46 protein-coding genes and 1 pseudogene (1 of these 47 running past the window's edge) are annotated in these 57,671 nt (G+C 67.7%); 25 read left to right on the top strand and 22 right to left on the bottom strand.

Annotated elements, in window-relative coordinates; genetic code table 11:
* From A5688_RS26520 to A5688_RS26500, 5 genes are all read left to right on the top strand, one after another.
* Positions 1-1,468 carry the 3' portion of an ABC transporter ATP-binding protein gene (locus A5688_RS26520; RefSeq protein WP_067907341.1) on the top strand. Its footprint begins 299 nt before the window's first position, so the window shows 1,468 of its 1,767 coding nt (coding positions 300-1,767); its start codon lies beyond the left edge, outside the window; the stop codon is at positions 1,466-1,468.
* The gene (locus tag A5688_RS26515; protein WP_067907344.1) at positions 1,465-3,366 is read left to right on the top strand and encodes an ABC transporter ATP-binding protein; all 1,902 of its coding nucleotides are present in this window, start codon (positions 1,465-1,467) and stop codon (positions 3,364-3,366) included. Before A5688_RS26520 ends, A5688_RS26515 begins: the two co-directional genes overlap by 4 nt.
* Positions 3,367-3,500: 134 nt before the next feature.
* The gene (locus tag A5688_RS26510; protein ID WP_067907347.1) at positions 3,501-3,845 is read left to right on the top strand and encodes a DUF732 domain-containing protein; all 345 of its coding nucleotides are present in this window, start codon (positions 3,501-3,503) and stop codon (positions 3,843-3,845) included.
* A gap of 621 nt (positions 3,846-4,466) precedes the next feature.
* Positions 4,467-5,612, top strand: a complete 1,146-nt coding sequence (locus A5688_RS26505; RefSeq protein ID WP_067907419.1) for a BTAD domain-containing putative transcriptional regulator — start codon at positions 4,467-4,469, stop codon at positions 5,610-5,612.
* Between the two features lie 175 nt (positions 5,613-5,787).
* On the top strand, positions 5,788-7,656 hold the full coding sequence (locus A5688_RS26500) for a serine/threonine-protein kinase PknH/PknJ (protein ID WP_067907350.1): 1,869 nt from the start codon (positions 5,788-5,790) through the stop codon (positions 7,654-7,656).
* A gap of 45 nt (positions 7,657-7,701) precedes the next feature.
* Here A5688_RS26500 and A5688_RS26495 read toward each other — a convergent pair whose 3' ends face one another.
* Together A5688_RS26495 and A5688_RS26490 are read right to left on the bottom strand one after the other, a co-directional pair.
* The gene (locus tag A5688_RS26495) at positions 7,702-8,286 is read right to left on the bottom strand and encodes a hypothetical protein (RefSeq protein WP_067907353.1); all 585 of its coding nucleotides are present in this window, start codon (positions 8,284-8,286) and stop codon (positions 7,702-7,704) included.
* Between the two features lie 357 nt (positions 8,287-8,643).
* Positions 8,644-9,765 (bottom strand): adenylate/guanylate cyclase domain-containing protein, encoded by a 1,122-nt coding sequence (locus A5688_RS26490; RefSeq protein ID WP_067907356.1) that lies wholly within the window; start codon positions 9,763-9,765, stop codon positions 8,644-8,646.
* A gap of 40 nt (positions 9,766-9,805) precedes the next feature.
* Between A5688_RS26490 and A5688_RS26485 the strand changes: the two genes are divergently transcribed.
* Complete coding sequence (locus A5688_RS26485; RefSeq protein ID WP_067907359.1) at positions 9,806-10,318, top strand: DNA-deoxyinosine glycosylase; 513 nt, start codon at positions 9,806-9,808, stop codon at positions 10,316-10,318.
* Positions 10,319-10,321: 3 nt separating this feature from the next.
* Here A5688_RS26485 and A5688_RS26480 read toward each other — a convergent pair whose 3' ends face one another.
* On the bottom strand, positions 10,322-11,749 hold the full coding sequence (locus A5688_RS26480) for an amidase (RefSeq protein ID WP_067907361.1): 1,428 nt from the start codon (positions 11,747-11,749) through the stop codon (positions 10,322-10,324).
* Between A5688_RS26480 and A5688_RS26475 the strand changes: the two genes are divergently transcribed.
* Together A5688_RS26475 and A5688_RS26470 are read left to right on the top strand one after the other, a co-directional pair.
* Complete coding sequence (locus tag A5688_RS26475) at positions 11,748-12,182, top strand: HIT family protein (protein WP_067835902.1); 435 nt, start codon at positions 11,748-11,750, stop codon at positions 12,180-12,182. The genes A5688_RS26480 and A5688_RS26475 overlap by 2 nt on opposite strands.
* A gap of 153 nt (positions 12,183-12,335) precedes the next feature.
* Positions 12,336-16,259, top strand: coding sequence for a bifunctional diguanylate cyclase/phosphodiesterase (locus tag A5688_RS26470; RefSeq protein WP_082954990.1), 3,924 nt, complete (start codon positions 12,336-12,338; stop codon positions 16,257-16,259).
* Between the two features lie 8 nt (positions 16,260-16,267).
* On the opposite strand, the gene A5688_RS26465 is transcribed toward A5688_RS26470, so the two are convergent.
* The 3 genes from A5688_RS26465 to A5688_RS26455 form a co-directional block, all read right to left on the bottom strand.
* The gene (locus tag A5688_RS26465) at positions 16,268-17,299 is read right to left on the bottom strand and encodes an LLM class flavin-dependent oxidoreductase (RefSeq protein WP_067907422.1); all 1,032 of its coding nucleotides are present in this window, start codon (positions 17,297-17,299) and stop codon (positions 16,268-16,270) included.
* A gap of 85 nt (positions 17,300-17,384) precedes the next feature.
* Entirely contained in the window at positions 17,385-18,515 is a 1,131-nt protein-coding gene (locus A5688_RS26460; RefSeq protein WP_067835900.1) for an FAD-binding protein, read from the bottom strand.
* The gene (locus tag A5688_RS26455) at positions 18,512-19,339 is read right to left on the bottom strand and encodes a uracil-DNA glycosylase (RefSeq protein ID WP_067907364.1); all 828 of its coding nucleotides are present in this window, start codon (positions 19,337-19,339) and stop codon (positions 18,512-18,514) included. The genes A5688_RS26460 and A5688_RS26455 overlap by 4 nt, the downstream gene beginning before the upstream one ends.
* A 60-nt stretch (positions 19,340-19,399) precedes the next feature.
* On the opposite strand from A5688_RS26455, the gene A5688_RS26450 reads away from it, so the two are divergent.
* Complete coding sequence (locus A5688_RS26450) at positions 19,400-20,641, top strand: MFS transporter (RefSeq protein ID WP_067907367.1); 1,242 nt, start codon at positions 19,400-19,402, stop codon at positions 20,639-20,641.
* Between the two features lie 20 nt (positions 20,642-20,661).
* On the top strand, positions 20,662-22,029 hold the full coding sequence (locus tag A5688_RS26445) for an FAD-binding oxidoreductase (RefSeq protein ID WP_067907370.1): 1,368 nt from the start codon (positions 20,662-20,664) through the stop codon (positions 22,027-22,029).
* Between the two features lie 65 nt (positions 22,030-22,094).
* Here A5688_RS26445 and A5688_RS26440 read toward each other — a convergent pair whose 3' ends face one another.
* The 4 genes from A5688_RS26440 to A5688_RS26425 all read right to left on the bottom strand — a co-directional run bounded on the left by A5688_RS26440 (position 22,095) and on the right by A5688_RS26425 (position 24,976).
* Positions 22,095-22,520 carry a nuclear transport factor 2 family protein gene (locus A5688_RS26440; RefSeq protein ID WP_067907373.1) on the bottom strand — a complete coding sequence of 142 codons (426 nt, stop codon included), beginning with the start codon at positions 22,518-22,520 and terminating at the stop codon, positions 22,095-22,097.
* Positions 22,521-22,592: 72 nt separating this feature from the next.
* Positions 22,593-23,327, bottom strand: coding sequence for an SDR family NAD(P)-dependent oxidoreductase (locus tag A5688_RS26435; RefSeq protein WP_067835933.1), 735 nt, complete (start codon positions 23,325-23,327; stop codon positions 22,593-22,595).
* A gap of 50 nt (positions 23,328-23,377) precedes the next feature.
* Positions 23,378-24,316 carry an SDR family oxidoreductase gene (locus A5688_RS26430; protein ID WP_067907376.1) on the bottom strand — a complete coding sequence of 313 codons (939 nt, stop codon included), beginning with the start codon at positions 24,314-24,316 and terminating at the stop codon, positions 23,378-23,380.
* 36 nt (positions 24,317-24,352) lie between these two features.
* Positions 24,353-24,976 carry an NADPH-dependent F420 reductase gene (locus tag A5688_RS26425; protein WP_067907378.1) on the bottom strand — a complete coding sequence of 208 codons (624 nt, stop codon included), beginning with the start codon at positions 24,974-24,976 and terminating at the stop codon, positions 24,353-24,355.
* Positions 24,977-25,072: 96 nt separating this feature from the next.
* On the opposite strand from A5688_RS26425, the gene A5688_RS26420 reads away from it, so the two are divergent.
* The 3 genes from A5688_RS26420 (at position 25,073) to A5688_RS26410 (ending at position 27,516) form a co-directional block, all read left to right on the top strand.
* The gene (locus A5688_RS26420) at positions 25,073-25,555 is read left to right on the top strand and encodes a MarR family winged helix-turn-helix transcriptional regulator (protein ID WP_067907381.1); all 483 of its coding nucleotides are present in this window, start codon (positions 25,073-25,075) and stop codon (positions 25,553-25,555) included.
* 138 nt (positions 25,556-25,693) lie between these two features.
* On the top strand, positions 25,694-26,935 hold the full coding sequence (locus tag A5688_RS26415) for a cytochrome P450 (RefSeq protein ID WP_165606950.1): 1,242 nt from the start codon (positions 25,694-25,696) through the stop codon (positions 26,933-26,935).
* On the top strand, positions 26,935-27,516 hold the full coding sequence (locus A5688_RS26410) for a TetR/AcrR family transcriptional regulator (RefSeq protein WP_067907384.1): 582 nt from the start codon (positions 26,935-26,937) through the stop codon (positions 27,514-27,516). The genes A5688_RS26415 and A5688_RS26410 overlap by 1 nt, the downstream gene beginning before the upstream one ends.
* A gap of 13 nt (positions 27,517-27,529) precedes the next feature.
* Here A5688_RS26410 and A5688_RS26405 read toward each other — a convergent pair whose 3' ends face one another.
* Positions 27,530-28,669: an acyltransferase family protein gene (locus tag A5688_RS26405; protein ID WP_067835883.1), complete on the bottom strand. Its 1,140-nt coding sequence runs from the start codon at positions 28,667-28,669 to the stop codon at positions 27,530-27,532.
* The gene (locus A5688_RS26400; RefSeq protein WP_067835881.1) at positions 28,666-30,369 is read right to left on the bottom strand and encodes a DEAD/DEAH box helicase; all 1,704 of its coding nucleotides are present in this window, start codon (positions 30,367-30,369) and stop codon (positions 28,666-28,668) included. Before A5688_RS26400 ends, A5688_RS26405 begins: the two co-directional genes overlap by 4 nt.
* A gap of 245 nt (positions 30,370-30,614) precedes the next feature.
* Here A5688_RS26400 and A5688_RS26395 point away from each other — a divergent pair, with 245 nt between their 5' ends.
* Positions 30,615-31,208 carry an LppP/LprE family lipoprotein gene (locus A5688_RS26395; RefSeq protein WP_067835929.1) on the top strand — a complete coding sequence of 198 codons (594 nt, stop codon included), beginning with the start codon at positions 30,615-30,617 and terminating at the stop codon, positions 31,206-31,208.
* 60 nt (positions 31,209-31,268) lie between these two features.
* Positions 31,269-34,682, top strand: a complete 3,414-nt coding sequence (locus tag A5688_RS26390) for a TM0106 family RecB-like putative nuclease (protein WP_067907387.1) — start codon at positions 31,269-31,271, stop codon at positions 34,680-34,682.
* A 4-nt stretch (positions 34,683-34,686) separates the two neighbouring features.
* Here the strand turns inward: A5688_RS26390 and A5688_RS26385 are convergent, their stop codons facing one another.
* Positions 34,687-36,690 carry an MFS transporter gene (locus A5688_RS26385; protein WP_067835877.1) on the bottom strand — a complete coding sequence of 668 codons (2,004 nt, stop codon included), beginning with the start codon at positions 36,688-36,690 and terminating at the stop codon, positions 34,687-34,689.
* Between the two features lie 272 nt (positions 36,691-36,962).
* Here A5688_RS26385 and A5688_RS26380 point away from each other — a divergent pair, with 272 nt between their 5' ends.
* The 4 genes from A5688_RS26380 to A5688_RS26365 all read left to right on the top strand — a co-directional run bounded on the left by A5688_RS26380 (position 36,963) and on the right by A5688_RS26365 (position 43,651).
* On the top strand, positions 36,963-37,742 hold the full coding sequence (locus A5688_RS26380; protein ID WP_067835875.1) for a hypothetical protein: 780 nt from the start codon (positions 36,963-36,965) through the stop codon (positions 37,740-37,742).
* Between the two features lie 228 nt (positions 37,743-37,970).
* Entirely contained in the window at positions 37,971-41,696 is a 3,726-nt protein-coding gene (locus A5688_RS26375; protein ID WP_067907390.1) for a multifunctional oxoglutarate decarboxylase/oxoglutarate dehydrogenase thiamine pyrophosphate-binding subunit/dihydrolipoyllysine-residue succinyltransferase subunit, read from the top strand.
* 165 nt (positions 41,697-41,861) lie between these two features.
* On the top strand, positions 41,862-42,689 hold the full coding sequence (locus A5688_RS26370) for an SDR family NAD(P)-dependent oxidoreductase (RefSeq protein WP_067907393.1): 828 nt from the start codon (positions 41,862-41,864) through the stop codon (positions 42,687-42,689).
* A gap of 110 nt (positions 42,690-42,799) precedes the next feature.
* Positions 42,800-43,651 (top strand): SDR family NAD(P)-dependent oxidoreductase, encoded by an 852-nt coding sequence (locus A5688_RS26365; protein WP_067835869.1) that lies wholly within the window; start codon positions 42,800-42,802, stop codon positions 43,649-43,651.
* A gap of 16 nt (positions 43,652-43,667) precedes the next feature.
* Here A5688_RS26365 and A5688_RS26360 read toward each other — a convergent pair whose 3' ends face one another.
* The 3 genes from A5688_RS26360 to A5688_RS26350 form a co-directional block, all read right to left on the bottom strand.
* On the bottom strand, positions 43,668-44,537 hold the full coding sequence (locus tag A5688_RS26360; RefSeq protein WP_067907396.1) for a glycine betaine ABC transporter substrate-binding protein: 870 nt from the start codon (positions 44,535-44,537) through the stop codon (positions 43,668-43,670).
* Positions 44,534-45,733 carry an NAD(P)-dependent malic enzyme gene (locus A5688_RS26355; protein ID WP_067907399.1) on the bottom strand — a complete coding sequence of 400 codons (1,200 nt, stop codon included), beginning with the start codon at positions 45,731-45,733 and terminating at the stop codon, positions 44,534-44,536. Before A5688_RS26355 ends, A5688_RS26360 begins: the two co-directional genes overlap by 4 nt.
* A gap of 128 nt (positions 45,734-45,861) precedes the next feature.
* A complete protein-coding gene (locus tag A5688_RS26350) occupies positions 45,862-46,851 on the bottom strand; it encodes a malate dehydrogenase (RefSeq protein ID WP_067835864.1) in 990 nt (329 codons plus the stop codon).
* A gap of 189 nt (positions 46,852-47,040) precedes the next feature.
* Here A5688_RS26350 and corA point away from each other — a divergent pair, with 189 nt between their 5' ends.
* Positions 47,041-48,141: a magnesium/cobalt transporter CorA gene (corA, locus tag A5688_RS26345; RefSeq protein ID WP_067907402.1), complete on the top strand. Its 1,101-nt coding sequence runs from the start codon at positions 47,041-47,043 to the stop codon at positions 48,139-48,141.
* Positions 48,142-48,167: 26 nt separating this feature from the next.
* On the opposite strand, the gene A5688_RS26340 is transcribed toward corA, so the two are convergent.
* From A5688_RS26340 to A5688_RS26315, 6 genes are read right to left on the bottom strand one after another with little or no spacing between them, the layout of a single operon-like run.
* Positions 48,168-48,761 (bottom strand): suppressor of fused domain protein, encoded by a 594-nt coding sequence (locus A5688_RS26340; protein WP_067907405.1) that lies wholly within the window; start codon positions 48,759-48,761, stop codon positions 48,168-48,170.
* Positions 48,758-49,936 carry an ABC transporter ATP-binding protein gene (locus A5688_RS26335; protein WP_067907407.1) on the bottom strand — a complete coding sequence of 393 codons (1,179 nt, stop codon included), beginning with the start codon at positions 49,934-49,936 and terminating at the stop codon, positions 48,758-48,760. Before A5688_RS26335 ends, A5688_RS26340 begins: the two co-directional genes overlap by 4 nt.
* Before the next feature lie 4 nt (positions 49,937-49,940).
* Positions 49,941-50,792, bottom strand: a complete 852-nt coding sequence (locus tag A5688_RS26330; protein ID WP_067907410.1) for a carbohydrate ABC transporter permease — start codon at positions 50,790-50,792, stop codon at positions 49,941-49,943.
* Entirely contained in the window at positions 50,782-51,699 is a 918-nt protein-coding gene (locus A5688_RS26325) for a carbohydrate ABC transporter permease (protein ID WP_207546751.1), read from the bottom strand. Before A5688_RS26325 ends, A5688_RS26330 begins: the two co-directional genes overlap by 11 nt.
* On the bottom strand, positions 51,696-53,108 hold the full coding sequence (locus A5688_RS26320) for an extracellular solute-binding protein (protein WP_067907413.1): 1,413 nt from the start codon (positions 53,106-53,108) through the stop codon (positions 51,696-51,698). The genes A5688_RS26325 and A5688_RS26320 overlap by 4 nt, the downstream gene beginning before the upstream one ends.
* A 24-nt stretch (positions 53,109-53,132) precedes the next feature.
* Positions 53,133-53,657: a general stress protein gene (locus tag A5688_RS26315; protein ID WP_067835852.1), complete on the bottom strand. Its 525-nt coding sequence runs from the start codon at positions 53,655-53,657 to the stop codon at positions 53,133-53,135.
* 235 nt (positions 53,658-53,892) lie between these two features.
* Between A5688_RS26315 and A5688_RS26310 the strand changes: the two genes are divergently transcribed.
* From A5688_RS26310 to A5688_RS26295, 5 genes and pseudogenes are all read left to right on the top strand, one after another.
* Positions 53,893-54,474, top strand: a complete 582-nt coding sequence (locus A5688_RS26310) for a DUF4190 domain-containing protein (RefSeq protein ID WP_068268324.1) — start codon at positions 53,893-53,895, stop codon at positions 54,472-54,474.
* 12 nt (positions 54,475-54,486) lie between these two features.
* A pseudogene (locus A5688_RS28620) lies at positions 54,487-54,593 on the top strand (2-isopropylmalate synthase); the annotation flags it as partial.
* Between the two features lie 63 nt (positions 54,594-54,656).
* Positions 54,657-55,964, top strand: a complete 1,308-nt coding sequence (locus tag A5688_RS26305) for a magnesium transporter MgtE N-terminal domain-containing protein (protein WP_067835848.1) — start codon at positions 54,657-54,659, stop codon at positions 55,962-55,964.
* Entirely contained in the window at positions 55,961-56,503 is a 543-nt protein-coding gene (locus A5688_RS26300) for a DUF1003 domain-containing protein (protein WP_067835846.1), read from the top strand. Before A5688_RS26305 ends, A5688_RS26300 begins: the two co-directional genes overlap by 4 nt.
* Positions 56,504-56,609: 106 nt before the next feature.
* Positions 56,610-57,671 (top strand): lytic murein transglycosylase (locus A5688_RS26295; RefSeq protein WP_067835925.1); only part of this gene is annotated, 1,062 nt, incomplete at its 3' end.

Below are 57,671 nucleotides of genomic sequence, written 5' to 3'. Positions count from 1 at the left end.
CTTTTCCGAGCGCGAAACCGCCGGATTCGGAGCGCCGACGCTGCTGACGCGCAGCACCAACGACGTCCGGCAGATCCAGTACCTGGTCCAGATATCCGGCACCGTGCTGGTGACGGCCCCGATCATGTGCCTCGGCGGGATCTTCATGGCCATCCGCCAGGAGGCCGCGCTGACGTGGCTGCTGTTGGTCAGCGTGCCGATCATGGCGGTCGCCAACTACTGGGTGATGTCGCACATGTTGCCCCTGTTCCGCCGGATGCAGGGCCTCATCGACGGCATCAACCGGGTGATGCGCGATCAGCTGGCCGGCGTCCGGGTGGTCCGGGCGTTCGCCCGCGAGGATTTCGAGCGCGACCGCTTCGCGCGCGCCAACACGGCGCTGTCGAATACCGCGCTGACCGCGGGCAACTGGCAAGCGTTGATGCTGCCGGTGACCACGCTGACCATCAACGTGTCCAGCGTCGCGCTGATCTGGTTCGGCGGCCTGCGCATCGACCGCGGCCAGATGCAGGTCGGCTCGTTGACCGCCTTTCTGGCCTACTTCACCCAGATCCTGATGGCGGTGTTGATGGCGACGATGACGTTGGTGGTGTTGCCGCGAGCCTCCGTGTGCGCCGAACGGATCGCCGAGGTGCTCGGCACCCGCCCCGCCGTCACCGATCCCCCGAATCCGCGATCCCCACGCGGCGCGATTACCGGGACGGTGCGTTTGGACGGCGCGACGTTCACCTATCCGGGTGCCGATCGACCGGTGCTGCAAAGCATTTCGCTGAGCGCGCTGCCCGGAACCACCACCGCCATCGTCGGCAGCACCGGTTCGGGGAAGTCGACGCTGGTCTCGCTGATCTGCCGGCTCTACGACGTGACCGGCGGCGCCGTCTCGGTCGACGGCATCGACGTCCGGGATTACCAGACCGAACGGTTGTGGTCGGCGATCGGGCTGGTCCCCCAGCGCGGTTACCTGTTTTCCGGGACCGTCGCGGACAACCTGCGCTACGGCGCCGCTCCACACCAAACGGTCACCGACGAACAGATGTGGGAAGCGTTACGGGTGGCCGCCGCCGACGATTTCGTGCGAGCCCACGATGACGGGCTGCACATGCGGGTGGCGCAGGGCGGTATCAACTTCTCCGGCGGGCAGCGGCAACGACTCGCCATCGCCCGGGCGGTCATCCGCCGCCCGGCCATCTATTTGTTCGACGACTCGTTCGCCGCGCTCGATGCGCACACCGACGCGCGAGTCCGCGCCTCGCTCCGGGAGATCTCCGGAGACGCCACCGTCATCGTTGTCACACAACGTATCTCGATCGCGTCCAAAGCCGATCAGGTGATCGTGATCGACAACGGGAATCTGGTGGGCGCGGGCACCCACGAATCGCTGCTGGCCGATTGCGCCATTTACGCCGAATTCGCCGATTCGCAGTCGGTCGACGCCGTGCGATCGGGCCAGGCCGGGGGGTCGCCGTGACCCCCGCGCCCACCAAGCCGGCCAACCGGCCGACCCCCGCAACCCGTTCCCGCGACTTCTGGGGTTCGGCCGCCCGCCTGGTGAAACGTCTTGCGCCGCAACGACGGCTGTGCATCGCGGTGATCACGTTCGGTGTCATCGGCACGGCGATCGGGGTGGTCGTCCCGCGGATCCTGGGACATGCCACGGACTTGCTGTTCAACGGTGTCATCGGGCGCCAGCTCCCCGCCGGGCTCACCAAGGCGCAGGCCGTCGACGCCGCGCGCAGCCGGGGTGCCAGCACGTTCGCCGACCTGCTGTCCGGGATGAATGTGGTGCCGGGTCACGGCGTGGATTTCGGGGCGGTCGCCCGAACGCTGGCGCTGGCGCTGTCGCTGTATCTCGTTTCCGCGCTGCTGATTTGGGTACAGGCGCGGCTGCTCAACATCACCGTGCAGCGCACCATGGTGGCGCTGCGTTCCGATGTCGAGGACAAGATCCACCGGTTGCCGTTGTCCTACTTCGACGGCCGGCAGCGTGGTGAACTGCTGAGCCGCGTCACCAACGACGTCGACAACATCCAATCCTCGCTGTCGATGACGATCAGCCAGCTGCTGACAGCGGTTCTGACCGTGCTGGCGGTGCTGGCGATGATGCTGTCGATCTCACCGCTGCTGGTGGTGATCACCGTACTGACCGTGCCGTTGTCGCTGTTGGCCACACGGGCGATCGCTCGACGTTCCCGGCGACTGTTCGTCGCTCAGTGGACCAGCATCGGACGCCTCAACGCGCACATCGAGGAGACCTACAGCGGTTTCACGGTGGTCAAGACGTTCGGCCACCAGGCGGCGTCGCGCGAGCGATTCCGCACCCTCAACGACGAGGTCTACCACGCCAGCTTCGGCGCTCAATGCTTCTCCGGGCTGGTGGCGCCCGCGACCACCTTCATCGGCAACCTCGGCTACGTCGCCGTCGCCGTGGTGGGCGGCCTGCAGGTGGCCACCGGCCGCATCACCCTGGGCAACATCCAGGCGTTCATTCAGTATGTGCGGCAGTTCAACTCACCACTGAGCCAATTGGCCGGGATGTACAACACCCTGCAATCCGGGCTGGCCAGCGCCGAGCGTGTCTTCACACTGCTCGACGAACCCGAAGAATCGCCGGATCACGCGCCCGCCCGACCCGCCGCGACCCCGCGGCCGGGCGGGCGCGTCGAGTTCGCGCACGTGAGCTTTGCCTACCATCCCGGCACACCGGTGATCGAAGACCTGTCGATGGTGGCCGAACCGGGGAGCACGGTGGCGATCGTCGGGCCGACCGGGGCGGGCAAAACGACGCTGGTGAACCTGCTGATGCGGTTCTACGACGTCGATGCGGGCCAGATCCTGCTCGACGGGATCGACATCACCACGATGGACCGGCAGGCGCTGCGGTCGCGGATCGGCATGGTGCTGCAGGACACCTGGCTCTTCGAAGGGACGATCGCGGAGAACATCGCCTACGGACGTCCCGACGCCGGCGAAGACGAGGTGCTCGAAGCCGCCAGGGCAGCCCACGTCGATCCGTTCGTGCGGACATTGCCGGCCGGCTACCAGACCCGAATCAGCGGCGACGGCGGCAACATCAGTGCCGGCGAGAAGCAGCTCATCACCATTGCACGCGCGTTTCTTGCCCGCCCACAGTTGTTGATCCTGGACGAGGCGACCAGCTCGGTCGATACCCGCACCGAGGCCCTCATCCAGCACGCCATGTGCGAACTGCGCCGCGATCGCACGAGTTTCATCATCGCGCACCGCCTTTCGACGATCCGCGATGCCGAGCGCATCTTGGTGGTCGAGGCCGGCCGGATCGTCGAACAGGGTAATCACGCCGAGTTGCTGGCCCGGCGCGGCGCCTACTACGCGATGACCCAGGCCTGACGGCCACCCGTCGCGCAGGGCTCGGCGCCGAAGCCGCCGCGCTGTTACCAAGAACTCATTGAGAAAGCGTGAAGGAACAAACGAGACGCTGAAACCGTCCTACTCAGACAGATCACCTGAAAGGGGTGGCAGCAATGTTCTCACTCCGCATCACGACGATGGCTACCACCGCGATCGGCACCGCCGCCATCGGACTTGCCTCCGTTGGCTTGGCCGGCACCGCCGCGGCGAGCGCCGTGCAAACCGCCGACGCGGCGTTCCTCTCCCAGATGCAAAGCCTCGGCATCACTTTCCCGTCAACTCAAGCGGCCGTGCAGGCCGGCCACCAGGTGTGCACCGAACTGGCCACCGGCAAAAACCCGACCGCGGTCACCGTCCAGATCTTCCGTCACACCAACCTGACTCCCCCGCAGGCGGCCAACCTGGTGATGGCGGCGACCAAGGCCTACTGCCCGCAGTTCTCCGGTCAGCCCGCCTAGGCGACCGACGGCCCACGATGGGGGATTTCGACGATCGAAATCCCCCATCGACCGTTGCAGCAAACAACACGCCAGGCGACGCCGCAACCCCGAGTCGGGCCCGGGAGCAAACACGGCGGACATCCCCGAACTGCTCGCCCAGTACAAGATCGGTGCCGTCGTCAGCGACCAGGACGACGCCGCACAGGCCGGCACCCCTTCGGGACTGGTGGCAATCGAGCGGGCTTTGGGCGGCGTGGTCCACCTCAACGACAGCGGCACACCGGAAGGTCGCAACGAGCAAATCCCGTCCAGCTCTTCGTCGAGTCCTGGGAGACCGGCAACGAATTGATGGTCGTCGCCACCTGAACCGCCGCCCGCGTGCGGGTATATCTCGACGGTGCAAGTCAATTCGTGCGCGGCACCCACTATCGCGGTGGGAACGAACACATTTCAGCCATCCGGTATCGCCGCGTAGTGCCGCAGCGGGTTGATGATGGCGACGACATGCCGTCGGAGCTCGGCGGTTTGCCGGGATTCTCAACGAATCCGCCTGCTTGCCGTCACAATCACCACTGTGACCTCATGGCGTGTGACCTCATGGCACCCGACACGGCGGACGCGGAAAGGCTGGTAGGCCCGATGGCGGACAAACGTCTCGAATTCGGTCTGCTCGGACCGTTGGAGATGAGCGTTGACGGTGCCCTGGTGCCGCTGGGCACGCCCAAACAGCGGGCGGTGCTGGCCATGCTGCTGGTGAACCGCAACAGCCCGGTCGGCGTCGATCGGCTTATCACGGCGCTGTGGGACGAGTCGCCACCGTCCGGGGCGCGGGCCAGCATCCACTCCTACGTCTCCAACCTGCGCAAGCTGCTGACCGGCAGCGGTGTCGATCCGCGCACGGTGCTGGTCGCGGCGCCACCGGGTTACCGGCTCAACATCTCCAATGACACTTGCGATCTCGGCCGGTTCATCGCCGAAAAGACCGCCGGCATGCATGCGGCGGCCGCGGGCCGGTTCGAACAGGCCAGCCAGCACCTGTCGACCGCCTTGGCCGAATGGCGCGGCCCGGTGCTCGAGGACCTGGAGGGTTTTCGGTTCGTCGACACCTTCAACACCTCCCTCGTCGAAGAGAAGATCCTGGCCCACACGGCGCAGGCCGAGGCCGAAATCGCCTGCGGACGTGCCTTTACCGTGATCACCGAACTGGAAGCCCTGACGGCCGAACATCCCTACCGCGAGCAACTGTGGGCTCAGTTGATGACCGCCTACTACCTCAGCGACCGCCAATCCGACGCGCTCGCGGCCTACCGCCGCGTCCAGAAATCGCTCGCCGATGACCTCGGGATCGACCCGGGCCAAAATCTGCGTGCCCTCAACGACCGCATCCTGCGCCAAGAACCGCTGGACGCCAAGAAGAACGCGATGACGACCGCGGCGGTCGCGATCACAGTGCTCGAGCAGTACACGCTGTCATCGGACACGAAAGCGGTCGCCTATCTGCACGAGGTGAACGGGCGCAGTTTTCCGCTTCGCGGGTCGACAACGATTGGGCGGCTTAGCGACAACGACATCGTTCTCGACTCCCCCAAAGTCAGCCGGCACCATGCCGTCATCGTCGACACCGGAACCAGCTACATCATCGACGACCTTCGCTCCTCCAACGGCGTACACGTGCAGGACCAACGAATCCGTTCGGCCGCGACCTTGCACGACGGCGACCGCGTTCGGATCGGCGACCACGAATTCACCTTCCAGATCGCCGGTAACGCCGACGACGAGGGCTAGGACCTCGGCGAGCCGACCCGCGCTGACACCCGCGGCAATTGTTCCCGTTATCGTGCGGTGGGACGCCTGCGCGCTTACCGTCATGATTGCTCAGTCACGGGTTGCAATCGTGTGTCTGTCCGCAAAGTCTTCCAAGAGGACCGGCGGGCCAGGGGTTGGGTTGGAAGGATGAGGAATGAGTGACGAGCAGTCCTCACGAGCGGGGTCGATGTTTGGCCCCTACCACCTAAAACGGCTGCTGGGCCGCGGTGGGATGGGTGAGGTCTACGAGGCCGAACACACGGTCAAAGAGTGGACGGTCGCGGTCAAACTTCTCTCCGAAAGCTTTAGCAGAGACCCGGTGTTTCGCGAGCGGTTGAAGCGCGAAGCGCGCACCGCCGGTCGTTTGCAGGAGCCCCACGTGGTGCCGGTGCACGACTACGGCGAGATCGACGGCCAGATGTTTCTGGAGATGCGCTTGGTCGAGGGCACCGACCTCGACAGCGTGCTCAAGCGCTTCGGCCCGCTGACCCCGCCCCGCGCGGTCGCCATCATCACCCAGATCGCCTCCGCGCTCGATGCCGCGCACGCCGCCGGGGTGATGCACCGCGACATCAAACCGCAGAACATTCTGGTGACCCGGGACGACTTCGCCTACCTGGTCGACTTCGGCATCGCCAGCGCCACCACCGATGAGAAGCTCACGCAGCTCGGCACCGCGGTCGGCACCTGGAAATACATGGCGCCAGAACGGTTTTCCGACGCCGAAGTCACCTACCGCGCCGACATCTACGCGCTGGCCTGCGTGCTGTTCGAGTGCTTGACCGGCTCCCCGCCCTATCGGGCCGACAGCGCCGGGGTGCTGGTGTCCGCCCATATGATGGACCCCATTCCCGCGCCCAGCGAGCAGCGCCCGGGCGTCCCCAAGGCTTTCGACGCGGTGATCGCGCGCGGCATGGCCAAAAGGCCCGAGGACCGCTACGCCAGCGCCGGCGACCTGGCCCTGGCCGCCAAGGAAGCGCTCAGCAACCCCGACCAGGACCGCGCCGACACCATCTTGCGCCGCAGCCAGGAATCCGCCCTGCCCACCGTCGAACACCCCGGCCTGCACGCCGCTGCCGCGCCTCCGCAGCCGTATCAGCCCACGTTCAACACGCCGCCACCGTCGCCATTCGACCCACCGCCGGCCCCGAATTCCGGGCCGATACCGTCGCAGAGCGGTCCGGCGTGGGCCCCCGCCAGTGGCCCGATCCCGACGGCCGGCCAACCCGCGCCGCCCTATTACCAAGGCGGCAACGCCAACTGGGGCGGACCGCCACAGTTCACCAGCTCAACACCCTGGGGCCAGGCCCCGCCCAAGCCGCACCGCAATGTCTGGCCCATCATCGCTGCCGTCGCGGTGGTGCTCGTTCTCATCGCGAGCGGAGTGGGCATCTGGCTTGTCGTTCGGCCCAAGCCGGAACCGCCGCAGGCCGCCCCGCTGGGACCCGAACGCCTCAGCGCCCTACTGCTCGGTCCGGCGGACGTCAACACCGTGATGGGCTCGTCCTCGATGCAGCCGGGCAAACCGATCACGTCGACGGACAGCTCGTCGGTGACGGTGTCCGCGCCCGACTGCCAGGGCGCGCTCTACACCACCCAGGATCCGGTGTACGCGGGCACCGGCTATTCGGCGGTCAGCGGACTGGTGTCGTCGGAGCCGGGCGACAACTACGACCACTGGGTCAACCAGGCCGTGGTGCTGTTTCCGTCCGCCGATAAGGCCAAGAGCTTCGTGCAGAACTCCGCGGAGAAGTGGAAAGGCTGCGCCGGCAAGACGGTGACCGTCACGAACAAGAGCAAGACCTATCGGTGGACGTTCGCCCAGGTGCAGGGCAGCCCACCGAAGGTCACGCTGATGGACACGCAGGAGGGCGCCGACGGCTGGGAGTGCCAGCGTGCGCTCAGCACGGCCAACAACGTGGTCGTCGACATCAACGCGTGCGGGTACCACATCAGCGATCAGGGTGCCCAGATCGCCGACAAGATCGTCGGCAAAATCGACAGCGAAAAGCCCGAGGGCTAACGGGCCAGGCCGCTAAGGCGCGGCGGCCCTGTCACGACTGAAAGGTCACGACTGAAGGTCGGGGCCCTGCGCGCGCAGGTCGTCGACCGCCGACATCGCACCCCGCAATTTCGCCAACCACTCCTCGGCGTGTTCACCGACCAGCTTCACCGACCACGCGAGAGCGTCGGCGCGGGAACGGGCGACACCGGCATCGACCAACGTGTCGAGCACTTGGCGTTCGGGTTGCTTCAGCCGCGTCATGACAGGTACTGCGATGTGCGTGAACAGAATTCGCTCGATGCCTGTCGTGGAGCCGACCTCGACGCCCCAGGACACCTTGCGCCCGTAGCGATCCTGCGCCTCGTCGGCGATATGCATTCGCTCCGACCGGGTGTCTTCGCGGAATCGTGAAGCTCGCCCGGCCGCGCGGGCCTCGCTCGCTTCGCCTTCCCCACTCGCCGGCTCCGGGAGCTTCCCGATGACGGTGATCTCTTCGCGGTCGACGACCACCGTGGGGTCGCCGTCGAACCAGTTCTCCGGGAGGCGTCCGGCGAACCACTCCGCGGCGTCGCTGGCGTCGGGTTGCTGGGCTTGCTGCCAACCTCCGGGGCGGCCGTACCGGCGCCCGTGTGTGTGATGAGCCTTCATGATTACATGATTACACCGTTGCAGACATTAGGGAACAGCCGTTCACCGGCAGCGAAACGACGTCCCGGCGCGGAGCTGTCTTCGGGGGCGGCCAACCCCGGGCCTATAAGGTGTCGAGGACGCGGGCCGACCGGGAAAACCCGTTGATCTGGGCTGCTCGACGGCGTATTTTGGGTAACGAAGCAGGCCCGGAAGCGACCAATTCGAAGTGCCGGAACACGGGGTAGGAATCCGGCCGCGTAGGACACGCATAAGACGGAGTCAGACGCCCCCTGGAGTCGCGCCGGGCCTGCCCTTGTGTCGATACCTCTTCCCTGCTGGGCAGAGTGGGCATCAGTCGCCGTCGCAGCGTGGGCGTCAGTCGCCGTCGCCCCGCCGGACGCGGAAGAGTTTCACCTCGCCCTTGATGCCCTTGAGGCGGCGGGCGCCGGCGAACGATCCGGAGAACTCGCCACTGTCGCCGATGACGTCCCAGACCGAATCCGCGGCCAGGATGGTGCCCGGGCGCGCCACGCTGGTGACCCGGCTCGCCACGTTGACCGGACTGCCGAACCAATCGCCGGCCCGGCTCACTGCCATGCCGGAGGCCACGCCCGCCCGCAACCGCGGATAGTCGTTATCGGTATCGACGGCTTCGACGAGTTTCACGACGACGTCGAGCAACGGCAGTGGATCGGGACAGACGAACATCACCGCATCACCGATGGTCTTGATGAAGCGCACGGGGGGCACGGTCATGTCCCGGGCGAGGATGGCCAGCCGGTTGGCCAGATGCCCCAACTCCTCGGGCGACACCGCCTCGCCGATCTTCGTGAAGCCGACCAGGTCCGCGAAGGCAACGGAGACTTGGCGCGCACCCGGGAGTGGCTTGCCGGCGGCGCGCTCCGCGGCATTGATCGCCTCGGTCTCCATCATGTGGCGCAGCTGCATGAACAGCATGTGCTCAATCATCGGGCCGAGCATGGGCGCGATCTTGGTCACCAAAGCCTTGGAGCCCTGGGCGATTTCGAGCTCGCTGGCCCCGGGCCGCATGATCGCCGACAGCGCCGAGTACCGCATGACCTCGGCGGCTCGCGACAACCCCTCGGCGAGCACTTGAACCACGAGAACCACCTGTTCGGGATCCAGCCCCGCATCCACGAACCGCTGGGAGAAGGCGGCGGCCTCGCCGTCGGCGCGCATGTGCACGACCGCGTCGGGGTCGTCCACGCGAACCAGACCGATCGCGCGCTGCACGCGCTGCAACAGCCCCAGGTCGATGCCGTGGGTCTCGCTGATCTCGCGGGTGGACACGTAGGTGCCGTCGTCGCCGATGAGGTGGCGGGTGGCCAGCAGCAAGGGCGGATTGGTGGTGCGGATCTCCTCGGTGCTGACGCCCTGCTCGAGCAGCCACTTCACGAGTTCGGCACGCTCCCTGCGCGCGGTTCCCTCCAGCCCCTCGAGCAGATCGTCGATGTCGTCGTCGGCCCCGTCCTGCACGTCGCCAACCTACAACGCGGGCCAGCCATGATGTGAGGTGATGAGCACACCGCTGCTGCGGGGATTCCCGCCGGTCGTCGATCAGCGCTCCAGGACGCTGATCCTGGGCTCGTTTCCCAGCGCGCAGTCGCTGGCGGCGGGCCAGTACTACGCCAATCCGCGCAACGCCTTCTGGACGATCACCGGTGAACTGTTCGGCTTCGCTTCATCCGCGCCCTACGACAGCCGGCTGGCGGCATTGCTGTCCCACGGCGTCGCGCTCTGGGATGTGCTCCACGCGTGCCGCCGTGTCGGCAGCTCCGACTCGGCGATCGAGCCAAACAGCGTGGTGGTCAACGAGTTTGACGAACTCTTCGCCCACCACCCCGCCATCACGGCGGTGTACTTCAACGGCGCCAAGGCCGCCGAGCTGTTCCGGAGGCTGACGATTGCGCCCGACCGGATCCAGTATCGGCGCCTGCCGTCGACCAGCCCGGCCCACGCGGTGCGGCCGGGCGCCAAACTCGCGGCCTGGCGGGTGATCGCGAGCGCGGCGCAGCCGGGCGGACGCTAGGACCTACGAGACCGGCGGCCGCCGCAGGGCCCACGGCCGGGCGGCCTCGATCTGCGCCGACAGCGACAGCAGGGTCGCTTCGTCATATGGCCTGCCGACGAGTTGGACCGACATCGGCAGGCCATGTCTGTCGAAGTCCCACGGCACCACCGCTGCGGGCTGTCCGGTCAGGTTCCAAATCTGTTGGTAGGGAACGTATCGACCGACCCGCAGCAGGGTCGATACGGCGCCGCGGCGTTGATAGGCGCCGATGCGCGACGGACCCGTCGCGGTGCCAGGGGTGATGACGACGTCGACGTCGTCGAAGATCGACTGAATCCGCGAGATCACGGCACCCTCGTTCGCCCGGATGGCCTCCATCCGCCGATCGGAGAAGAACGACCCCAGGCGGGCCATGTTGCGGGTGCGCGTTTCCAGACGCTCCGGGTGGGCCAGCGAGTCCGCGTCGTCGCAGATACCGCGCAAATAGCGGGGCAGATAGTTGGCGAGTATCGCCGAAACCGGATATTCGGGGTCGGCGGTGATGACGTCATGGCCGAGGTCGCGAAGCAACGCGCCGGCCTGGTCGACCGCCGCCAACTCCGCCTTGCCGACCCTGACCGGAAGCGGGGTCGGGACCTTGGTGCTCAACGCAATTCGCAACCGGCCGGGACCGCGTTCAGCCGCCGTGACGAACTCCCCCTCGGGGCCGGGCACCGTCGACGTCGCGTCCAGGAACACGGCCGCGTCCAGCACCGTCCGCGCGATCGGGCCGTTGACGCTCAGCCCGTACCAGGCGTCGTCGTGCGGCTCCAGCGACACCCGGTCCCGCTGCGGCTTCAGCCCGAACAGGCCACACCACGTCGCCGGGATGCGGATCGAGCCGCCGCCGTCGGATCCCAACGCCAGCGGGGCCAGGCCGGCCGCCACCGCGGCCGCACTTCCCCCGCTGCTGCCGCCCGGGGTGCGGGTCGGATTCCACGGATTACGGGTGGCCCCGAAGGTCATCGACTCGGTGTAGGGCAGCATCATCAGTTCGGGCACATTGGTTTTGCCGATGATCACCGCACCCGCGGCGCGCAGCCGGCGCACCACCTCCGCGTCGGACGTGACGGCGGGCCGGTGTCCGCCGCTGCCGAAGGTCGTCACCTCGCCGGCGACGTCGACATCGTCTTTGATCGCGATCGGCACGCCGAGCAGCGGTAGCCGTTCGCCCGCGTCCAGGCGCTCCTGCGCCACGGCGGCCTGGTAACGAGCTTGATCGGCGAGCACCACGCGGTAGCAACGCAGTTGGCTGTCCAGCCGCGCGATCCGGTCCAGGTAGACCTCGAGCAACTCCGGCGCGGTCAGTTCACCGCCGGCCAGCATGCGCGCTTGTGCCGCCGCGCCGGCGAAGGCGAGATCGTCCACCGCGGCAGCGTATCCCGAAGCAACAAGTACCGTGGGCGACATGTCCTGCGTGTTCTGTGCGATCGTCGCCGGCGAAGCCCCGGCCATCCGGATCTACGAAGACGACGACTACCTGGCCATCCTCGACATCCGCCCGTTCACCCGCGGCCACACCTTGGTGCTGCCCAAACGGCACAGCGTCGATCTCACCGACACCGCACCGGAGACGCTGGCCGGGATGATCACCCTGGGCCAACGCATCGCCCGGGCCGCGCGCTCCACCGAACTGGCCGACGCGACCAACATCGCCGTCAACGACGGCAGCGCCGCTTTCCAGACCGTGTTCCATATTCACCTGCACGTTTTGCCCCGGCGCAACGGGGACAAGCTGTCGGTGGCCAAGGGATTGCTGCTGCGCCGCGATCCCGACCGGGACGCCACCGGCGAGATTCTGCGCACCGCGCTGGCCCGCATCGATGCAAGTCAGCCGGATTGAGCCCAGCGGCGGTCGCCCAACGTTGCTGCACGGCCCCGCACCAACCTGGCAAAAGCCACACGTCGCGAACATCAGCGGCGGTTTAATCCCCTGTAACTCGTGGTGAAGTTGCTTGTTTCTTCACCACACAGCAGAGGATCGGCTGGTGCGGTGATGAAACGCTGGGCGGTAAATCCGTGGCGGCGGTCGGGGGTGCCCGCGCGCGCCTGCTGGCCGCTCGCCGCCGCCTACAGCGTCGCCGCGTTGTTGCTGTTGCTGTCGTCGTTCCAGGGTTGGCATGGCCCCTACGGGACGCGGCCGGTCAACGAATTCGTCATCGCTGTGTGTTTGGTGCTCGCGGCGGCATGCGCGGGGGGCGCGGCCCGCCGGACGTCCGGACGACAGCGATACGGCTGGCTGGCGATGGTGACGGCACTGCTCGGCTGGGCGGCCGGCGAGGTCATCTGGGCGGTCTACGACGTGCGCCCGGAATTCGACCACGCCGCCCACCCGGCGGTGGCCGAGGTCGTGCTGCTGTTGTGGCCGGTCGGCGCCATGACGTCGTTGGTACTGCTGTCCAAGCTGTCTCGCCACAGCCCCCGGCGGCTGCTGCTCGACGGTCTCATCGTGGCGACCTCGCTGTTCGTCATCGCGTGGGTGTTCGTGGTCGAAGCCCAGCTGCGCGAGCACACCGGCGCACGACTGGCGACGCTGGTCGAGGTGTTCGCCGACATCGTCCAGCTGACGGCGGCGATCCTGATGTTGTCCCGGGCTCGCCCCGGCGAACGGCCGAGCCGCAGCCTGGTTGCCGCCGGGATTGCGACGATCAGCGTTGCCGACCTGGTGCTGGTTTTCCATACCGGTATCGGCAGCTATCACACCGGCGATGTCGGTGACCTGATCCGGTTGGCCGGACTGGCGTTGCTGGCGCTGGCCGCGCGGGCCGCGGTGCACGAGCATCCGGTGCCGGCATCGCCGGATGTAATCGAGTTCCGCGCCCGGCTGTGGTTGCCTTACCTGCCGCTGGTTGTGGCGTCCGCGGTGGGCTGGGTGCACGCGGCGGGCAATTCGATACACGACCCGGTGCTCGCCGCACTGGGCATACTCGTCGCCGCCGTGTTGGCCCGGCAATTCGTCGTGCTCGTGGAGAACCAGAATCTGTTGTCGGAAGTCGCGCGTGAGGCGTTCCGCGACCATCTGACCGGTCTGGCCAATCGGGCCCTTTTCCTGCATCGGCTGGACCAGGCCGTAGCGCGTCGACATCCCGACGGCACGCCCGTCGCGGTGTTGTGTCTGGACCTCGACAACTTCAAGGCGGTCAACGACGCCCTGGGGCATCCCGCCGGCGACGAACTGCTCGTACGGGTGGCCGGCCGGCTCACCGCCGCGCTGGGGGAACAGGGGACTATTGCGCGGCTCGGTGGCGACGAATTCGCGGCGGTCATCGAAGCTTCCGTCGAAGAATCGCAGGCGGCCGCGCATCGCATCCTCGACGCCTTCACCGGCGCCATCCTGATCGACGGCATTCCGATCACGGTGCGGCCGAGCATCGGATTCACGGTGGCCGCCGGCGGGGCGAACTGCACGGTCGATCAGCTGCTGCGGCACGCCGATTTGGCCATGTACGCCGCCAAACGCGAAGGGGGGCAATGCATCCGCAGCTTCATGCCCGACCGGCCGCTGCCGTATGCGTTTCCGCCGGCGCCGGACGCGACCAGAGCCTCCGTCGCGACTCATGCGTTCACCGGCGACGGCGAAACGGGGCGGGATTCTCGGCGCGTCCCCGACGTCACGACCGCAACACCGGGACCGCCCGAGGATGCGCCCGAGGCTACCTGGCCGCCACGGGACATCCGGGCCGCCATCGCGCTGCTGGTGATCGGAGTGGTCGCCTTCACCGTGTCCAGCGTCGTCCATCCCAACGCCGGGCACGGCATCTTGTCGGCCGCCGCGCTGTATACCGCGCTGACGGTGGTCGCGGCCGGGCTGATTGCCCTTCGCGCGTACCGCGTCCCGGCTGACCGATTGGCGTGGGCGCTGATCGCCGCGGGTATGGCGTGCTCGGCCGTGGGTGACGTTGTCTATGCCCTCTGGGTGCCCAACGGCCGATCCCCGTCGGTGGCCGATCCGGAGTACCTCGCGTACTACCCCTTCGTCTTCGCGGGGCTGTTGCTGCTCATGCGGGCACGGCTCAAACGGCTGCCGATCCCGGTACAGCTCGATTCGTTCATCTGCGCCCTGACGCTGGCGGCGGTGGCCGCGGCGTTGATGTCGGGTCCGATCCGGGCGGCGGCGGTACGCGCCCCGGTGACCGTCTGGGTGGGCCTGGCGTATCCGTGGAGCGATCTGGTGCTTTTGACCCTGGCCGCCGGCATGCTGCCAATCCTTGGATGGCGCAACGAGATTCGCTGGGCACTGCTGGTGGCCGGATTGGTCCTGTTCGCGGTCGCGGACGCGGCGTATCTCTTCCAGACATCCGCCGGTGTTTATCGGGTCGGCTCCCTGCTGGATGCCTGCTGGGCCGCGTCGTCGTTACTCATCGCGATGGCGGCCTGGGCCAGATCGTCGTCGATCATGCCACAACCCCGAAACCGGTTCGGGCCCTATATCACCCCGGTGGCGTCCGCCCTCGTGGCGCTGGGTGTGATTGTGCTGGCACATCATTCGCGACTCGCTGCGACGCTGGCGGCGCTGAGCCTCGTCGTGGCGGCCGGGCGGTTCGCGCTGACCTTCCGGGACGTGAGCCTGCTGGAGACCAACGGCAAACTCGCCATGACCGACGAGTTGACGGCGCTGCCCAACCGGCGCTCACTGGCGACGGCCCTGACCGGGCTGCCCGCTTCGCCGCCACCGGGAACTCCGTCGATGCCGGGCAGGTCACAACAACGTCGGGCGCTGTTGTTGTTGAGCCTGAGCGATTTTCGCGAAATCACCGACTCGATCGGCAGCCAGTTCGGCGACGAGCTGCTGTGCCATATCGCAAACCGCTTGGCTGGCTGCGTGCGTCGTGACGATCTGCTCGCACGAGTGGGCGACGACCAATTCGCCGTGTTGCTGTCGGACGGGGCCGACCTCACCGCAGCCGGCGCTTCGGCGGGTCGGCTGCTCGAAGCCTTGGCTGAACCAATCGCTTTGGACCCCATCACCGTACAGGTGGAGGCCCGCATCGCCATCGCGCTCTATCCCGACCACTGCGACTCTCCGCAAGAACTGTTGGAGCGCGCCGAAACCGCCATGGCGCACGCCAAATCCGCCCGCAGCAAGATCGCGGTCTACGACTCCTCGTTCGAGGTTTACCGCGACAACGACCCCAGCCTCATCGAGGAATTGCGCACCGCGCTGTTCGATACCGACGAGCTGAGATTGCACTACCAGCCCAAGATCGACGGCCGCGACGGCAGCGTCCACAGCGTCGAGGCGGTGCTGCGCTGGCAGCACCCCAGCCGCGGAACCCTGCTGCCCGAGGAGTTTCTGTCCGTCGCCGAACGCGCCGGGCTGATGCGCAAAATCTCCAACCGCACCCTCAGCATGGCTCTCGCACAGGTCCGGTCCTGGCGTGAGCAAGGCATGCCGCTGACCGTCGCGGTGAACCTGTCGACGACCAACCTGCTGGACATCGAACTCGTCGGCACCGTCGAGCGGCTGCTCGCCGAATACGGTCTGCCCGCCGAGGCGCTCATCCTCGAGATCACCGAGAGCGCACTGGTGGATTCCGTGCGATCCCGCAACACCGTTGCCGCGCTGCAGGACCTGGGCATCCGCATCTCGCTCGACGACTACGGCACCGGATGGTCGTCATTGGCTCGCTTGCAAGAGGTTTCGGTGGACGAGCTGAAGCTCGACCGAATCTTCGTGGCGCGCCTGGCCCACGACGCGCGGTCGGTCGCCATCGTGCGGTCGACGGTGGCGCTGGCGTCCAACCTGGGCGCCGACCTGGTCGCCGAGGGAGTCGAAAACGAGGCCACCCTGGACGCCCTTCGACGGTATGGCTGCAACATCACCCAGGGCTTCGTACACAGCCCGCCGCTGCCGCCCGACGACCTGCGGGACTGGATCGCCAGTCACACACCGGATCCGCAGCCCAACGGGCTGTCGTGAGCGCCGGGTTAGAACAGCTCTTTGGCCAGTAGTTCCAGCGTCGCGACCCGTCCCGGTGCGGTGTCCGCGTCGGTGCCGCGGCGGGCCGAGGCCACCGGGTTCACCATCACTTCGTCGACGCCGAACCGGTCGGCCAGCGTGCGGATCTGGTCGGCGGCCTCCGCCGGCGCCCCCAGCACGGCGCGTTGCAGCCCGCTCTCCACGATCCGCTGTTGCTGTCCGGTCAACTCGGCGACCGCGGCCTCCTCGACCAGCGGCACCGGCCCGAGCGGCTGCCCCGTCCGGAGCCGGGCCATCATCTGCAGGTTGGGCAACATCAATGCCGTTGCCTCTTCCCGGGTTTCGGCCACCGCGGCGTTCACCGTCAAGAATGTCAACGGCTCGGCGGTCAGCGCGCTGGGCCGGAATCGCGACCGGTAGACTCCGAGCGCCTCTTCGGTTCCGTTGCCGGAGAAGTGATGTGCGAACACGTACGGCAGCCCCTTGGCGGCGGCCAGCTGCGCCGAGTACATCGACGAGCCCAGCAACCACAGGCGCGGTTCGCCCGCCGCGGCCGGGGTGGCCCGCAGCAGGTAATCACCCGAGCGCAACGGGACCCGCACGCCGCGCGCGCTCATCAGCGCCGCCACGTCGTCGAGGTATTCGGGGAAGTTCTCGATGTCACGATCGTCCCGGCCGCCGCGCAGCGCATACGAGGTCACCGGATCCGAGCCGGGCGCCCGGCCGATGCCGAGGTCGATCCGGCCGGGGGCGGCGGCCTCCAGCAGCGCGAACTGCTCGGCCACCGCCAGCGGGGCGTGATTGGGCAGCATCACACCGCCCGAGCCGAGCCGTAGCTGCGAGGTCTGTGCGGCCAGGTAGCCGATCACCACCGGCGGGCTGGTGGCCCCCACCGACGGCATGTTGTGGTGCTCGGCGACCCAGTAGCGGGTGAACCCCAGCCGATCCGCGGCCTGCGCCAGTTGCACGGTGGCCGCCAGCGCATCGGCCGTCGTCTGGTCGGTGCGCACCGGGATGAGATCAAGGACGGAAAGACGCACGATGGCGTCAACGCGCACGGACCGGCAAACGTTCCCGCTCCCGGTGACCGTGCCCAGTAGTCCTCGTGCTCGGTAGTCCTCGTGCTCAGTAGTGCTTGAGGGTGATCGAGGTGACGATGCGGTCGAACACCTCTTGCGGTATCGGCGCGCCGCCGGGGATGTTGTCCACGACCAGCCATTGGTTGCGCTTGACGTAGTCACTGAACTCGCGGTGATAGTTGGCGAAGCCGAGCTCGTGATCGAGCACACCGTCGGTGGTGGCCTCCTTCAGCTCCCCGGCCAGCACGTAGGCGCCCAGCAGCGCGACGCTGGTCCCCTGGCCGGACAGGGGCGAGCAGCAGTACCCGGCGTCCCCGACCAGCGCCACCCGGCCCCGCGACCAGCGGTCCATCTTGATCTGCGACATCTCGTCGAAGTAGAAGTCCGGCGCGGTCCGCATGTACTCCAGCAGTTGCGGGCGGACCCAGCCGTCGCCGGCCATCCGCCGTTCCAGTTCGGCCAATTGCGCCTGAGTGTCGCGGTAGTCGATCCGCAGATCGGCATCCATGAAACCCACCATGGCCCGGGCCTCGGAGTTGTTGCGCGCGCTGTAGACACCGACCATGGTGGCGTCGCCGTAGTGCCACCGCTGCCAGTAGTCCAGGTCGAGGAAGTTGGGCACGGTGAAGATCGCCGCGTGCGTGCCCAGCCGCTCGATGAAATTCTCTTCCGGCCCGAAAACCAGGCGCCGCACATTGGAGTGCAACCCATCGGCGCCGATGACGATGTCGAAACTCCGCGGCGCGGCACGTTCGAAGGTGACGCGGACCGCCGCGCCATCGTCCTGTATGGCGGTGATGGTGTCGTCGAAGAGGTACTCGGTGGTCCATTGGCTTGCGCCGTAAAGCAATTCAAGCAAGTCGTCGCGCAACAGCTCGATGTCGGGACTCTCGATGGGCCCACCGGTCGGCGTCGATTCGGTGTCCCGGGACAATTCGCTGCCGTCACGGTCGACGACGGAGGAGCCCTGGATTTGCGTCTTGCGCTTCTGGGCGGCGGCCAACAGCCCCATGCGTTCGAGCACCGTCAGCGCCGGTCCCCGCACGTCGATCGCCTGACCACCCGGTCGCGGCCCCTGATGGCGCTCGACCACGGTCACCGAAAAGCCATGCCGCCCAAGCCAAAACGCCGCTGTCGCACCCGCCACACTAGCGCCGGACACCAAAACGTCGGTCACTTGATTCCCGCCAGTTCCTTTGCGTCACGAAAGACGTCGTCGAGCATTGCTGGTGTCAACCTACCCGTGAACATGTTTTGCTGGCTCGGGTGGTAACACCCGAGCAATCGCACCCCGGGCGCCAGGTCGGCAACCACGCCGTGGCCGAATCGGGGCTTGCGCCCCGTGGCGGCGCCCGGCAGCCGCAGCGCGATCTGCCAGCCGAACCCGCCCAGTGCCACCACCACCCGGACATTCTCCGACACCAACCGCCATTCGGCCTGCAGCCAGGGCCAGCAGGTGTCCCGCTCCTGCGGGGTCGGGGCGTTGGCGGGTGGCGCGCACCGCACCGGCGCGACGATGCGAATCTCTTTGGTCTGCAACCCATCCGCGGCGTCCACACTGGTCGGTTGGTTCACCAGGCCGGCCCGGTACAGCGCCGCGTACAACTGATCGCCCGAGCGGTCGCCGGTGAACATCCGTCCGGTGCGGTTGGCGCCGTGCGCCGCGGGCGCCAATCCGACGATCAGCAGCCGGGGCCGCGCCGACCCCCAGCTGGGCACCGGCCGCCCCCAATACGGCTGGTCGGCGAAGGCCCGGCGTTTGACGACGGCGACGTCCTCGCGCCAGCTGACCAACCGCGGGCAGGCGCGGCAGACGCTGACCAGAGCGTCGACTTCGGGAATCGAACCGGCGGCCTCGGCGAGCCCGACGACCGCCGCGGCGTCGGCCGCCACCGGGGTCTGCGGTGTGGCCGGATCGCCCGGCCATCCGGTGCCGGCACCGACGGGAGAGTCGAACGCCTGGCCGGTACGTGGGTGGGCGCGCACATGAACATCCTGCATGAGTCGCAAAATTCGTTCGCCGCGATCACCGCTTTGGCATAAATTCAGCGGCGATATTCCATGAAGAGCGGCGGCCCAGCGTTTCTGATCCTGTTCGCCACGCTGATGGCGACGGCGGGCACCGGCATCTCGATCGTCGCGTTCCCGTGGCTGGCGTTGCAGCACCACGACAGCGCCAAGGACGCATCGGTCGTCGCCGCTGCCATGACGTTGCCCCTGGTGCTGTCCACACTCGTCGCGGGCACCGCAGTCGACTTGTTCGGCCGCCGCCGGGTGTCGCTCATCTCGGATTCGCTGTCGGGCACCGCGGTGGCGACCGTCCCGCTGATCGCCTGGTTGTTCGGTGCGGACGCGATCAACGTCGCCGAACTGGCCGGACTGGCATTCTTCTCGGCCGCCTTCGATCCGGCCGGGACCACCGCGCGCCAGTCGATGCTGCCCGAGGCGGCCGCCCGGGCCGGCTGGTCGCTGGACCGCACCAACAGCGTCTACGAAGCGATTCTCAACCTGGCCTACATCGTGGGTCCGGGCATCGGCGGTTTGATGATCGCCACGGTTGGCGGCATCAACACGATGTGGGTCACGTCCGGTTGTTTCGGGTTGTCCTTCCTTGCTATCGGGGCGCTGCGGCTCGAAGGCGCCGGCAAGCCCCACCACGCGACGCGACCCGGCGGATTGGTGTCCGGCGTCGTCGAAGGAATGCGATTCGTCTGGAACCTGCGGGTGCTACGGACCCTGGGGCTGATCGACCTGGTCGTCACGGCGCTCTACCTGCCGATGGAAAGCGTGCTGTTCCCGAAATACTTCAGCGACCACCACCAACCCGCGCAGTTGGGTTGGGCGCTGATGGCACTCGGGGTGGGGGGCGTGGTGGGAGCGCTTGGCTACGCCGTCCTGTCGAAACACACGCGGCGGCGCACGGCCGTGTTGACCGCGACGCTGACCTTCGGCGCCGCGACGGCCGGCCTCGCATTCCTTCCGCCGTTGCCGGTGATCCTGGTGCTGTGCGCGGTGACCGGGTTGGTCTACGGACCGATCCAGCCGATCTACAACTACGTGATGCAGACCCGGGCCCCGCACCATCTGCGCGGCCGAGTGGTCGGGGTGATGACGGGGCTGATGTACGCCGCGGGCCCGTTGGGATTGCTGGTGGCCGGCCCGTTGGCCGACGCGGCCGGGCTCAGGGTCGCGTTCCTGGCCCTGGCGGTGCCGATCGTGCAGATCGGTCTCGTCGCCTGCCGGCTCCCGTCCCTGCGTGAGCTGGACGGCGCACCGCAGTTCGCCGAAGACCCGGGCCCGTGACACGGGCTTAGTATCGGGCCGTGAGCTCCGACGCCCTGGCCAGCCTGATCGCCGACCTGCCCGATGGGATGGTCGTCACCGACCCGACCGTGACCGAGGGCTACCGCCAGGACCGCGCCTTCGACCCGTCGGCCGGCAAGCCGCTGGCCGTGGTGCGGCCGCGGCGCACCGAGGACGTGCAGACCGTGCTGCGCTGGGCCGCCGCGCACCGGGTGCCCGTCGTGACGCGCGGCGCCGGCAGCGGCCTGTCCGGCGGGGCGACCGCCCTGGACAACGGCATCGTGCTCTCCACCGAGAAGATGCGCGACATCGCCATCGACCCGGTGACCCGCACCGCGGTGTGTCAGCCCGGGCTGTTCAACGCCGAGGTGAAGAAGGCGGCCGCCGAACACGGCCTGTGGTATCCGCCGGATCCGTCGTCGTTCGAGATCTGCAGCATCGGCGGCAATATCGCCACCAACGCCGGCGGCCTGTGCTGCGTGAAGTACGGCGTCACCACCGACTACGTGCTGGGGATGCAGGTGGTGCTGGCCGACGGCACCGCGGTGCGGCTGGGGGGTCCGCGGTTGAAAGACGTCGCGGGCCTTTCGCTGACGAAGCTGTTCGTCGGGAGCGAGGGCACGCTCGGCGTCGTCACCGAGGTGACGCTGCGCCTGGTGCCCAAACAGAACGCGTCGAGCATCGTGGTGGCCAGCTTCGCGACCGTCGAGGACGCGGTCGAGGCGGTGCTCGGCGTCACCGCGCGGCTGCGCCCCTCGATGCTGGAATTCATGGATTCGGCGGCGATCAACGCCGTCGAGGACACCCTGCGCATGGATTTGGACCGCGGGGCGGCCGCCATGCTGGTGGCAGGGTCCGACGAGCGCGGCCGCGCCGGTAGCGAGGACGCCGAAATCATGGCCGAGGTGTTCGCGGAAAACGCTGCCACGGAGGTGTTTTCGACGGACGATCCGGACGAGGGCGAGGCGTTCGTCGTCGCCCGGCGAATGTGCATCCCGGCCGTGGAGGCCAAGGGATCGTTGCTGCTCGAGGACGTCGGGGTGCCGCTTCCGGCGCTGGGCAAGTTGGTCACCGGCATCGCGCGCATCGCCTCCGAACGCGACCTGATGATCTCGGTGATCGCGCACGCCGGCGACGGCAACACCCACCCGTTGATCGTCTACGACCCCGCCGATGCCGACATGACCGAACGCGCCCACCTGGCGTTCGGCGAGATCATGGATCTGGCCGTCGGGCTGGGCGGCACCATCACCGGCGAACATGGCGTCGGCCGGTTGAAGCGGCCCTGGCTGGCCGGCTATCTGGGACCCGATGTGATGGATCTCAATCGGCGCATCAAGCAGGCGCTGGATCCCGACGGCATCCTCAACCCGGGGTCGGGTATTTAGGTTCGCGCGCTCGAGTGCCCGGCCGGCGGGGCGCTCGGTGCCCCGGGGCGGGGCGTCCTTCGCCGTTACTCCATATCGGTGTGAAGTTCCCAGGGCTTCATGCCGAGGAGAGCCGCCAGGTGCCCCTGCATCTGGACGCCGGAGGGTAGCGGGCGCCACCAAATGGTCACCTCGGCGATCTTGCCGTCCGCGTCGAGCAGGATGTAGTCCATCCCGTCGACCACGGTGTCTTCGATCTGCAGCCGGAAGTGCGCGGCGTGGTGCGTCTCACCGCTGAGCACTTCCTTGTAGGTGAGGTCGGCCGCTACCGTGCCGACGGTCCGGATGGCTTCTAGGACTGTTTCGCGGCCGAGGAGTGGCTCATCGGCCAGCGGGCCGTACAGCACCACGTCCTCGGCGAGGATTGCGGAAAGAGCGTCTTTGTCTGCGCCGCCGTGCATGCAGTCGACGAAGGATTCCACGGCGTCGCGGTGCGCGGCGAACGTGGTCATGGCTACTCCTTGTGTCCTGGTTGCCTGTGGTGTTTGAGACCTGGTCGGTGTGCCAGTACCGTTGTCTCTCAATCAGATTGCCGACATTCCGCCGTCGACAACCAGTTCCATGCCGTTGACATAGCTCGAGTCGTCCGAGGCGAGGAACAACGCGGCCGATGCGATCTCCTCGGGGCGGCCCATCCCTCCTCGCGGGATCAGGGATTCGAACTGCGCCTTCTCCTCTTCAGTTAGCACCTGCTCCTGAAGCGGAGTGATAACCGCGCCGGGGGTCAGGACATTGACCCGGATCTTCCTGTCCTTCAACTCGGACACCCACACCCGTGCGTAGGCGGGCAGCACGGCCTTGCTCGCCGCGTACACGCTCCACCCGGGGTAGCCCTTGAGCGACGCGTTTGACCCGGTCATGAAAATCGAGCCGCCATCGTTGAACAGCGGCAGCGCCTTTTGGACCGTGAACAGCGTGCCGCGCGCGTTGAGCCAGAAGGCGTCATGGAAGTCCGCCTCGGTGATGTCGCCGAGTCTGCGCGCCTCGCCCGTGCCGGCACTTGCCCACAACACGTCGATTGCGCCCGCATCCCGCCTGACCGTGTCGAACAGAAGGTCCAGGTCGTCGAGGATCGACGAATCACCCTGCACGCCAGTCGCATTCCGGCCGATCAGCCTGACGGCTTCGTCCAGTGCATCCTTCCGCCGGCCCGAAATGAAGACGTGCGCTCCTTCGTCAACGAACAACTTGGCGCCGGCCAGCGCCATGCCGCTTGTCGCGCCGGTGATTACCGCGACCTTGCCATCGAGTTTTCCCATGATCCCTCCATTCGTTTGCGCGTCATCGTCTGTCGTGAACACTTGGACCGTCAGTTGGCGGGGAAGTAATTGCCGTTGTCCAAATCGGCGAACAGGCCGGGCTGAGCGGGTTCCCAGCCGAGGGTCTGGCGAGTGATGAGGTTGGATGCCGGGAGGTCCATCGTGACCGGATACGCCAGGGCGCCAAAGTACCCCGGCAGCATGAGGACGTCTGCGGGGATGCTCACGACGGGCAGGCCCAGACGGTTGCCGATGGCTTCGGCGATCGCGCGGAACGGAGTGCCCTCGTCCTCTGCCGCGTGCCACGACTTGCCGGCCGGACTCTTCTCCAGCGCCAAGCGGAACAACGAGGCGGCGTCGCGGATGTGCACGGTGACCCACCGGTTTGTACCGTCTCCGGGGTAGCCGGCGACGCCCTTGTCCTTTGCGAGTGCGATCAACCCTGGGAGGAAGCCGGCAGTATCGGCGGTGCTGTGCGCGATGAGCGGAAGCCGTACGACCGACGACCGGACACCTTGCTCGGCGAGGCCGAGTACGGCTGCCTCCACGGCGTTTCGAAACCGCAAGGTGCCCTTGTACTTTTGGCCGCCGGGCAGGACCGGGTCGTTCTCGGTGGCCGGTCGGCCGAGGTCCTCCCCGGGGCTGCCTATGCTGCCCGCGGTGACTAATGGCTTTCCTGTTCCCGCAAGTGCTTCGCCGAGCGCCGCGACTTGCTCGAACTCCACGGCGGCGACGGCATCGATCCCGCCGGTTGCGAGCTGGTCGCGCCGGAACGCGACGTGGATGACACCGTCGGATTCCGCGGCCGCCTCCTTGAGCCCGTCGAGGTCCTCGATGTTGCCGCGGCGCACCTTGGCGCCGAGCGCGGACAGGGCCGCCGCGGCGTCGTCCGACCGGGCCAGTCCGGTGACCTCGTGCCCGGCGCCGATCAGCTCGGGGATGATGTGCGAGCCGGCATGGCCGGTCCCGCCGGTAACGAAAACGTGCATGTGACAGTCCTTCTCAGGTAGGTGGTACGAGCGTGCTCAGCTGAAAACGCTGATGCCGAGAGCGAAATTTGTGTGCTTCACGGCGTGCGACATGAGGCCCATCTGCAGCAGCCCGGCGTTCTCCAGGACCCGCGCCATCGGCAACAGCCCGACGTCGAGAGGGCGCAGCCCTAGGCTCTCGATAAACACCGACATGCTCGCCTTGGCCTGCGCGTCGTCGCCGGCGATGAAGACATCCAGTGGGCCGCCCGCGGCCAGGACGTCGCGGAACAGGGTGTTGAACGCCTTGATGACATGGGCGCTTGTGGGAGCGGCCTTCGCGATCATTTCCGCGACGGAGGTGTCGTCGGGTACGGCCCGCCCGGTGCCGGTGGAGTTGAACGGGTTGGTGATGTCGACGATGATCTTTCCGGCCAGCGCATCCCCGTACTGGGTGACGACCGGCACTGCGCTGGCGTACGGCACGGCGAGGATCACGATGTCGCCGGCCGGGGCGGCGGCCCAGGTTCCGGCCGTGGCGCCGTTGCCGAGCGCACTGGCCAGTGCCGCGGCCTTGTCCGCATCGCGGCTTACAAATTCGACGGCGTTGCCGCCCTTGGCGGCCAGGGCGCCGATGGCGCTGGCCATGTTCCCCGAACCGATGACGCTGATGCTGTTCATGAAGTGTCCCGTCCCGACTTGTAGAGAATGGTTGACTCATCAACCTTAACCGGTTTTTGGATGATGCGTCAACCAACCGGGGTAGCATGGGCGCTGATGGAACCGAACTGGCTCAACCCCCGCGAAGACCGCGCCTGGCGCGCCTTCATGCACGCACATCATCGGCTCGTCGCGCACCTGAATCGAAGCCTGCAGGAATCGGCGCTATCCGGAGCTGACTACGAAGTCCTGGCCGTGCTCTCAGCTCACGACGGGGACCGCATGCCCGCCCGCGAACTATGCAACGCACTGGGCTGGGAAAAGAGCCGCGTCTCCCACCAGGTGCGGCGCATGGAAAAGGACGGGTTGATCGGCCGTGAGCCCAATCCCGACGACGCCCGCAGCACCATGGTCTGCCTGCTGCCGGCCGGCCGCGCCGCCATCGAGAAGGCGGCACCCCGGCACGTGCAGGACGTCCGCCGCAACTTCGTCGACCTGCTCACCCCTGCCGAGCTCGACACGCTCGCCACCCTCAACGAACGAATTGTGGACCACCTGGCCGCACACCACGACTCCGCCGCCGAAGACGAGCCTTCGTAACCTTCATCAGCCTCGAGCGTTTCGGCCCATCCGGACCGCGACATGGTTGGGATTCGTCGACACACCACAGCCTTCGCGCCCGCGCCCTCGACGCGGGCAACGATTGACATAGTGCCGTCACTGTCGTACGAATGAGACATGGCTGCCGTGATGTCTCACAACGCACCGGTCGAATTCCAGCTCGCCACCGCTGCCACCTGGCCGAACCCGTGGCCGATGTACCGCGCGTTGCGCGATCACGACCCGGTGCACCACGTGGTGCCGGCGAAACATCCCGAGGATGACTACTACGTGCTCTCGCGGCACGCCGACGTGTGGACCGCGGCCCGCGACCACGAGACCTACTCCTCCGCGCAGGGGCTGACCGTCAACTACCACGACCTGGAAATGATTGGGCTGCAAGATAATCCACCGTTTGTGATGCAGGATCCGCCGGTGCACACGCAGTTCCGCAAGCTGGTGTCGCGCGGCTTCACGCCTCGGCAGGTCGAAGCGGTGGAGCCCAAGGTCCAAGAGTTCGTCGTTGAGCGCATCGAGGGGTTGCGCGCGGCCGGCGGCGGCGACATCGTCGCCGAGCTGTTCAAACCACTGCCGTCGATGGTGGTCGCCCATTATCTCGGCGTGCCCGAAGAGGATTGGGCCCAATTCGACGGCTGGACCCAGGCGATCGTCGCGGCCAACACCGCCGAGGGCGGCGTCGCCGGCGCGCTGGAAACCGTCGGCGACGCGGTCGGGTCGATGATGGCCTACTTCACCGGGCTGATCGAGCGGCGCCGGACCGAGCCCGAGGACGACACCATCTCGCACCTGGTAGCTGCCGGAGTGGGCACCGACGGCGACGTCGCCGGCACGCTGTCGATCCTGGCCTTCACCTTCACGATGGTCACCGGCGGCAACGACACCGTCACCGGCATGCTCGGCGGCTCGATGCCGCTGCTGCACCAACGACCCGACCAACGCCGGCTGCTGGTGGACGACCCGGACCGCATTCCCGATGCGGTCGAGGAATTGCTGCGGATGACCTCGCCGGTGCAGGGATTGGCCCGCACCGTCACCCGCGACGTGACCGTCGGCGAGACCACCATCCCGGCCGGGCGTCGGGTGCTGCTGCTGTACGGCTCGGCCAACCACGATGAACGCCAATACGGTTCGGACGCTGACCAACTCGACGTGACCCGCTGCCCACGCAACATAATGACGTTCAGCCACGGCGCACACCACTGCCTGGGCGCCGCCGCGGCGCGGATGCAATCCCGCGTTGCGCTGACCGAACTGCTGGCCCGCTGCCCCGACTTCGACGTGGACGAATCCGGCATCGTCTGGGCCGGCGGCAGTTATGTGCGGCGCCCGCTGTCGGTGCCGATTCGAGTGAAGTCCTGATGCCGGGCAACGACTGGCTGGGTGCGCACCGGACCGAAGCGGCCGCCGACCGGATACTCGACGCGGCCGAGCGACTCTACACGGAGCGCGACTCGGATTCCATCGGGATGAACGAAATCGCTAGGGCGGCAGGCTGTTCCCGCGCGACGCTGTACCGCTACTTCGAGAATCGCGAGGCGCTGCGCACCGCCTACGTCCACCGCGAAACCCGTCGGCTGGGCCGCGAGATCGTCGCGCGCACCGGCGACATCGAGGACCCGCGCGACCGGCTGGTGGCGAGCATCCTCGTCACGTTGGAAATGGTTCGCGACAGCCCGGCTCTGGCATCCTGGTTCGCCACCACCCGCCCGCCGGTGGGTGGCGAATTGGCCGGGCAGTCCGAGGTGATCGCGGCTTTGGCGGTGGCGTTCCTGCACTCGCTGGGGGCCGACGATCCCGCCGTCGTCGAACGCCGGGCTCGCTGGACGGTGCGGGTGATCGTCTCGCTGCTGACGTATCCGGGCCGCGACGAAGACGAGGAACGGGCGATGATCGAGGAATTCGTCGTGCCGATTGTGACGCCGGCAGGCGCCCGTCGCTAACCGGCTTGGTGGCTTAGTCCCGGACGCGGGTGAAACGGTGCAGCAGCCACGCCAGCGGGATCGTCACGACGATCGTCGCCACGTACAGGTAGAGCATCGAGCCGGTGTAGACCCGCGCGCGGACCACGTAGTCCATCGCGAATTCCATGGTGATCAGGTGGATCAGGAAGATCTCATAGGAGATCTCCCCCAGCCACACCATCGGGCGGCTGGCCAGGATTTGCGAATACCAGCCGTGATCACCCAGGGCCAGCGGCGCCACCGCGAGCGCGGCGATGACGGCATAGAAACACGTCTTGAACAATGCCTCGCTCAGCGTCGCCGGGGAGGTCGTGGGCGCGCCGGCGATGGGCGTGGACACGATGAAATAACTGATCACCGCCAGCGGAATGGCCACGAATCCGTAACCGCGAACCCCCATCTCCTGCAGCACGGTCAGGATCATGCCGGCGAGGAACCACGCCAAATAGGTGGGCAGCCACAGCCGCGCGCCGTCGGGAAACCAGTGATCGGTATGTACCAGCACCAGCCAGGCCGGGCTGATCAACACCATCCCCGCCAGGGCGCCCAGCACCAATTTCGGCTGCCACTGTCGTCGGCAGATGACCACCAGCAGCAGGTATGCCAGCAGTGGCAGCAACACGTAGAACGAGGCTTCCACCGCCAGGCTCCACATCTGGGTCAGCCCCTGATGCAGATACTTGCCCAGGTAGCCGTTGCAGTAGATCTGGGTCAGCGTCAGGTTGCGCGCCAGCCCCAGCCAGCTGTGCCCGGGATTCGGCCCGGCATCGCGGAAGTGATACAGGACGTAGGCGAACAACACGGTGATGACGTAGGCGGGCATGATGCGCCGAACCCGGTGCCACGCATAGCGACTCAGCGACGGCGGTGGACCGTTTCGCGCCGCCGACTTCACCCACGGGCGGAACAGCAGGTAGCCGGAGAGGACGAAGAAGATCGGCACCCCGATCTCCATCCGGGAACCGACCAGGCCCCAATAGCCGTGCGTGTACTTGCCGGTGGTGTAGGCCGCGTGGGTGCCGACGACGAGGAGCGCGGCGACCGCGCGGACCCCCGTCAGCGAGGCGATCCGGTCGACGCGAGAGGTCTGCTCGAGCCCGCCCTGGGCGTCTTGCTCTTCGGACAGCGTCATCCGCCGGGTTTCCTGCGCGGCTTCCCACCGTCGCGGCCGCGGGGCTTGTTGGCGGATGCGCGCTCCGGCTGCAGGTTGATCAGCACCCCCGAAATACGGGTGTTCTCAAGCCTTTTCACTGTCGACTTGGGCAACTTGGCCGGCAGTTCCACCAACGAGAAATCCGGCCCGATCGCGATATGGCCAAAATCGCTGCGATGCAGCCCGCCCTCGTTGGCGATGGCGCCGACGATCGCGCCCGGGCCGATCTTATGCCGCTTGCCCACCGCGATGCGATAGGTGGCGAAGGGCTTTGCATTCCTTGGTCTTTCGGGGCGGTCACGCCGTTCGGTGCGACGCTCGCGCCGCTCCGGCGGCGGTTCGGGCGCCATCAAGAATTCCTCGCCGTCGCGGGATTGCAGTGCCAGCGCGGCGGCGATGTCGGCCATCGGGGTGTCGTGCTCGCGTTCGTAGTCCTGCACCAACTTGCGGAACAAATCGATTCCGGGGGCACCGAGCGCACTGGTGATCGAATCGGCGAACTTGGCCACCCGCTGGGCGTTGACGTCCTCGACGGTGGGCAGTTCGATTTCGGTGAGCGTTTGCCGGGTGGCCTTTTCGATTGCCTTGAGCAGGTGCCGCTCGCGCGGGGAGACGAACAGCAACGCGGTTCCCGAACGTCCGGCGCGGCCGGTGCGCCCGATCCGGTGCACGTAAGACTCGGTGTCATGCGGGATGTCGTAGTTGAGCACGTGCGATATCCGCTCGACGTCGAGCCCGCGTGCGGCCACGTCGGTGGCGACCAGAATGTCGATGCTGCCGTCCTTCAGGGCGGCGACGGTCCGCTCGCGCTGGCCCTGCGGGATGTCACCGTTGATGGCCGCCGCGGAAAAGCCTCGGGCCCTGAGCCTTTCGGCGACCTCCTCGGTGGCCTGTTTGGTCCTGACGAAGACGATCATCGCCTCGAACGACTCGACTTCGAGAACCCGGGTCAGCGCGTCCATCTTGCGGGGGCCGGCGACCTGGATGTAGCGCTGCGAAATGTTCTCGGCGGTAGCGGTTTTCGCCTTGGTGCTGACCTCGAGCGGATCGTGCAGATACTTGGTGGTGATCTTGCGGATGGCGGGCGGCATGGTCGCGGAGAACAACGCCACCTGTTTGTATTCCGGGGTTTCGGACAGGATGCGATCGACTTCTTCGGCGAAGCCCATGGTGAGCATCTCGTCGGCCTCGTCGAGCACCAGGTAGTCGACGTGGGACAGGTCCAGCGTCCCGCGCTCGAGGTGGTCGATGACCCGGCCCGGGGTGCCGACCACCACATGGGCGCCGCGTCGCAGCCCGGCCAGCTGCACGCTGTAGGAGGAGCCGCCGTAGATGGGCAGGACGTTGATCTTGGGCAGATGGGCCCCGTACCGGCTGAAGGCCTCGGCCACCTGCAGGGCCAGCTCCCGGGTGGGGGCGAGTACCAGCGCCTGGGTGGCGGTGCTGGTGACGTCGATCTTGGACAGGATCGGGATCGCGAAGGCGGCGGTCTTGCCGGTGCCGGTCTGGGCCAGCCCGACGACGTCGGAGCCCGCCATCAGCGCCGGGATCGTCGCGGCCTGAATGCCGGTGGGCGATTCGTAGCCGACGTCGGCGATCGCCCGCAAGACCGAGGGGTTGATCTGCAGGTCGGCAAACGTCGTTGAGGCAGCTTCAGTCGAGCTGTCCGAGAGGGTCATCGTCCAAGGAGTCTAGTGGTGACCGCGAGATCAGCGGAGCTGAGCGCTGCGGGTCACCACCCGAAGGCCCCGCGGTGACCGCGAGATCAGCGGAGCTGACCGCTGCGGGTCACCCACCCGAAGGCCCCGCGGTGACCGCGAGATCAGCGGAGCTGAGCGCTGCGGGTAACGGCCAATCGGCCGATCCGGTGATCATCAGCACACCCGGCCGTGCCTGCCACAACCCCGGACCCGATGACGGTACGGTGCCCGGTGTGTGGTCGCTACCGTGTCGTACCGAGCCACTGGCCGGCTCGGCGGCTGTCGCTCTGCTCACCTTGACGTTGACCGGCTGCGGCTCGGGAGACTCCACCGCCGCTAAGACGCCGCAGGCCAGGACGACTTCGGAGACGGCGTCGATCACGGCCCCGGCCACACCGCCGGCGGCCGCCCAGCCTCCCAACGCCCCGCCGGCCGATCCCTGCGCGGTCAACCTCGCCTCGCCCACCATCGCCAAGGTGGTCTCCGAGCTGCCACGCGACCCGCGCAGTCAGCAGCCCTGGAACCCCGAACCGCTGGCCGGCAACTACAACCAGTGCGCGCAGCTGTCGGCGATCATCATCAAGGCCAACACCAACGCGGTCAGCCCGACCACCCGTGCGGTCCTGTTCCACCTGGGCCAATTCATCCCGCAGGGTGTGCCCGATACCTACGGATTCAACGGCGTGGACCCGGCGCAAACCACGGGTGACACGGTGGCGCTGACGTATCCCAGCGGGATCAACGGCCTGAACACCAACGTGAAGTTCCACTGGAACGGCAACGCGGTCGAACTCATCGGCAATACACCCGCCCACTGATCCGGCACACGCCCGTCCGACACGGCGCTGGTGTCGGAGGGCTGCCCTACAGTGGCTCCAGTGTTGGTCTCCGGCGACAGCATCGTTTACAGCGCATCGGATCTTGCCGCCGCCGCCCGCTGCGAATTCGCGCTGCTACGGGACTTCGACGCGAGGCTTGGCCGCGGGCCCGCCGTCACCGTCGAGGACGGGCTGCTGGCGCGGACGGCCGAGCTCGGTAGCGAACACGAGCGACGCGAACTCGCCTCGCTGCGCGACCGGTTCGGCCAGGCCGTCGCGATCATCGGCCGCCCCGCCTACACGCCCGCCGGCCTGACTGCGGCCGCCGACGCGACCCGGCGGGCCGTCGCCGACCGCGCGCCCGTGGTGTACCAGGCCGCCATGTTCGACGGCCGCTTCGTCGGCTTCGCCGATTTCCTGGTGCGCGACGGTGATCGGTACCGCGTCGTCGACACCAAACTGGCCCGCTCGGCCAAGGTGACCGCGCTGTTGCAGCTGGCCGCCTACGCCGACGCGTTGGCCGCCTCCGGCATCCCGGTCGCGCCGGAGGCCGAACTGCGGCTGGGCGACGGAACCGCGGTGCGCCACCGCGTGTGCGACCTGATTCCGGTGTACCGCTCCCAGCGGGCACGCCTGCAGCGCCTGCTCGATGAGCACTACGCAAGGGGCGCCGCGGTTCGCTGGGACGACGAGGGCGTGTCCGCCTGCTTTCGCTGCCCGGTGTGCCTCGACCAGCTGCGGGGGGCCGACGACGTGCTGCTGGTCGCCGGCATGCGAGTAGACCAGCGGGACAAGCTCTTTGACGCCGGCATCAGGACGGTCGGGGAGCTGGCCGATCATCGCGGCCCGGTGCCCGATCTGGCCGCCGGCGTGCTGAGCAAGTTGACCATCCAGGCGAAACTGCAAGTCCGCCAACGTGAAACCGGTATCCCTCAGGTCGAGGTGATTGACCCGCAGCCGCTGGCCCTGCTGCCCGAACCCGACCCGGGCGACCTGTTCTTCGACTTCGAAGGCGATCCGCTGTGGACCATCGATGGTCGCGACTGGGGCCTGGAATACCTGTTCGGCGTTCTGGAGGCGGGGCCGACGGGGAGATTCCGACCACTGTGGGCACACAACCGGGCCGACGAACGCAAGGCGCTGATCGATTTCCTGGCGCTGGTGTCCAAGCGCCGCAAGCGCCGCCCGAATATGCACATCTACCACTACGCGCCGTACGAGAAGACCGCGTTGTTGCGGCTCGCCGGGCGCTATGGGGTGGGCGAGGACGAGGTCGACGAACTACTGCGCAGCGGCACGCTGGTCGACCTTTACCCCTTGGTGCGCAGGAGCATTCGCGTGGGCGCGGAGTCGTTCAGCCTCAAGGCGCTGGAGCCGCTCTACATGGGAGCCCAACTGCGCGCGGGTGACGTGACCACGGCCACCGGTTCGATCACCTCCTACGCACGGTACTGCGAGCTGCAGGCGGACGGCAGCGGCGACGAGGCCGCGTCCGTGCTCAAGGAGATCGAGGACTACAACCACTACGACTGCCGGTCGACTCAGCAGCTGCGTAACTGGCTGATGTTGCGCGCCTACGAATCCGGCGTCGTACCGATCGGCGCCCAGCCCGTGGCCGACGGCAACACCGTCGACGACCGCGACCAGCTGGCGGTGACGTTGTCGACGTTCAGCGGAGCGGCCGGCATCGACGACCGCACCCCGCAGCAGACGGCCGTGGCGCTGCTGGCCGCGGCGCGCGGCTACCACCGGCGCGAGGACAAACCCTTCTGGTGGGCGCATTTCGACCGGCTGAACTTCCCCATCGACGAGTGGGCGGACAACACCGATGTGTTCGTAGCCGAGCACGCCTCGGTCAGTGTCGACTGGCACACGCCTCCCCGCGCCCGCAAACCGCAGCGACGGCTTGCGCTACGCGGCGTGCTGGCGCGCGGGGACCTGAAGAGTGACGTCTTTGCGCTCTACAACCCACCGGCGCCGCCCGGCATGTCCGACAATCCGGACCGACGGGCGGCCGGCCGGGCCTCGGTCATCGAGGCCGACGATCCGGCGGTCCCCACCGAATTGGTCGTGCTTGAACGAGTTGGCAGTGACGGCAAGACTTTTCAACAATTGCCGTTCGCGCTGACCCCCGGTGCGCCCATTCCGACGACGGCCCTGCGCGAGTCGATCGAGGCGACCGCCGCCGCGGTGGCCACCGGATTGCCGCAACTGCCCCGCAGCGCGATCGTCGACGTGCTGCTGCGCCGGCCGCCCCGCGCGCGGAGCGGCGCTCCCCTGCCGCGCAGCGACGACACCGTCGCCGACATCACCGCGGCGCTGCTCGATCTGGATTCGTCGTACCTGGCGGTGCACGGACCGCCCGGTACCGGCAAGACGCACACCGCCGCCCGGGTGATCCACGGCCTGGTCACCAAACACGGCTGGCGCGTCGGTGTCGTCGCGCAATCGCATGCCACCGTGGAGAACCTGCTGGACTGTCTGATCGACGCCGGCCTGGATCCGCAACGGATCGCGAAGAAGCGCTACGACCGCCAGGCCCCGCGCTGGCGCGAGATCGACGGCGGCGCGTACGCAGCGTTCCTGGCCGACACGCCGGGATGCGTGATCGGCGGCACGGCATGGGATTTCGCCAACGTTAACCGGATACCGCCGGGAAGCCTGGATCTGCTGGTGATCGACGAAGCCGGCCAATTCTGTTTGGCCAACACCGTTGCGGTGGCCCCGGCCGCCGCCAACCTGCTGCTGCTCGGCGACCCTCAGCAGTTGCCGCAGGTCAGCCAGGGCACTCATCCGGAGCCGGTGGACACCTCCGCGCTGGAGTGGCTGGTCGACGGTCAGCGCACGCTGCCCGACGAACGCGGCTACTTCCTGGACCTGTCCTATCGGATGCATCCGGCCGTCTGCGCCGCGGTGTCGGCGCTCTCCTACGAGGACAGGCTGCATTCCCACGACTGCACCGCCGCCCGCCACCTCGACGGGTATGGGCCCGGCGTGCAGCTGCTTTCGGTTGAGCACCAGGGCAACTCGACCGAAAGCCCCGAGGAGGCCGACGCGATAGTCGCCGAGATCGGCAAGCGGCTGGGCGCGTCGTGGACCGACGAGCACGGCACCCGCCCGTTGACCCCCGCCGATGTGATGGTGCTGGCGCCCTACAACGCCCAGGTGGCACTGCTGCGCCAGCGGTTGACCGCCGCGGGACTCGGCGGGGTGCGGGTGGGGACGGTCGACAAGTTCCAGGGCGGGCAGGCGCCGGTCGTCTTCATCTCGATGACGGTGTCGTCCATGGATGTGGTGCCGCGCGGAATCTCGTTCCTGCTCAACAGGAATCGGCTCAACGTCGCGGTGAGCCGGGCCCAGTACGCGGCCGTGATCGTGCGCTCGCCGTCACTGACGGAGTACCTGCCTGCCACACCCGCGGGCCTGATCGACCTGGGCGCCTTCCTGGCGCTCACCCAGCCCGATCTGCGGTAACCGCCTAGCCGGCCGACGAGTGCCGCCCCGAACCGGTGGGGTCGTCGTCCGGATCGGAACGGTGGTGCTGGCCCCGCAGCGATTCACCCTCGGTGAAATGCCGTCCGGCCGAGCCGTTGTGTTGGCGGCGCGGCGGGCGGGTGAGCCGATCGCCCGGCGGGATTGACTTCGGCGGGCGCCGCACCGCCACCTGGCGAAGGCGTTTGCCGCTGTCCACATGAGAACCGTTGTGGGCGTGGCCGATCGGCTGGGCCTGCCCGGCCGGATCGTCGAGCACGGTGTGCCGCGAATCGGCGGGGCCGCGGCGCGCCACGTCGGTGGGCGCCGGCCGCGCACGATCGACCCGCCCCGGCTCGGGGCCCTCGGGCTCGCGCACCAGGACGAACTCGACGTACGCGTCGTCGTCATAGTCCTCATCGACGACGTCGCCGTCGTCGGCGGGCGCGAGCAGATCGTCGCCGCCCCTGCCGTCGCCGTTGTGCGACCAGGGCGCATAGCCCGCCAAGAACAGTGCGGCGACGATCCCGAACAGCGCGATGAACGCGGGCAACAGCACCGATTGCGACATCGCGGCGGCGAACGGTTCCCGCAGGAACGCGGGCAGCTGCAAGGTCAGCGTCTCCTCGCCGCCGCCGGACGGCGGGCGCGGCATTTCGGCGGTGATCCGCCACGTCATGAACGCGGCCATGCCGGCGCTGCCGAGCACCGCGCCGAGCTGGCGCACGGAGTTGTACACCGCAGAGCCCGCGCCGGCCAGGTGCGGCGGCAGGTTACGTGTCGCCGTCGCGGTCAGCGGTGACCACACGAACGCCATCCCGACACCCATCGCGAAGAACGGCAACACCAGCCGCCAGATCGGCGTCGTCGGCGACATCTCGAAGGTCAGCCACGTCAGCGCGATCGCCAGCACCGAAAAGCCGAACCCGAGCACCGGTTGGGGGTGGTATTTGTCGACGAGCCTGCCGACGAACGGCGCAAAGACACCGTTCGCGATCGCCATCGGCGCGATCAGCAACGCCGATCGCGTCGGCGACAGCCCGCACACGGCCTGCGCGTAGAACGTCAGCGGCAGCATCATGGCCGTCGCGGTGAACGAGATGATGGCGACCCCGACGTTGCACAGGCTGAAATCGCGGTCCCCGAAAATCACCAACGGAATCAGCGGCTCGTGGGCGTTCAGCGACTGCCAGAACGCGAAGGCCGTCATGAATCCGACGCCCGCGACGATCATTGCCCAAATCCAGGGCTGCCAGTGCGCGGCCTGCCCCTGTTGCAGCCCGAACACGATCAGGAAGATGCCCACCCCGGACAGCCCGACCCCGATCAGGTCAAAGCGGTGCGACTGGGTGGGCAGCACCGGAATCAGCCAATACGCCAGCCCCAGCCCGATCACGCCGATGGGGACGTTGACGAAGAAGATCCACTGCCACCCCAGCCCGTCGACCAGCACACCGCCGGCCAGCGGGCCCACCAGGCTGGCGACACCGGCGGTGGCACCCCACAGGCTCACGGCGACGCCGCGCCGCTCGGCCGGGAAGATCCGGGTGATGGTCGACAGGGTCTGCGGGGTGAGCAGCCCCGCGCCGACGCCCTGCACGACGCGCGCGGCGATCAGCATGGCGGCGCTACCGGCCAGTCCGCACCACACCGAGGAGACGGTGAACACCACCAGGCCGATCAGGTACAGGTTCTTGGGGCCGAACCGGTCACCCAACCGCCCGGCCACCAGCAACACCACCGCGTAGCCCAGCAGGTAAGCGCTGGTCACCCAGACCACGGTGTCGTAGCCGATGCGCAGACTGGCCATGATGGTCGGGTTCGCGATTGCGACGATGGTCGAGTCGACCATGATCATGAAGAAGCCGATCATCATCGCCCACAGCGGGTTCCAGGGGTTCTCTGACTGCGGCGAGCTCCGGGTGAGAAAGTCCCAGCGTCGGGCGGCCCGCGCCGGGCCCGAGCCCGCGCGCCGCGCTTCCCCTGGTGTGCGGGGCGTAGCCGTGGTCATCCACTAACCTCGTTTCGCTCCCGACGATGCTGTTCAGCCGTATCGGTCCGTCTGGTCTGCCGGCCCCAACCACGCAGGTCAACGCCACGCGTGCGGCGCGGTGAACGGCATGAGGACCGCCGAACGGCGCTGACCGTCGCAGACATCCAGCCTGCATTATTCCCGGTGAGGCAATCGGCCGGCAGCCAAGGATCCGGTCAGAGTGCACAACGCGTCAGGATTTGCCCACCGGCGCGTTAGCCTGGGGGGACGCCATCTGCAGGAGAGACAATATGCGGGCTCGACGGAAAAGGTCGCCGAACCGGTTTTTCACCATGTCCGACGCTGGACAGCCACAGACTGAGAGCAACGGTCGACCCAAGATGTCCGCGCGAGCGTTGGCGCAGGTCATCGAGCGGGGCTCGCGGTTACAGGGGCCGGCCGCCGAGGCCTATGTCACCCGGCTGCGCAACGCGCACCCCAAAGCCAGCCCGGCGGAGATCCTCGCCAAGCTGCAGAAGCGATACCTGGGCATCGTGACGGCCGGCGGCATTGCCGTCGGGGCCGCGGCGACCGTCCCCGGCATCGGCACGATCAGTGCCCTGTCCGCGGCGGCCGCGGAAACGGTGACGTTCCTGGAGGCCACCGCGTTCTTCGTCCTGGCGGTGGCGGTGGTCCACGACATTCCGGCCGACCACTACGAAAGGCGCCGCGCGCTGGTGCTGGCCGTCCTCGCCGGTGACAACAGCGAGCACGCCGTCAGGCAACTGATCGGACCGGGGCGCACCAACGGCGGCTGGATCTCCGAGAGCCTGGCCGCCCTGCCGCTGTCGTCGATGTCGCGGTTGAACTCGCGGCTGCTCAAGTCCTGGGTCAGGAAGTACACCTTGCGGCGCGGCGCCCTGTTGTTCGGCAAACTGCTACCGGTGGGAATCGGCGTCGTGGTCGGCGCCATCGGCAACTACCTTGCCGGCAAGAAGACGATTCGCAACGCCAACAGGGCGTTCGGCACGCCGCCCGCACGCTGGCCACGCGCGCTGCATCTGGTGCCACCCATCCACGAAGCCGGTTAGCGGCGATCGCAGGCGCGGCCGCGGGCGCAGCGGGTCGCCGCGTAGTCCAAGCCGGGCGCAGCGTGCCCCCGGTCAACCTGGCGGATCGGCGGCGAAAGGTTAGCCTTTATAGGGCGGAACAATGGGTACCGCCATGGGTGTGAAGTGCTCGGTCATCCGGGGCCGGCAAGGCGGCAGGCGCCGCGGCAATGCGCCTGCGGAACAGAAGGATTGAGGCGAACTGCGGTCGTGAGCAACATAAGTTCACCATTCGGGCAAAACGAATGGCTGGTCGAGGAGATGTACCGCAAGTTCCGCGACGACCCCTCGTCAGTCGATCCGAGCTGGCACGAGTTCCTGGTCGACTACAACCCCGAGCCGGCCGGCGAACCCGCGCCGACCGCTACGACCAGCGGTGATGGCTCGCCCACCGCGGCTGCGGCACCCGCGACACCGGCTCCGGCGCCGGGGGCCCCGCAGACCCCCGAACCCGCCAAGCCCACGCCCCCCGTCAGCCCGGCCGCCGGCAATGGGGTCCCGGCGCGACCGGCGAAGTCCCCGACTCCCCCGCCGGCCGAAGGCGACGAGCTGCAGACGCTGCGCGGCGCCGCGGCGGCCGTCGTCAAGAACATGTCGGCGTCGCTGGACGTGCCGACCGCGACCAGCGTCCGCGCCGTCCCGGCCAAGCTGATGATCGACAACCGGATCGTCATCAACAACCAGCTCAAGCGCACCCGCGGCGGCAAGATCTCGTTCACCCACCTGCTCGGGTACGCGCTGGTGCAGGCGATCAAGAAGTTCCCGAACATGAATCGGCACTACGCCGAGGTCGACGGCAAGCCGACCGCCGTCACACCGGCGCATACCAACCTGGGCCTGGCCATCGACCTGCAGGGCAAAGATGGCAAGCGTTCCCTGGTGGTCGCCGGCATCAAGGGCTGCGAAGCCATGCGCTTCGCGCAGTTCGTCACCGCCTACGAAGACATCGTGCGGCGCGCCCGTGACGGCAAGCTGACCGCCGAAGACTTTGCCGGAGTGACCATTTCGCTGACCAATCCGGGCACCATCGGCACCGTGCACTCGGTGCCGCGGCTGATGAGCGGCCAGGGCGCCATCATCGGTGTCGGCGCCATGGAGTACCCCGCGGAGTTCCAGGGCGCCAGCGAGGAACGCATCGCCGAACTGGGCATCGGCAAGCTGATCACGCTGACCTCGACCTACGACCACCGCATCATTCAGGGCGCGGAGTCGGGCGACTTCTTGCGCACCATCCACGAGATGCTGCTGTCGGACGCCTTCTGGGACGAGATCTTCCGCGAGCTGGGCAACCCGTACCTGCCGGTGCGCTGGAGCACCGACAACCCGGACTCGATCGTCGACAAGAACGCCCGGGTGATGGAGTTGATCGCGGCCTACCGCAATCGCGGTCACCTGATGGCCGACATCGATCCGCTGCGGTTGGACGGCAGCCGATTCCGCAGCCACCCCGACCTCGAGATCCTCAACCACGGCCTGACGCTGTGGGACCTCGACCGGGTGTTCAAGGTCAACGGCTTCGCCGGTTGCGAGTACAAGAAGCTGCGCGACGTGCTGGGCCTGCTGCGCGACGCCTACTGCCGCCACATCGGCGTGGAGTACACCCACATTCTCGAACCGTCGCAGCAGGAATGGCTGCAGCAGCGCGTCGAGACCAAGCACGTCAAACCGACGGTGGCCGAGCAGAAGTTCATCCTGAGCAAGCTGAACGCGGCCGAGGCCTTCGAAACCTTCCTGCAGACCAAATATGTTGGGCAGAAACGGTTTTCACTGGAAGGCGCGGAAAGCATCATTCCGATGATGGACGCGGCGATCGATCAGTGCGCCGAGCACGGCCTCGACGAGGTGGTCATCGGCATGCCGCACCGGGGCAGGCTCAACGTGCTGGCCAACATCGTCGGCAAGCCGTACTCCCAGATCTTCAGCGAGTTCGAGGGCAACCTCAACCCGGCGCAGGCGCACGGCTCCGGAGACGTCAAGTACCACCTGGGCGCCACCGGTGTGTACCTACAGATGTTCGGCGACAACGACATTCAGGTATCGCTGACCGCCAACCCGTCGCACCTGGAAGCCGTCGACCCGGTGCTGGAGGGTTTGGTCCGGGCGAAGCAGGACCTGCTGGACCGGGGCGCGGAAGACCACGGGGACGAGAAGGCCTTCTCGGTGGTGCCGATGATGCTGCACGGCGACGCCGCGTTCGCCGGTCAGGGCGTGGTCGCCGAGACCCTGAACCTGGCCAACCTGCCCGGTTACCGCGTCGGCGGCACCATCCACATCATCGCCAACAACCAGATCGGCTTCACCACCGCGCCGGAGTATTCGCGGTCCAGCGAATACTGCACCGACGTCGCGAAAATGATCGGGGCGCCGATCTTTCACGTCAACGGCGATGACCCGGAAGCGTGCGCGTGGGTGGCCAAGCTGGCCGTCGACTTCCGGCAGGAGTTCAAGAAGGACGTCGTCATCGACATGCTGTGCTACCGCAAGCGCGGGCACAACGAGGGCGACGACCCGTCGATGACCAACCCCGCGATGTACGACGTCGTCGACATCAAGCGCGGAGTCCGCAAGAGCTACACCGAAGCCCTGATCGGCCGCGGTGACATCTCGATGAAAGAGGCCGAGGACGCGCTGCGCGACTACCAGGGCCAGCTGGAGCGGGTGTTCAACGAGGTTCGCGAGCTGGAGAAACACGGCGCGCTGCCGAGCGCCTCGGTCGAGGCCGACCAGATGCTGCCGGCGGGCCTTGCCACCGCGGTGGACAAGGCGTTGCTCGCCCGCATCGGTGACGCGTTCCTGGGCGTGCCCGACGGCTTCACCGCGCACCCGCGGGTGCAGCCGGTGCTGGAGAAGCGCCGCGAGATGGCCTACGAGGGCAAGATCGACTGGGCCTTCGGCGAACTGCTGGCGCTGGGCTCGCTGGTGGCCGAGGGCAAACTGGTGCGGCTGTCCGGCCAGGACACCAAGCGCGGCACCTTCTCCCAGCGGCACTCGGTGATCATCGACCGCAACACCGGCGAAGAGTTCACGCCGCTGCAGCTGCTGGCGACGAACGCCGACGGCACCCCCACCGGCGGCAAGTTCCTGGTCTACGACTCGCCGCTGTCGGAGTACGCCGCCGTCGGCTTCGAGTACGGCTACACCGTGGGCAACCCGGACGCCCTGGTGCTGTGGGAGGCGCAGTTCGGCGACTTCGTCAACGGCGCGCAGTCGATCATCGACGAATTCATCAGTTCCGGTGAGGCCAAGTGGGGCCAGCTGTCCAACGTCGTGCTGCTGCTGCCGCACGGCCACGAGGGCCAGGGCCCCGACCACACCTCGGCCCGCATCGAGCGCTTCCTGCAGCTCTGGGCGGAGGGGTCGATGACGATCGCGATGCCCTCGACGCCGTCGAACTACTTCCACCTGTTGCGGCGGCACGCCCTCGACGGTGTGCAGCGCCCGCTGATCGTGTTCACGCCGAAATCGATGCTGCGCAACAAGGCGGCGGTCAGCGACGTCAGGGACTTCACCGAGATCAAGTTCCGCTCGGTGCTCGAGGAGCCGACCTACGAGGAGGGCATCGGCGATCGCAGCAAGGTCACCCGGGTCCTGCTGACCAGCGGCAAGCTCTACTACGAGTTGGTCGCCCGCAAGGCCAAGGACAACCGGGAGGACGTGGCGATCGTGCGGATCGAGCAACTCGCCCCGCTGCCGAAGCGGCGGCTGGGCGAAACGCTGGACCGCTACCCGAACGCCGCGCAGTATTTCTGGGTCCAGGAGGAGCCCGCCAACCAGGGTGCCTGGCCGCGATTCGGACTGGAGCTGCCCGAGCTGTTGCCCGCCAAGCTGACCGGGCTCAAGCGAATCTCGCGCCGGGCGATGTCGGCGCCATCGTCGGGCTCGTCGAAGGTGCATGCCGTCGAGCAGCAGGAGATCATCGACACGGCGTTCGGCTGACCGCTGACGATGCGCGACGCGCAGCGACGTGAGGAGGAAGCGGTCAATCGAGGCCTGAGGATGCCACCGAGCCGAACCGCGCGCCGGATTCGGCGACCCGCAAATATCAGGGACCGCTGGTACCGGCTAGCCTCGACGCAAACGTGCCGATAAGGAAGGGTGCTCATGCAAGGGTTCGCCGGCAAGGTCGCGGTGGTGACGGGCGCGGGTTCAGGTATCGGGCAGGCGTTGGCCGTGGAATTGGCCCGCTCGGGCGCCAAGGTGGCGATCAGCGACGTCGACCTCGAGGGTCTGGCCCACACCGAGGAGCAGTTGAAGGCGATCGGCGCGGTGTTCAAGTCGGATCGGCTCGACGTGACCGAGCGCGAGGCGTTCCTGGCCTACGCCGACGAGGTCAAAGAGCACTTCGGCAAGGTCAACCAGGTCTACAACAACGCCGGCATCGCCTTCACGGGCGACGTCGAAGTCAGCCAGTTCAAGGACATCGAACGGGTGATGGACGTCGACTTCTGGGGCGTCGTCAACGGCACCAAGGCGTTCCTTCCGCACCTGATCGCGTCGGGCGACGGACACGTCGTCAACGTGTCCAGCGTGTTCGGGCTCTTCTCGGTGCCCGGGCAGGCGGCCTACAACTCGGCCAAGTTCGCCGTGCGGGGTTTCACCGAAGCGCTGCGACAGGAAATGGTGGCCGCTGGCCACCCGGTGGCGGTGACCACGGTGCACCCCGGCGGCATCAAGACCGCGATCGCGCGCAACGCCACCGCCGCCGAAGGGCTCGACCAGGCCGAGCTGGCCAAATTGTTCGACAAGCGGCTGGCCAAGACCACCCCACACCGCGCCGCCCAGATCATCCTGGACGCGGTGCGCAGGAAGAAGGCGCGGGTGCTGGTCGGCTCCGACGCCAAGATCCTGGACATCTTGGTGCGGCTGGCGGGCCCGGGTTACCAGCAGCTGTTCGGGCCGGTCATGGGCCGGTTGCTACCGAAGCAGTGATCGATGTCTCAAGGCGGCGCGATCGCCCAATCAGCATTTCGCCCTGCTGTAGTCGGCATCGCTGGTAACGATTAACGTCAAGCGGTCAATCCGCCCACGAGGAGTGTTGCATGGATACGTTCGCCGGCAAGGTCGCCGTCGTCACCGGCGCGGGTTCGGGCATCGGCCAGGCGCTGGCGGTTGAGCTGGGCCGGGCGGGCGCCAAGGTGGCGATCAGCGACGTCGACACCGACGGGCTGGCGCAGACCGCGGAGCAGTTGCGGGCGATCGGGGCGCCGTTCAAGTCGGATCGGCTCGACGTGACCGAGCGTGGGGCCTTCCTGGCCTACGCCGATGCGGTCAACGAGCACTTCGGCAAGGTCAACCAGATCTACAACAACGCCGGCATCACGTTCATCGGATCTATCGAGGACAGCCGGTTCAAGGACATCGAGCGGGTGATCGACGTCGACTATTGGGGCGTCGTCAACGGCACCAAGGCGTTCCTTCCGCACCTGATCGCCTCCGGCGACGGACACGTCATCAACATCTCGAGCGCGCTAGGGCTGTTTTCGGCGCCCGGCCAGGCGGCCTACGTCTCGGCCAAGTTCGCCGTCCGGGGATTCACCGAGGCGCTGCATCAGGAGATGGCGCGCGCCGGTCACCCGGTGCGGGTGACGACCGTGCATCCGGGTGGCATCAAGACCGCGTTCGCCCGCAACGCCAACGGCGTCGAGGGGCTCGACCATGCGGAGCTGGCCAGCCTGTTCGAGGAGCAGCAGGCCAAGACCAGCCCGCAGCGAGCCGCGCAGCTCATCCTCGAGGGCGTGCGCAAGAACAAGCCGCGGGTCCTGGTCGGCCCCGACGTCAAGGCGATGGACCTGTTGGTGCGGGCTGCCGGACCGAACTACGAGCGCCTGCTGGGCGGGCCCGTGATGAGCCGCCTGCAGCAGTTCGTACACCGGTTACTGCCCAAGCGCTGACCGTCGGCCCTGGGTGCTAGCGGCCGAGCGGATGCTCGGTCAGCCAGCCGTCCGCCACCGCCTGTGGGTCGGCACCGCCACGCACCTGCCGGCGCATCTCGACCAGGGCCGCGGTGTCCAACACGCCGGCCACTTCGTTGATCGCCAGCAACTGCCGATCGCTGAGCGCGTTGCGGCGATACAGCGGCACCACGTTCTCCGCGCGGATCAGGGCGGGTTTGCCGTCGGCCAGCGCGACCAGGTCACCGGGAGTGCCGGGGTCGGCGGTGGTGGTCCATCCCGCGGTCAGCCGCCCGGCCCGAATGGCATCGAACAGCGTTGCGGCATCCGCGAATTCGCGCGGTACGGGCAGCCGGCAGGAGCCGACCGTCGACGGTTCCTGGTGCCCGGCGACAGTCCCGACGACGAGGCCGCCGCAATGTTGGGGCAGCGTGCTCAGGTCCGCGCTGACATCGCTGCCGCCCCACGCCTTAGCGGTGGACTGACTTACCAGCAACGCCGGTTTGTCTTCGGCGGCCGTCGCGTAGTCGCCCGCGACGACGCCCTCGGGCAGCGCCGCGATCATCGCGCGGTAGACGTCCTTGTCCGACATCGCCGTCGCGCCGGGCTGCAGGGCCTGCAACGTGCGGCCGGTGAAAGCGGGCACGACGGTGAACGCGCCGGAATCCAACTGCGGCTTCGGGTCGGCCGCGGTCGCGGCCCGCGCACCGAACCCGTATGACCGCAGGGCGGCGACGTAGACGCCGGCCAACAACGCCGAATCGGCGTCGGGCCGGGATCCGACCACCACCTCGGCACGGGCGCGACGGTCACCGGTGTCGGTGGCGCAACCGGCCACGGCGAGTACGGCGGCGAGCAGCGGCACCGCCAGCCTGCCGATTCTCACCCCCCGGAAACGGGAGTGTCTGAGGCTTCTGTGGCCAGCGCCACCGCGGTGGCGACCGCTTCCCTGACCCGGGTGTCCAACGGGCTGGGGACGATCCGGTCGAGCGCCAGGTCGTCGCTGACGACGGAGAAGATCGCCTCGGCCGCGGCGACCATCATCTTCTCGGTGATCCGGCGGGCGCCGGCGTCCAGCGCACCGCGGAACACCCCGGGGAAGGCCAGCACGTTGTTGATCTGGTTCGGGAAATCGCTGCGGCCGGTGGCCACCACCGCCGCGTACTTGGCGGCGATGTGCGGGTGGATCTCCGGATCGGGGTTGGACAGCGCGAACACGATGCCGCCGGGTGCCATGGTGGCGATCATCTCCTCGGGGACCACGCCGCCCGACAGCCCGAGGAACACGTCGGCGCCCCGGATGGCTTCGGCCAGGCTGCCGGTCAGGCCCGCGGGGTTGGTGCGCTGCGCCAGAGCCACCTTGACGTCGTTCATGTCGTCGCGACCGGTGTGCAGAATCCCGCGCGAGTCGAGCACGGTGATATCCGAAACACCCATCACCATAAGGAGATTGGTGCACGCGACACCGGCCGCGCCTGCTCCGGACACCACCACCTTCAGCGAGGTCATGTCGCGGCCGAGCAGCTTGCCGGCACCCATCAGCGCGGCCAGCACCACGATCGCCGTGCCGTGCTGGTCGTCGTGCATCACCGGGCAGTCCAGCGCCTCGATGAGGCGACGCTCGATCTCGAAGCAGCGCGGTGCCGAGATGTCCTCCAGGTTGACGGCGCCGAACGTCGGGCGCAGGCGCACCAGGGTCTCGACGATCTCGTCGGGATCCTTGGTGGCCAGCACGAGGGGGATGGCGTTCAGGCCGCCGTACGCCTGGAACAGGGCGCACTTGCCCTCCATCACCGGCAGCGACGCCGCGGGCCCGATGTCGCCGAGGCCCAGCACCGCACTGCCGTCGCTGACCACGGCCACCAGCCGGTTCGCCCACGTGTAGCGCGCGGCCTGGGCGTGGTCGGCGGCGATCGCACGGCTGACCTGAGCCACACCGGGCGTGTAGGCGATCGACAACGCGCGCTGGGTGTCCAGCGGGGACGTCAGGCCCACGGAAAGCTTGCCGCCTACGTGTGCCTCGAAGATCTCCGCGTCGGTGATCTCTGCGTGCGTCTGTATCGATTCAAGCAATTCGGACACGCGCTTCAGGGTACTGACTACCCATTAGTAGGCCTAATTGGTGAGGTAGGTCTCAGTGCCGACCCGGCAGCCGCTAGATCGATGGCGACGACCCGCTGCGCCCGGGGCCGCCGCGCTTGCGGTCGTCGCTAGATCAGCTTGAGCTCGGTGACGGCGGCGCGCTCGTCGACCAGCTCGGCGGTGGTCTTGTCGATGCGGCCGCGGGAGAATTCGTCGATCTCCAGCCCCTGCACGATCGACCAGTTCCCGTCCTTGGTGGTGACCGGGAACGACGACACGATGCCCTCGGGCACGCCGTAGGAGCCGTCGGAGAAGACCGCCATCGAAACCCAGTCGCCTTCAGGGCTGCCCAGCAGCCAGGAACGCGCGGCATCGACGGTGGCCGAGGCCGCCGAGGCGGCCGAGGAGGCGCCGCGCGCGTCGATGATCGCCGCACCGCGCTTGGCGACCGTCGGGATGAAGTCGTTCTCGATCCAGTTCTGGTCGTTGACCACTTCGGCCGCGTTCTTGCCGCCGACCTCGGCGTGGAAGATGTCGGGGTACTGGGTGGCCGAGTGGTTGCCCCAGATGGTCATCTTCTTGATGTCGGTGACCGCCGCGCCGGTCTTGCGGGCCAGCTGCGAGATCGCCCGGTTGTGGTCCAGGCGGGTCAGCGCCGAGAACCGCTCCTTGGGGATGTCGGGGGCGTTGCTCAGCGCGATCAGCGCGTTCGTGTTGGCCGGGTTGCCGGTCACGCCGATGCGGACGTCGTCGGCGGCGACGGAGTTCAGGGCCTTGCCCTGCGCGGTGAAGATCGCGCCGTTGGCCTCCAGCAGGTCGCTGCGCTCCATGCCCGGGCCACGGGGCCGCGCGCCGACCAGCAGCGCCAGGTTGACACCGTCGAAGATCTTGTTGGCGTCCGCGCCGATCTGGACGCCGGACAGCAACGGGAACGCGCAGTCGTCCAGCTCCATCACGACGCCCTCCAGCGCCTTGAGCGCGGGCTCGATCTCAAGGAGGCGCAGCTCGATCGGGCGGTCGGGGCCCAGCAACGAGCCACTAGCCAGGCGGAACAACAGGCTGTAGCCGATCTGGCCGGCGGCGCCGGTGACAGCGACCTTGAGAGGACTTGCGCTCACGTCGATTTACTCCTTGTGGAGAAGTTCGTGCAGATTCGGGTTCGGCTCGAAACTAGCGCACTCTGATCGGTCCTCGATCTCCGGTCCGCTACCAGGGCTTTCCCGACACCGGATCGTCATGCCCGCAACAGGCGGGACGCGTAGCATGGAGCACCGCCCGGTCGGACCTGCGTTTGGTGGGAGGTGGCTGTGTTCCAAGGATTCGACGCGTTACCCGAAGCCCTGCGACCCCTTGCGCACGAACCGCAACCCAAGCCGAGCCCGGCACCGCAACCGCCCACAGAGACGCTGGTTGACTGCGCCGTCTACGCCGACGGCCAGCGGTTGCCCGGCAAATTCGGCTACGCCGCCGCACTGGCCAAGGTCCGCGAGGTCGAATCGCTGGGACACGAGGGATTCGTCTGGGTCGGCCTGCGCGAACCCAGCCAATCCGAGATGCAGGAAGTCGCCGACGTGTTCGGGCTGCACGCGCTGGCCGTGGAGGACGCGGTCTGCGCCCATCAGCGACCCAAGGTGGAGCGCTACGACGACACCCTGTTTCTCGTCCTCAAGACCGTCAATTACGTGCCTCACGAATCGGTGGTGCTGGCCCGCGAGATCGTCGAGACAGGCGAGATCATGATCTTCGTCGGCACGGATTTCGTGGTCACGGTCCGCCACGGTGAGCACGGCGGGCTGTCCGATGTGCGCAAGCGAATGGATGCCGACCCCGAGCAGATGCGGTTGGGGCCCTACGCGGTGATGCACGCGATCGCCGACCATGTGGTGGACCACTACCTCGAGGTGAGCAGTTTCATGCTGTCCGACATCGACAGCATCGAGGGGCTGGCGTTCGCCCCGGGCAGCAAGATCGACGTCGAACCGATCTACCTGCTCAAGCGTGAGGTGGTCGAGTTGCGCCGGTGCGTCACGCCGCTGTCGGCGGCGTTTCACCGGATCCAGATGGACAACAAGGACGTCATCTCCAAAGAAGTGCGGCGCTATCTGCGCGACGTCGCCGACCACCACTCCGAGGCCGCGGACCAGATCGCCAGCTACGACGACATGCTCAACTCGTTGATCCAGGCGGCCTTGGCGCGGGTCGGGATGCAGCAGAACAACGACATGCGCAAGATGGCGGCCTGGGCCGGTATTTTGGCGGTGCCCACCATGGTGGCCGCCATCTACGGAATGAACTTCCATTTCATGCCCGAGCTGAACTGGACGTGGGGGTACCCGGGGATCATGGCCCTTATGACCGTCGCCTGCGTGGGCCTGTACTTCCAGTTCCGGCGCAACAACTGGCTCTAGCGCTCGAGGGAATCGGCCCCGAGGCCTCAATTAGGTTGTGCAGCAGGGCGATTCGGGTCCAGCACGTCGACGCCGTCGTTGTCCCACGCCTGTCGCATCGCCTCGGCACCCTTGAGCCGCACCCACGCCGCTTCTGTTGCGGTGATGGGGGTCGCCGACAGGAACTGGACCGGGTCGCGAGGCGGGTCCAGCGGCAGATCGCCGATCTCGCTGCGGCCCAACAGCACAGCGGTGAACGGCACCCGCGACGTCGTTGACGCCCACAGCGGCGAACCGAGATCGACCAGCGCGTCGGCGCTCAGCACCACACCGTCGACGGCCGGCGCCGCCGCCAGGATCGCCAGGCTGCGCGCGATCCCGGAGATCGGGCCGGGATCGCGCAGCTGCAGCACGATTTCGGCTCGCGGACCGCGCAACGGGTCGGCAATATCCAGCGTTGGCTCCGTCATGGGGTGGCGCGAGCAGCCCAACGTGGCGTAGTGCACCGTCGCGTCCGGCTCGCGGAAACGCAGCACCTCGATGGTCTCGGTGCCCAGAAATGTCACGCTCGCCGCGTCGGGCTCGGGGTCGGTGAAGTGATCCCGCAGATGCGCGCGCACCCGATCCAAGTCGTCTGTCATGGTGTCCCGGAGGGCGCGATGGTCAGGTTGGCCCCGGAGTCGGCATCGAAGACCACCAGCTTGGAGGTGTCGAACGCCAACTCGATCGACTGCCCGATCGCCGCTTTCGATTCGGCGGGAACCCTTGCCACGAACTGGTTTTCGTGGGCGTCCGACTCGGCGGCCAGCTCGTCCAACTGCGCCGAGTGCGCCGCCCACGCCGCGGTGGAGAAGTAGACGTACTTGTCCGCGCCCAGCGACTCGACCAAGTCGACCTTTACCTCGAAGGTCAGCGCCCTGATGCGCTGGTAGCCGTCGATCAGTGCGGCGTCGGACAGATGCTCGGGCCGTACGCCGACGATGACGTTCGCCGGCTCCGGATGCCGGCCGATCACCTCGTGCACTTCCGGTGCCAGCATCACCTCGCCGAACGGCAGTTTGAGTCCCACGGGCGTCAGCGTGCCAGGGAAAAAGTTCATCGCCGGCGAACCGATGAATCCGGCGACGAACAGGTTGGCCGGGTGCTCGTACAGCTCATCCGGCGTGCCGACCTGTTGCGCAACCCCGGAAAGCATCACCACCACACGGTCGCCCAGGGTCATGGCCTCGGTCTGGTCGTGGGTCACGTAAACCGTCGTGGTACCAAGCCTCTTCTGCAGTCTGGCGATCTCGCCGCGCATCTGCACCCGCAATTTGGCGTCGAGATTCGACAGCGGCTCGTCCATCAGAAATGCCCTGGGATGCCGCACGATTGCGCGACCCATCGCCACCCGCTGCCGCTGCCCACCGGACAACTGCGACGGCTTGCGATCCAGAAAATCGGTCAGGTCAAGGGTTTTCGCCGTCTCCTCGACTTTCTGAGCGATCTCCGACTTTTTCATCTTGGCCAGCGTCAAGGGAAAGGCGATGTTCTGGCGCACCGTCATGTGCGGGTACAGCGCATAGGACTGGAACACCATCGCGATATCGCGGTCTTTGGGGGCCTTCTCATTCACCCGCTCACCGCCGATGCGCAGCTCACCGGATGAGATGTCCTCAAGCCCGGCAATCATATTCAACGTCGTGGTCTTGCCGCAGCCCGACGGGCCTACCAGGATCAGGAATTCGCCGTCGGCGACGGTGAGGTTCAGGTCGTGCACAGCGGTCGCGCCGTCGGGGTAACTCTTGCTGACATGGTCCAGCACAATCTCGGCCATCGAGTTATCCCTTCACCGCGCCAGAGGTCAACCCGGCGACGATTCGTCGTTGGAAGATTAGAACAAAAACGATGATGGGCACCGTGATCACCACGGCGCCGGCTGCGATCGAGCCGGTCGGCTCCTCGAACTGGGAACTACCGCTGAAGTTCACGATCGCCACCGGTGCGGTGATGGCCGCCTTGGTGGCCGTCAGTGTCAATGCCAACAGCAGGTCGTTCCAGGCGAAGATGAACACCAGGATCGCCGCGGTCACCACACCGGGCGCCGCCAGCGGCACGATGACCTTGCGGAAGGCCTGAGCCGGTGTCGCACCGTCCATCTTCGCCGCCTTCTCCAGATCCCAGGGAATCTCCCGAAAGAAGGCGGACAGCGTGTAGATCGCGAGCGGCAGTGCGAACGTGATGTAGGGCAGGATCAAGCCCGGCCAGGTGTCGAACAACCCGATGAACCGTTCGATGTTGAACAGCGGTGTCACCAGCGAGATCGCGGGGAACATCGTGATCAACAGCGTGGCCCCGACGAGCAACCGCTTGCCGGGAAAGTCCAGCCGGGCAATCGCGTACGCCGCCATCGCACCGAGCACCACTGCGATCGCGGTGGTGATCAAACCGATCCCGATGGAGTTGATCAGCGCCGAACTGAAGAAGTCGCCGCGGAAGATGCCGCGATAGTTGTCCAGAGATACCGACGACGGAATCAGCTTGCCGTCCTTGACCGTTGAGCTCGGCTTCAGGGACAGACTGAAAATCCACAGCACCGGTAGGAGCGCATACACCACTACCAGGGTGTCGATGATGGCCCAGATCGCGGTGCGCCGCGCACCCGTCGAAAGGCCCGCCGGATCAGCGGCCATCGACGTCACCCCCGGGTGCTGCCGCGCCGAACACTCTGATGAAGAGCAGCGCGATGAGACCCACACAGACGAAGATCAGCACGCTGATCGCCGAGCCGAGCCCGACGTTGAAGCCCTTGAACAGGTTGTCGTAGCCCAGCATCGACACCGATCCGGTGTTGTTGGCGCCGTTGGTGATCACGTAGATATTGTCGAAAATGCGGAACGCGTCCAGGGTCCGGAACAACAACGCGACCACCACCGCCGGCTTGATGATCGGCAGGGTGACTCCGGTCAGCCGCCGCCACGCGCCGGCGCCGTCGACTTGGGCTGCTTTCAGCAGATCCTCCGGGACCAGCGCCAGGCCGGCCAGCAGCAGCAGCGACATGAACGGTGTGGTTTTCCAGACCTCGGCCACGACGACGATCGCCAGCGACGGGATCTGTTCGGTCAGTGGCGCACTGCCCTGCGGCAGCAGGTTGGCCAGGTAGCCGGTGCCCGGCGTCCACGCGTAATACCAGCTGTACGACGCGACCACGGTCACGATGCCGTACGGGATGAGGACCGCGGTGCGCACCAGGCCTTTGCCGACCAAGGTGCGGTGCATCACCAGCGCCAGCGCCAGGCCCAGCACGAATTCCAGGGACACCGAGACCACCGTGATGCCCAGCGTCACCGCCAGTGCGGTCCACCAATAACGGTCGGTCAGGATCGTCACGTAATTGTTCAGGCCGACGAACGCGGTGTCATCGGGTACGGCAAGATTGTTGCGCTGCAGGCTCAACCACACGGCGTAGCCGATCGGGTATGCCGTCACCGCCAGCATCAGGATCGCCGCCGGTGCGACCAGAAACAACGCAAGTCGCCGTTCGGCGGGCCGGCCGCGCAACCGTGGCGCCACGGAAGTCCTTCGCGCGCTGCGGGTCACGGCAACAACCCCTTGCCGTCGACCGCCTTCTGCACCTGGGTGCTGAGCTCGTCGGCGGTCCGCTCGGGATCGATCTGGTTGATCGGGCTGAGTGTCGCGGCGAGCCGAATGGCCACACCCTGGTAGACCGGCGTCGCCGGGCGCACCGCCGCGTCGGTGAGTTGCCGGCGAATGATCGTGTACATCGGATATTTGGCCTGAAACTGCGAATCGGAGTACAGCGAGGTGCGCACCGGGGGCAGGCCGCCTTCGATCGCCACGTACTTCTGGTGCTGCAAGTTGCGCAGGCAGCGGATGGCCTCGAAGGCCTCGGCGCGGTGGCGGGTGGTGCTGGCCACCGCCAGGTTCGCCCCGCCGATCGTCACCTTGGCCGGACGGCCGGGCGCCACACCCGGATACGGCGCGAAGCCGAAAACCTTCTGGCTGGCTTGATACGCGATACGAAATTGCTCGTCGCTGGGCACGAACATCCCGGCGTCGTTGATGCTGCCGACCAGCCTAGGATCCCGGTTGAGCGGCAGGAACGGCACCCCGCCCTTCACCGCGTTCTCCAGCATGGACGCCAGCGCGTACGGCCAGTTGACCGCCAGCGCGGCCCGGCCTTGCTCGACCGCCAACCGCGCGGTGCTCTCGTCGGTTCGGCTGATCGACGGATCGGCCCCGGGCGCGACGGCAACCGACTTGAGGATCCGCAGCGCATTGACGGTGGCCGCCCGGTGGGCCGGCGTGTCGGTGAGCGTGACGCGGCGGCCGTCGTCGGAGAGGACCTGACCGCCCCCGCTCACCAGCAGGGTGTTGAACCAAACCACCAGGCCTTCACCCTCATTGGCCTGCACGCCGATCCAGCTGGGCTGCCCCGCGGCGTGCAATCTGGTGGCCTCGTACACCATCGCGTCCCAGGTCCTCGGCGGCTGGGCCACCAAATCGGGTCGATACCAGAGCAATTCGGTATTCGTGGTGACGGGCGCGCCGAACACCCGGCCTTGCCAGCGCGCCGTCGCCAGTGGGCCGAGCAACGTATCCGCCGTGGCGTCGGCCTCGGCGCGGCCTTCGGGATCATCGGAAAGCGGGAGTGCCCAGCCCGCTTCGGCGAACTCGGCCGTCCACACCACGTCCAGCGACATCACGTCCAGCGTGCGGTCGTGACCGGTCAACCGGCGGGCCAACTGCAAGCGCTGCTCGCCGGGGGCCCGGGGCAGACTGATCTGCTGGATGGCGAAGCGGCCCTCGAATTGCCTGGTGCAGTCCTGGGCGACAGCGGCGAACGTCGCACCGTCGGCGGCCGTCGTGTAGAAGCTGATGACCAGCCCGTGCCCACCGGAACCGCACGCCGACACCGCCGACGAGATGATCACCGTCGCCAGCGCGATTGCGCCCAGCCGGCGCACGCGCCCGCGACGACTCACCACTTATTCACACCTCTCGAGCGCGCCTCAGATCGCCAAGCGCGCCAACAGGTCCCGCGCCTTTTCTGCGTTCTGCGGATCGCAGAGCACGTCGTAGCGCCCGGCCACCAGCTGCATCGTCGAGCTGAAATCCCTTGTGCCACGGGCCATCGAATACGGAACGGCGGAAGTGATCAGCCCGAAGAAGACACCGGCGACCAGACCCGTGGCCAGCGCCCCCCACGGATTGGGACTGAAGAAGCCCAGCACCAGCCCGATGAACAACCCCAGCCACGCCCCGCTCAGCACGCCGCCGCCAAGTACCTTCGGCCACGTCAGCCTGCCGGTGACCCGCTCCACCTGCATCAGGTCGACGCCGACGATGGTCACCTGCTGTACCGGGAACTGCTGGTCGGACAGGTAGTCGACGGCCCGCTGCGCCTCGGCGTAGGTGGGGTACGACCCGACCGGCCAGCCCTTCGGCGGTGTCGGTAGTCCGGGCGCCCCGCGGCGCCCCGCTGCACCCGGAGGCGTCGCGCCGGGAACCTGACCAGGCTGGAAAGGATTAGTCATCGCCGCTCATTGTCCTCCGCCTCGGCCGTTGTTTCATCTCAGGGCCTCCTCACCCTATCGATCGTCGTCACCTGCGAAAACACGACGTGTCCGACGGCTGAATCCGGAGTCGGGGACCGCGACGGGCCAAGGTTTCGCTTGGGACCGCCCCCGAAACCGGCGCGGCGTCCGCGCCCGCACGGTGGTGATTCGCGGCGCCACCCGCCCCACCTGCGCATGGGTTAGGTTGAACACCATGACAACTCCCGGGGGCGGCTTCGGCGAGGGCGCCCACGACGACGACGCCGACTCGTCCCCCGCTGCCAGCGGGGCCGCCGGGCCGCCGGAACCGACCGCTCCCTGGGAACCGCCCGGCACGCCGCCGGCGGGCGAAGCAGCGCCGCCGACGTATCCGCCGCCGGGTTATCCCTATCCACCGCCGGCCGCGCCGCCACCCGGGTACGAGCAGCCGCCCGGTTACGGCGGACCGGCCTACCCGCCGCCCCCGCCGCCGTACGGCGGCCCGCCCACCTACGGGCCCCCGCCCTATCCGGGCGGCTACTACGCGGCGCCGGATTACCACAGCGGCTACGGACCCGCGGGACAGCCACCGGCCGGAACGAACCCGCTGGCAGTCGCATCCCTCATCGCGTCCTTCACCGGCCTGCTGTGCTTCGTCGGCTCGATCGCGGCCATGGTGCTGGGCGCGATCGCCCTGGATCAGATCAAGCGGACTCGTCAGGACGGCTTCGGTCTGGCGGTCGCCGGCATCGTGATCGGAATCGCCCTGCTGGTGGTGGATGTGGTGGTCGTGCTGTTCGCGCTGCACACGCATTAGCGCATCAGGCTCGTGGCGATCGCAAGCGCGGCGCAGCCGGGCGCAGCGGGTCGCCACGCTTGAGGCTCGTGGCGATCGCAAGCGCGGCGCAGCCGGGCGCAGCGGGTCGCCACGCATCAGGCTCGGCGCGATAGCGCCGGGTTGCCGGCCATCGGGTCGGCGGCTGCCTAGGCTTTACTGCCATGGGATCGGTCAACAGGGTGTACATCGCGCGGCTGTCGCGGATGTTGGTGTTGGGACCGTTCGGCGAGTCAGTCGGGCGGGTGCGCGATGTCGTGATCAGCATGAGCATCGTGCGCCAGCAACCACGCGTGCTGGGACTGGTCGTCGACCTGGCGACGCGGCGCAGCATCTTCATCCCGATCCTGCGGGTCGCCTCCATCGAACCCAACGGCGTGACGCTGAGCACCGGCAGCGTGTCCCTGCGCCATTTCGTCCAGCGGCCAGGCGAGGTGCTGGCGATCGGCCAGGTACTGGACACCGTCGTCAAGGTCAACGATCCCGAGCTGCCGGAGCTGGCCGGCCTGGACGTCGTGGTCACCGACCTGGGCATCGAGCAGACCCGAACGCGGGACTGGATGGTGAGCCGGGTCGCGGTGCGCAGCCAGCGCCGGCTCGGACGGCGGGGCCCGGTAAACGTCGTGGACTGGCGCAACGTGCAGGGTTTGACCCCGTCGGCCCTGGCTCTGCCGGGCCAAGGCGTGGCACAACTGCTGGACCAGTTCGAGGGTCGCAAACCGGTCGACGTGGCCGACGCCATCCGCGGACTGCCGCCCAAGCGCCGCTACGAGGTGCTCAAGGCGCTCAACGACGACCGGCTGGCCGACATCCTGCAGGAGTTGCCCGAGCTGGATCAGGCCGACGTGCTGTCGCAGCTGGGCACCGAGCGATCCGCCGACGTGCTCGAGGAGATGGATCCCGACGATGCGGCCGACCTGCTCGGCGTGCTGAATCCGACCGACGCCGAAATGCTGCTGACCCGCATGGATCCGGGGGATTCCGCCTCGGTGCGCCGGCTGCTCACCCACTCGCCCGACACCGCGGGCGGCTTGATGACCTCGGACCCGGTGGTGCTGACCCCGGACACGGCGGTCGCCGAGGCGCTGGCCCGCGTCCGCGATCCCGACCTCAGCGCCGCGCTGTCGTCCATGGTGTTCGTGGTGCGTCCGCCCACGGCCACACCCACGGGCCGCTACCTGGGATGTGTGGCACTGCAGCGGCTGCTGCGGGAGCCACCCGGCGAACTGGTGGGCGGGATCGTCGACAGCGACCTGCTCACCTTGACGCCGGAGACACCGCTGGTCTCGGTGACCCGCTACCTGGCCGCGTACAACCTGGTGTGCGGACCCGTGGTCGATGACGAGAAACACCTGCTGGGCGCGGTCACGGTGGACGACCTGCTCGACCACCTGTTGCCGCACGACTGGCGGGTGGACATGCAGGACCTCGACACCGCCGGCCGGCTCGGCGGACTGGGAGGAAGCGCGTGAGCAAGTCCACGGCCCCGCGGGGGCTCTACACGCCGCGGACCTCGCGCCGGTATTCGCCGAGGCTTGATCCCGAGACCGTCGGGCAGTTCACCGAGTCGATCGCGCGTTTCTTCGGCACCGGCCGGTACCTACTGCTGCAGACGATCGTCGTTATCGTGTGGATCGCGCTGAACCTGTTCGCCCTGGGACTGCGCTGGGATCCCTATCCGTTCATCCTGCTGAACCTGGCCTTCTCCACGCAGGCCGCCTACGCGGCGCCGCTGATTTTGCTGGCGCAGAACCGCCAGGAGAACCGGGACCGCGTCGCGCTCGAGGACGACCGCCGGAGGGCCGCGCAGACCAAGGCCGACACCGAGTATCTGGCCCGCGAACTGGCCGCCGTGCGGCTGGCCGTCGGCGAGGTGGCGACGCGTGAATACCTGCGCCACGAGCTCGATGACCTACGCGAACTGCTGGCGGACATGCGGTCGGAAACCGCCGATGCCGACCGGATTCAGGGCGGCGAAGGGCTGGAAAAAGCGGCTAAGAAATCCAGGTGAGAACCGTTTGACCATTGCGCCACTCGTGTCACAAGAGTTATGTATGGTGATCTGGTTCACCGAGCTCAGAGAAAGTGGACCCAGCTCACACATCTAGGACGGTCGAGTGCGCATTGGGGGAAGCCGGGGTGAAAGCTCCGCCGCCGCGAGGGTGCGGCCGCGAGCACTTCGGAACACGCGCAAGCCGATATTCGGCGTAGCAGCAATCAGTCCGCTGGTCTTCGCGGGGGCGGTCAGCGCGGCGGCTCCTTCGCTTCCGGTGCGAATGTCGCCACCGGTGCATGCCGCCGTCAACCCGGTGGCTGCGGTCTCCCCGTCCTTCCCCGACCTCACCGGGCCCGCCGTCGTCGCGATCGACCGCGGCCCGACCGTCTTCCACGTCGCCGAGCCCGCGTTGTCCGCTCCGCCGCCGGCAAGGATCGTGAATGCGCCAGGCGCGCTGGGTATCCCGAGCATCGCGCTGGCCGCCTACCGCAATGCGGAACAGAAGATGGCCGTCGCGGCCCCGGGCTGCGGCGTCAGCTGGAACCTGCTGGCCGGCATCGGGCGCATCGAATCGGGCCACGCGGGCGGCGGCGCGGTCGACGCACGCGGCACCGCGATCAACCCGATTTACGGCCCGTCCCTGGACGGTACGCTGCCGGGCAACGAGACGATCATCCAGAGCAGCGCCGGCAACCGCGTCACCTACGCCCGCGCAATGGGACCGATGCAGTTCCTGCCGGGGACCTGGGCGCGCTACGCCTCCGACGGCAAGGGCGACGGCGTGGCGGATCCCCAGAACATCTTCGACGCCACGCTGGCGGCCGCCCGGTACCTGTGCAGCGGCGGACTCAACCTGCGCGAGCAGTCGCAGGTTTTGACCGCCATCCTGCGCTACAACAACTCGATGCCCTACGCGCAGAACGTGCTGGGCTGGGCGGCGGCCTACGCCACCGGCGTCGTGCCGGTCGACCTGCCGCCGATGACCGGACCGCCGCCGCCGCTGGGCGACGCACACCTCGAGCACCCCGAAGGGCTCGGACCCAACCTGCCGATGAACATCAACGGCCTGCCGCTGGACGATCCGCTGGCGCGCGTCCCGCTGATCGACTTGAGCAGCCCCGCGTCCGTCAGTCCTCCGCCGCAGTTCCCGTGGATGACGCCCACCCCTGCGCAGGCGCCGGCG

This window comes from Mycobacterium mantenii, assembly GCF_001667865.1.
Taxonomy (GTDB): Bacteria; Actinomycetota; Actinomycetes; order Mycobacteriales; family Mycobacteriaceae; genus Mycobacterium; species Mycobacterium mantenii_A.
Note: the sequence above shows the minus strand (reverse complement) of the source record. Positions and strands in the feature narration are given on the sequence as shown.

Coding starts and splice junctions, on each gene's coding strand:
- A5688_RS26505 (WP_067907419.1), top strand. CDS start 4,467: ATGGCGGACAAACGTCTCGAATTCGGTCTGCTCGGACCGTTGGAGATG.
- A5688_RS26335 (WP_067907407.1), bottom strand. CDS start 49,936: ATGGCCGAGATTGTGCTGGACCATGTCAGCAAGAGTTACCCCGACGGC.
- A5688_RS26440 (WP_067907373.1), bottom strand. CDS start 22,520: ATGACCACGTTCGCCGCGCACCGCGACGCCGTGGAATCCTTCGTCGAC.
- A5688_RS26435 (WP_067835933.1), bottom strand. CDS start 23,327: ATGGGAAAACTCGATGGCAAGGTCGCGGTAATCACCGGCGCGACAAGC.
- A5688_RS26430 (WP_067907376.1), bottom strand. CDS start 24,316: ATGCACGTTTTCGTTACCGGCGGGACCGGCCATGCCGGCTCGCACATC.
- A5688_RS26385 (WP_067835877.1), bottom strand. CDS start 36,690: ATGACCACGGCTACGCCCCGCACACCAGGGGAAGCGCGGCGCGCGGGC.
- A5688_RS26500 (WP_067907350.1), top strand. CDS start 5,788: ATGAGTGACGAGCAGTCCTCACGAGCGGGGTCGATGTTTGGCCCCTAC.
- A5688_RS26470 (WP_082954990.1), top strand. CDS start 12,336: ATGAAACGCTGGGCGGTAAATCCGTGGCGGCGGTCGGGGGTGCCCGCG.
- A5688_RS26450 (WP_067907367.1), top strand. CDS start 19,400: ATGAAGAGCGGCGGCCCAGCGTTTCTGATCCTGTTCGCCACGCTGATG.
- A5688_RS26455 (WP_067907364.1), bottom strand. CDS start 19,339: ATGCAGGATGTTCATGTGCGCGCCCACCCACGTACCGGCCAGGCGTTC.
- A5688_RS26495 (WP_067907353.1), bottom strand. CDS start 8,286: ATGAAGGCTCATCACACACACGGGCGCCGGTACGGCCGCCCCGGAGGT.
- A5688_RS26415 (WP_165606950.1), top strand. CDS start 25,694: ATGGCTGCCGTGATGTCTCACAACGCACCGGTCGAATTCCAGCTCGCC.
- A5688_RS26380 (WP_067835875.1), top strand. CDS start 36,963: ATGCGGGCTCGACGGAAAAGGTCGCCGAACCGGTTTTTCACCATGTCC.
- A5688_RS26480 (WP_067907361.1), bottom strand. CDS start 11,749: ATGTCGCCCACGGTACTTGTTGCTTCGGGATACGCTGCCGCGGTGGAC.
- A5688_RS26370 (WP_067907393.1), top strand. CDS start 41,862: ATGCAAGGGTTCGCCGGCAAGGTCGCGGTGGTGACGGGCGCGGGTTCA.
- A5688_RS26510 (WP_067907347.1), top strand. CDS start 3,501: ATGTTCTCACTCCGCATCACGACGATGGCTACCACCGCGATCGGCACC.
- A5688_RS26485 (WP_067907359.1), top strand. CDS start 9,806: ATGAGCACACCGCTGCTGCGGGGATTCCCGCCGGTCGTCGATCAGCGC.
- A5688_RS26365 (WP_067835869.1), top strand. CDS start 42,800: ATGGATACGTTCGCCGGCAAGGTCGCCGTCGTCACCGGCGCGGGTTCG.
- A5688_RS26315 (WP_067835852.1), bottom strand. CDS start 53,657: ATGACTAATCCTTTCCAGCCTGGTCAGGTTCCCGGCGCGACGCCTCCG.
- A5688_RS26330 (WP_067907410.1), bottom strand. CDS start 50,792: ATGGCCGCTGATCCGGCGGGCCTTTCGACGGGTGCGCGGCGCACCGCG.
- A5688_RS26400 (WP_067835881.1), bottom strand. CDS start 30,369: ATGACCCTCTCGGACAGCTCGACTGAAGCTGCCTCAACGACGTTTGCC.
- A5688_RS26475 (WP_067835902.1), top strand. CDS start 11,748: ATGTCCTGCGTGTTCTGTGCGATCGTCGCCGGCGAAGCCCCGGCCATC.
- A5688_RS26310 (WP_068268324.1), top strand. CDS start 53,893: ATGACAACTCCCGGGGGCGGCTTCGGCGAGGGCGCCCACGACGACGAC.
- A5688_RS26340 (WP_067907405.1), bottom strand. CDS start 48,761: ATGACAGACGACTTGGATCGGGTGCGCGCGCATCTGCGGGATCACTTC.
- A5688_RS26410 (WP_067907384.1), top strand. CDS start 26,935: ATGCCGGGCAACGACTGGCTGGGTGCGCACCGGACCGAAGCGGCCGCC.
- A5688_RS26405 (WP_067835883.1), bottom strand. CDS start 28,669: ATGACGCTGTCCGAAGAGCAAGACGCCCAGGGCGGGCTCGAGCAGACC.
- A5688_RS26425 (WP_067907378.1), bottom strand. CDS start 24,976: ATGAACAGCATCAGCGTCATCGGTTCGGGGAACATGGCCAGCGCCATC.
- A5688_RS26420 (WP_067907381.1), top strand. CDS start 25,073: ATGGAACCGAACTGGCTCAACCCCCGCGAAGACCGCGCCTGGCGCGCC.
- A5688_RS26305 (WP_067835848.1), top strand. CDS start 54,657: ATGGGATCGGTCAACAGGGTGTACATCGCGCGGCTGTCGCGGATGTTG.